Source organism: Ferruginibacter sp., assembly GCF_028288465.1.
In the GTDB taxonomy this organism is placed as follows: Bacteria; Bacteroidota; Bacteroidia; order Chitinophagales; family Chitinophagaceae; genus Ferruginibacter.
In genome coordinates this window covers 1-57671 of record NZ_JAQBNR010000001.1, presented here as the reverse complement: position 1 = coordinate 57671, position 57671 = coordinate 1, and the positions used below count along the sequence as shown (strand labels likewise).

General features: G+C 40.1%; 53 protein-coding genes (1 of these 53 running past the window's edge). 25 read left to right on the top strand and 28 right to left on the bottom strand.

What is annotated here, in order from left to right; all coding sequences use genetic code 11:
• Nucleotides 1-1568: the 3' portion of a thiamine pyrophosphate-dependent enzyme gene (locus JWR61_RS00265; protein WP_301925896.1), read on the top strand. It extends 829 nt beyond the left edge of the window; only the last 1568 of its 2397 coding nucleotides appear in the window; its start codon lies off the left edge, out of view; it ends in the stop codon at nucleotides 1566-1568.
• A gap of 36 nt (nucleotides 1569-1604) precedes the next feature.
• Nucleotides 1605-2399: a PhzF family phenazine biosynthesis protein gene (locus JWR61_RS00260; RefSeq protein ID WP_301925895.1), complete on the top strand. Its 795-nt coding sequence runs from the start codon at nucleotides 1605-1607 to the stop codon at nucleotides 2397-2399.
• A 98-nt stretch (nucleotides 2400-2497) separates the two neighbouring features.
• Here JWR61_RS00260 and JWR61_RS00255 read toward each other — a convergent pair whose 3' ends face one another.
• Nucleotides 2498-3208, bottom strand: a complete 711-nt coding sequence (locus tag JWR61_RS00255; protein ID WP_290339947.1) for a YebC/PmpR family DNA-binding transcriptional regulator — start codon at nucleotides 3206-3208, stop codon at nucleotides 2498-2500.
• Between the two features lie 224 nt (nucleotides 3209-3432).
• On the opposite strand from JWR61_RS00255, the gene JWR61_RS00250 reads away from it, so the two are divergent.
• Entirely contained in the window at nucleotides 3433-5187 is a 1755-nt protein-coding gene (locus tag JWR61_RS00250; RefSeq protein ID WP_301925894.1) for an ABC transporter ATP-binding protein, read from the top strand.
• A gap of 22 nt (nucleotides 5188-5209) precedes the next feature.
• Here JWR61_RS00250 and JWR61_RS00245 read toward each other — a convergent pair whose 3' ends face one another.
• Nucleotides 5210-8938, bottom strand: a complete 3729-nt coding sequence (locus JWR61_RS00245) for a TraB/GumN family protein (protein ID WP_301925893.1) — start codon at nucleotides 8936-8938, stop codon at nucleotides 5210-5212.
• A gap of 241 nt (nucleotides 8939-9179) precedes the next feature.
• On the opposite strand from JWR61_RS00245, the gene queA reads away from it, so the two are divergent.
• The gene (gene queA / locus JWR61_RS00240; protein ID WP_290339944.1) at nucleotides 9180-10229 is read left to right on the top strand and encodes a tRNA preQ1(34) S-adenosylmethionine ribosyltransferase-isomerase QueA; all 1050 of its coding nucleotides are present in this window, start codon (nucleotides 9180-9182) and stop codon (nucleotides 10227-10229) included.
• Between the two features lie 296 nt (nucleotides 10230-10525).
• Complete coding sequence (locus JWR61_RS00235) at nucleotides 10526-10990, top strand: DUF962 domain-containing protein (RefSeq protein ID WP_301925892.1); 465 nt, start codon at nucleotides 10526-10528, stop codon at nucleotides 10988-10990.
• A gap of 1 nt (nucleotide 10991) precedes the next feature.
• Here JWR61_RS00235 and JWR61_RS00230 read toward each other — a convergent pair whose 3' ends face one another.
• The 3 genes from JWR61_RS00230 to JWR61_RS00220 form a co-directional block, all read right to left on the bottom strand.
• Nucleotides 10992-12314, bottom strand: a complete 1323-nt coding sequence (locus tag JWR61_RS00230; RefSeq protein ID WP_301925891.1) for an aspartate kinase — start codon at nucleotides 12312-12314, stop codon at nucleotides 10992-10994.
• A gap of 70 nt (nucleotides 12315-12384) precedes the next feature.
• Nucleotides 12385-13461 carry an Ldh family oxidoreductase gene (locus tag JWR61_RS00225; RefSeq protein ID WP_301925890.1) on the bottom strand — a complete coding sequence of 359 codons (1077 nt, stop codon included), beginning with the start codon at nucleotides 13459-13461 and terminating at the stop codon, nucleotides 12385-12387.
• 128 nt (nucleotides 13462-13589) lie between these two features.
• Nucleotides 13590-14360, bottom strand: coding sequence for an AMP nucleosidase (locus tag JWR61_RS00220; protein WP_301925889.1), 771 nt, complete (start codon nucleotides 14358-14360; stop codon nucleotides 13590-13592).
• Nucleotides 14361-14429: 69 nt separating this feature from the next.
• Here JWR61_RS00220 and JWR61_RS00215 point away from each other — a divergent pair, with 69 nt between their 5' ends.
• Complete coding sequence (locus JWR61_RS00215) at nucleotides 14430-14867, top strand: type I restriction enzyme HsdR N-terminal domain-containing protein (RefSeq protein ID WP_301925888.1); 438 nt, start codon at nucleotides 14430-14432, stop codon at nucleotides 14865-14867.
• Between the two features lie 81 nt (nucleotides 14868-14948).
• On the opposite strand, the gene frr is transcribed toward JWR61_RS00215, so the two are convergent.
• The gene (frr, locus tag JWR61_RS00210; protein WP_301925887.1) at nucleotides 14949-15512 is read right to left on the bottom strand and encodes a ribosome recycling factor; all 564 of its coding nucleotides are present in this window, start codon (nucleotides 15510-15512) and stop codon (nucleotides 14949-14951) included.
• An 81-nt stretch (nucleotides 15513-15593) separates the two neighbouring features.
• Nucleotides 15594-16718, bottom strand: coding sequence for a glycosyltransferase family 4 protein (locus JWR61_RS00205; protein WP_301925886.1), 1125 nt, complete (start codon nucleotides 16716-16718; stop codon nucleotides 15594-15596).
• Nucleotides 16719-16985: 267 nt separating this feature from the next.
• Between JWR61_RS00205 and JWR61_RS00200 the strand changes: the two genes are divergently transcribed.
• Nucleotides 16986-17822 (top strand): transketolase, encoded by an 837-nt coding sequence (locus JWR61_RS00200; protein ID WP_301925885.1) that lies wholly within the window; start codon nucleotides 16986-16988, stop codon nucleotides 17820-17822.
• Nucleotides 17823-17921: 99 nt separating this feature from the next.
• Here JWR61_RS00200 and JWR61_RS00195 read toward each other — a convergent pair whose 3' ends face one another.
• The 3 genes from JWR61_RS00195 to dxs all read right to left on the bottom strand — a co-directional run bounded on the left by JWR61_RS00195 (nucleotide 17922) and on the right by dxs (nucleotide 21870).
• Complete coding sequence (locus JWR61_RS00195; RefSeq protein WP_301925884.1) at nucleotides 17922-19145, bottom strand: FtsX-like permease family protein; 1224 nt, start codon at nucleotides 19143-19145, stop codon at nucleotides 17922-17924.
• Nucleotides 19146-19198: 53 nt separating this feature from the next.
• Entirely contained in the window at nucleotides 19199-19591 is a 393-nt protein-coding gene (rbfA, locus tag JWR61_RS00190; protein ID WP_290339934.1) for a 30S ribosome-binding factor RbfA, read from the bottom strand.
• 344 nt (nucleotides 19592-19935) lie between these two features.
• Nucleotides 19936-21870, bottom strand: coding sequence for a 1-deoxy-D-xylulose-5-phosphate synthase (gene dxs, locus JWR61_RS00185; RefSeq protein WP_301925883.1), 1935 nt, complete (start codon nucleotides 21868-21870; stop codon nucleotides 19936-19938).
• A 318-nt stretch (nucleotides 21871-22188) separates the two neighbouring features.
• Between dxs and JWR61_RS00180 the strand changes: the two genes are divergently transcribed.
• From JWR61_RS00180 to JWR61_RS00165, 4 genes are read left to right on the top strand one after another with little or no spacing between them, the layout of a single operon-like run.
• Nucleotides 22189-22965, top strand: a complete 777-nt coding sequence (locus tag JWR61_RS00180; protein ID WP_301925882.1) for a prolipoprotein diacylglyceryl transferase — start codon at nucleotides 22189-22191, stop codon at nucleotides 22963-22965.
• The gene (locus JWR61_RS00175; protein ID WP_301925881.1) at nucleotides 22937-24343 is read left to right on the top strand and encodes a radical SAM protein; all 1407 of its coding nucleotides are present in this window, start codon (nucleotides 22937-22939) and stop codon (nucleotides 24341-24343) included. The genes JWR61_RS00180 and JWR61_RS00175 overlap by 29 nt, the downstream gene beginning before the upstream one ends.
• 9 nt (nucleotides 24344-24352) lie before the next feature.
• A complete protein-coding gene (locus JWR61_RS00170) occupies nucleotides 24353-24550 on the top strand; it encodes a hypothetical protein (protein ID WP_301925880.1) in 198 nt (65 codons plus the stop codon).
• A 10-nt stretch (nucleotides 24551-24560) separates the two neighbouring features.
• Nucleotides 24561-24833 carry a hypothetical protein gene (locus JWR61_RS00165; protein ID WP_301925879.1) on the top strand — a complete coding sequence of 91 codons (273 nt, stop codon included), beginning with the start codon at nucleotides 24561-24563 and terminating at the stop codon, nucleotides 24831-24833.
• On the opposite strand, the gene JWR61_RS00160 is transcribed toward JWR61_RS00165, so the two are convergent.
• The 4 genes from JWR61_RS00160 to JWR61_RS00145 all read right to left on the bottom strand — a co-directional run bounded on the left by JWR61_RS00160 (nucleotide 24830) and on the right by JWR61_RS00145 (nucleotide 30013).
• Entirely contained in the window at nucleotides 24830-25531 is a 702-nt protein-coding gene (locus JWR61_RS00160) for a peptidoglycan DD-metalloendopeptidase family protein (protein WP_301925878.1), read from the bottom strand. The genes JWR61_RS00165 and JWR61_RS00160 overlap by 4 nt on opposite strands.
• 50 nt (nucleotides 25532-25581) lie before the next feature.
• Nucleotides 25582-26070, bottom strand: a complete 489-nt coding sequence (locus JWR61_RS00155; protein WP_301925877.1) for a hypothetical protein — start codon at nucleotides 26068-26070, stop codon at nucleotides 25582-25584.
• A 158-nt stretch (nucleotides 26071-26228) separates the two neighbouring features.
• A complete protein-coding gene (locus tag JWR61_RS00150) occupies nucleotides 26229-26906 on the bottom strand; it encodes a hypothetical protein (RefSeq protein ID WP_301925876.1) in 678 nt (225 codons plus the stop codon).
• A 185-nt stretch (nucleotides 26907-27091) separates the two neighbouring features.
• The gene (locus tag JWR61_RS00145) at nucleotides 27092-30013 is read right to left on the bottom strand and encodes a leucine--tRNA ligase (RefSeq protein WP_301925875.1); all 2922 of its coding nucleotides are present in this window, start codon (nucleotides 30011-30013) and stop codon (nucleotides 27092-27094) included.
• Between the two features lie 448 nt (nucleotides 30014-30461).
• Here JWR61_RS00145 and JWR61_RS00140 point away from each other — a divergent pair, with 448 nt between their 5' ends.
• The 5 genes from JWR61_RS00140 to JWR61_RS00120 all read left to right on the top strand — a co-directional run bounded on the left by JWR61_RS00140 (nucleotide 30462) and on the right by JWR61_RS00120 (nucleotide 34861).
• Nucleotides 30462-31340, top strand: a complete 879-nt coding sequence (locus JWR61_RS00140; protein WP_301925874.1) for an ABC transporter permease — start codon at nucleotides 30462-30464, stop codon at nucleotides 31338-31340.
• A gap of 60 nt (nucleotides 31341-31400) precedes the next feature.
• Nucleotides 31401-31655 carry a DUF3098 domain-containing protein gene (locus JWR61_RS00135; RefSeq protein ID WP_290339923.1) on the top strand — a complete coding sequence of 85 codons (255 nt, stop codon included), beginning with the start codon at nucleotides 31401-31403 and terminating at the stop codon, nucleotides 31653-31655.
• A 73-nt stretch (nucleotides 31656-31728) separates the two neighbouring features.
• Nucleotides 31729-32520, top strand: a complete 792-nt coding sequence (locus tag JWR61_RS00130; protein ID WP_301925873.1) for an undecaprenyl-diphosphate phosphatase — start codon at nucleotides 31729-31731, stop codon at nucleotides 32518-32520.
• 105 nt (nucleotides 32521-32625) lie between these two features.
• Nucleotides 32626-33906: an MFS transporter gene (locus JWR61_RS00125; RefSeq protein ID WP_301925872.1), complete on the top strand. Its 1281-nt coding sequence runs from the start codon at nucleotides 32626-32628 to the stop codon at nucleotides 33904-33906.
• A 58-nt stretch (nucleotides 33907-33964) separates the two neighbouring features.
• The gene (locus JWR61_RS00120; RefSeq protein WP_301925871.1) at nucleotides 33965-34861 is read left to right on the top strand and encodes an MBL fold metallo-hydrolase; all 897 of its coding nucleotides are present in this window, start codon (nucleotides 33965-33967) and stop codon (nucleotides 34859-34861) included.
• A 164-nt stretch (nucleotides 34862-35025) separates the two neighbouring features.
• Here the strand turns inward: JWR61_RS00120 and JWR61_RS00115 are convergent, their stop codons facing one another.
• Nucleotides 35026-35832, bottom strand: a complete 807-nt coding sequence (locus JWR61_RS00115) for a DUF3108 domain-containing protein (protein ID WP_301925870.1) — start codon at nucleotides 35830-35832, stop codon at nucleotides 35026-35028.
• Nucleotides 35829-36809, bottom strand: coding sequence for a lysylphosphatidylglycerol synthase domain-containing protein (locus JWR61_RS00110; RefSeq protein ID WP_301925869.1), 981 nt, complete (start codon nucleotides 36807-36809; stop codon nucleotides 35829-35831). The genes JWR61_RS00115 and JWR61_RS00110 overlap by 4 nt, the downstream gene beginning before the upstream one ends.
• A 160-nt stretch (nucleotides 36810-36969) precedes the next feature.
• Here JWR61_RS00110 and ruvC point away from each other — a divergent pair, with 160 nt between their 5' ends.
• The gene (gene ruvC, locus JWR61_RS00105; protein WP_301925868.1) at nucleotides 36970-37533 is read left to right on the top strand and encodes a crossover junction endodeoxyribonuclease RuvC; all 564 of its coding nucleotides are present in this window, start codon (nucleotides 36970-36972) and stop codon (nucleotides 37531-37533) included.
• Between the two features lie 3 nt (nucleotides 37534-37536).
• Here ruvC and JWR61_RS00100 read toward each other — a convergent pair whose 3' ends face one another.
• The 4 genes from JWR61_RS00100 to JWR61_RS00085 form a co-directional block, all read right to left on the bottom strand.
• Nucleotides 37537-37926 (bottom strand): HIT family protein, encoded by a 390-nt coding sequence (locus JWR61_RS00100; RefSeq protein ID WP_290339916.1) that lies wholly within the window; start codon nucleotides 37924-37926, stop codon nucleotides 37537-37539.
• Between the two features lie 80 nt (nucleotides 37927-38006).
• Nucleotides 38007-38480: a transcription elongation factor GreA gene (gene greA / locus JWR61_RS00095; protein ID WP_290339915.1), complete on the bottom strand. Its 474-nt coding sequence runs from the start codon at nucleotides 38478-38480 to the stop codon at nucleotides 38007-38009.
• An 86-nt stretch (nucleotides 38481-38566) separates the two neighbouring features.
• Complete coding sequence (locus tag JWR61_RS00090; protein WP_301925867.1) at nucleotides 38567-39502, bottom strand: NAD(P)-dependent oxidoreductase; 936 nt, start codon at nucleotides 39500-39502, stop codon at nucleotides 38567-38569.
• A 208-nt stretch (nucleotides 39503-39710) separates the two neighbouring features.
• Nucleotides 39711-40091 carry a RidA family protein gene (locus tag JWR61_RS00085; protein ID WP_290339913.1) on the bottom strand — a complete coding sequence of 127 codons (381 nt, stop codon included), beginning with the start codon at nucleotides 40089-40091 and terminating at the stop codon, nucleotides 39711-39713.
• 66 nt (nucleotides 40092-40157) lie between these two features.
• On the opposite strand from JWR61_RS00085, the gene JWR61_RS00080 reads away from it, so the two are divergent.
• The 4 genes from JWR61_RS00080 to JWR61_RS00065 all read left to right on the top strand — a co-directional run bounded on the left by JWR61_RS00080 (nucleotide 40158) and on the right by JWR61_RS00065 (nucleotide 43045).
• On the top strand, nucleotides 40158-40304 hold the full coding sequence (locus tag JWR61_RS00080) for a hypothetical protein (protein WP_301925866.1): 147 nt from the start codon (nucleotides 40158-40160) through the stop codon (nucleotides 40302-40304).
• A gap of 12 nt (nucleotides 40305-40316) precedes the next feature.
• On the top strand, nucleotides 40317-40997 hold the full coding sequence (gene tsaB / locus JWR61_RS00075; protein ID WP_301925865.1) for a tRNA (adenosine(37)-N6)-threonylcarbamoyltransferase complex dimerization subunit type 1 TsaB: 681 nt from the start codon (nucleotides 40317-40319) through the stop codon (nucleotides 40995-40997).
• Between the two features lie 103 nt (nucleotides 40998-41100).
• Nucleotides 41101-41460: a helix-turn-helix transcriptional regulator gene (locus JWR61_RS00070; protein ID WP_290339911.1), complete on the top strand. Its 360-nt coding sequence runs from the start codon at nucleotides 41101-41103 to the stop codon at nucleotides 41458-41460.
• 181 nt (nucleotides 41461-41641) lie between these two features.
• Nucleotides 41642-43045, top strand: a complete 1404-nt coding sequence (locus JWR61_RS00065) for a rhodanese-like domain-containing protein (protein ID WP_301925864.1) — start codon at nucleotides 41642-41644, stop codon at nucleotides 43043-43045.
• A 47-nt stretch (nucleotides 43046-43092) separates the two neighbouring features.
• On the opposite strand, the gene nadB is transcribed toward JWR61_RS00065, so the two are convergent.
• The gene (nadB, locus tag JWR61_RS00060) at nucleotides 43093-44691 is read right to left on the bottom strand and encodes an L-aspartate oxidase (RefSeq protein ID WP_301925863.1); all 1599 of its coding nucleotides are present in this window, start codon (nucleotides 44689-44691) and stop codon (nucleotides 43093-43095) included.
• A gap of 499 nt (nucleotides 44692-45190) precedes the next feature.
• On the opposite strand from nadB, the gene JWR61_RS00055 reads away from it, so the two are divergent.
• Genes JWR61_RS00055 through JWR61_RS00040 form a run of 4 tightly spaced genes read left to right on the top strand, consistent with a single transcriptional unit; the run spans nucleotide 45191 to nucleotide 49432 of the window.
• Complete coding sequence (locus tag JWR61_RS00055) at nucleotides 45191-46489, top strand: hypothetical protein (protein WP_301925862.1); 1299 nt, start codon at nucleotides 45191-45193, stop codon at nucleotides 46487-46489.
• Between the two features lie 58 nt (nucleotides 46490-46547).
• Complete coding sequence (locus tag JWR61_RS00050; protein WP_301925861.1) at nucleotides 46548-48818, top strand: hypothetical protein; 2271 nt, start codon at nucleotides 46548-46550, stop codon at nucleotides 48816-48818.
• Between the two features lie 24 nt (nucleotides 48819-48842).
• Nucleotides 48843-49160: a hypothetical protein gene (locus JWR61_RS00045; RefSeq protein ID WP_301925860.1), complete on the top strand. Its 318-nt coding sequence runs from the start codon at nucleotides 48843-48845 to the stop codon at nucleotides 49158-49160.
• 11 nt (nucleotides 49161-49171) lie between these two features.
• Nucleotides 49172-49432 carry a hypothetical protein gene (locus JWR61_RS00040; RefSeq protein WP_301925859.1) on the top strand — a complete coding sequence of 87 codons (261 nt, stop codon included), beginning with the start codon at nucleotides 49172-49174 and terminating at the stop codon, nucleotides 49430-49432.
• 169 nt (nucleotides 49433-49601) lie between these two features.
• Here the strand turns inward: JWR61_RS00040 and ispG are convergent, their stop codons facing one another.
• From ispG to JWR61_RS00005, 7 genes are all read right to left on the bottom strand, one after another.
• The gene (ispG, locus tag JWR61_RS00035; RefSeq protein ID WP_301925858.1) at nucleotides 49602-51584 is read right to left on the bottom strand and encodes a (E)-4-hydroxy-3-methylbut-2-enyl-diphosphate synthase; all 1983 of its coding nucleotides are present in this window, start codon (nucleotides 51582-51584) and stop codon (nucleotides 49602-49604) included.
• 94 nt (nucleotides 51585-51678) lie between these two features.
• On the bottom strand, nucleotides 51679-53355 hold the full coding sequence (locus JWR61_RS00030) for a VWA domain-containing protein (RefSeq protein ID WP_301925857.1): 1677 nt from the start codon (nucleotides 53353-53355) through the stop codon (nucleotides 51679-51681).
• Nucleotides 53356-53468: 113 nt separating this feature from the next.
• The gene (gene blaOXA, locus JWR61_RS00025; protein ID WP_301925856.1) at nucleotides 53469-54293 is read right to left on the bottom strand and encodes a class D beta-lactamase; all 825 of its coding nucleotides are present in this window, start codon (nucleotides 54291-54293) and stop codon (nucleotides 53469-53471) included.
• Nucleotides 54294-54340: 47 nt separating this feature from the next.
• Nucleotides 54341-54925, bottom strand: coding sequence for a DUF3109 family protein (locus tag JWR61_RS00020; RefSeq protein ID WP_301925855.1), 585 nt, complete (start codon nucleotides 54923-54925; stop codon nucleotides 54341-54343).
• A gap of 201 nt (nucleotides 54926-55126) precedes the next feature.
• Entirely contained in the window at nucleotides 55127-55804 is a 678-nt protein-coding gene (locus JWR61_RS00015) for a hypothetical protein (protein WP_301925854.1), read from the bottom strand.
• A 45-nt stretch (nucleotides 55805-55849) separates the two neighbouring features.
• A complete protein-coding gene (gldE, locus tag JWR61_RS00010; RefSeq protein WP_301925853.1) occupies nucleotides 55850-57187 on the bottom strand; it encodes a gliding motility-associated protein GldE in 1338 nt (445 codons plus the stop codon).
• A gap of 64 nt (nucleotides 57188-57251) precedes the next feature.
• Nucleotides 57252-57671, bottom strand: a 420-nt coding sequence (locus JWR61_RS00005) for a single-stranded DNA-binding protein (protein WP_301925852.1), incomplete at its 5' end; no start/stop codon positions are given.

Genomic DNA, 57671 nt, shown 5'->3' with positions numbered 1-57671 from the left:
AAATAAGAGACACTCACATCCCTGCCATTTTTCACGTAGAAGAAATAACACAACCGCAGGGACATTCAACATCCGGTAGCCACGAGCGGTATAAAAAACCAGAAAGACTTGCCTGGGAGAGAGAATGGGATTGCATTAAGCAAATGCGGGAGTGGATTATGGCAAATGCACTCGCCGAAGAAAATGAATTGGTTGAAATTGAGATAAATGCAAAATTATTTATTAAGGAAAGTAAACAAAAGGCATGGGAAAAATACATCGCTCCCATAAAACAACAGGTAGCAGAATGCCTTCCTTTATTAAGTGATCTTTCGCAACAATTAACTGCCGAAAAAAGTGCAGAAGTCAGCAATATTATGCTGGAATTGAACAACAACAGGGAACCCTTGCGGAGAGAAGTTTTAAAGGCGATGGCTACTGCGCTTGATATTGCGGGCAATAGTACGGGGACTGAGGAATTGAATAATCATTACCAGCAGCTAAGAAGGGCTAACGCAAAACTGTATAATTCTTTCTTGTATAACGAAGGACCTAAATCTGCATTGAATGTTACCGTAATTAATCCATACTATTCAGAAGATGCCAAAATTGTAAATGGGTATGAAGTGCTTAACCATTATTTTGATGCGCTGTTTGCCAGTAACGATAAAGTAACTGCCTTTGGCGAAGACTTGGGCTTTATTGGCGATGTAAACCAGGGGTTCAGCGGACTGCAGGCTAAATATGGAGATCAGCGCATATTCGATACCGGCATAAGAGAACTTTCGATAATGGGCCAGGGCATTGGGTTGGCTTTAAGAGGCTTGCGTCCCATAGCCGAAATTCAATACATTGATTACATGTTGTACGGATTACAAACATTAAGCGATGATTTGGCAACTACACATTTTCGTACAGCCGGCCAGCAAAGTTGTCCCATGATTATACGGACACGAGGCCACCGGCTGGAAGGTATTTGGCACAGCGGTTCCCCAATGGGAATGATCATAAATTCATTACGCGGCATCTACGTTTGTGTACCAAGAAATATGGTGCAGGCTGCAGGCATGTACAATACGCTGATGCAAAGCAATGACCCCGCTCTGATGATTGAATGTCTGAACGGGTATCGCCTTAAAGAAAAATTACCCGATAATTTACTCGCTTTTACGGTGCCGCTGGGTGTTCCGGAAACTGTACATGAAGGAAACGACGTTACCATCGTAACTTATGGTTCTACCCTGCGTGTTGTGCTTGATGCAGTAAATTCACTTAATAAATTAGGTATCAGTTGCGAAGTGATGGATGTGCAAACTTTATTGCCATTCGATATCCACCACGCCATTGCAAAATCGTTGCAAAAAACCAACCGCATTTTGTTTGTTGATGAAGATGTACCCGGCGGCGCCGCCGCATTCATGTTTAATAAAGTAATGGAAGAACAAGGTGGCTATAAATTCCTGGATGTAGCCCCGAGAACAATTACTGCGCAGGATCACCGGCCATCTTATGCAAGTGATGGCGATTACTTCAGCAAACCCAATGTTGAAGATGTAGTAAGGGTGGTGAAAGAAATGATGGCAGAATAATTTTTGCTGCTAATTTAAATTGTATCATTTATTGTTATGAACTTAGACTTATACCAGGTTGATGCTTTTGCAAACCGGCTTTTTTCCGGCAATCCTGCAGCCGTCATTCCGCTGCAGCAATGGCTGGATGATACAATAATGCAAAACATTGCACTTGAAAATAATTTATCTGAAACTGTTTTTTTTGTCCCCTCAATTTCGCCTGCTGCTGATTATGATATCCGGTGGTTTACGCCGGAAGTAGAAATCAATCTTTGCGGTCACGCCACACTGGCTAGTGCTTATGTCTTGTTCACCATACTCGGTTTTAATAAAAAGGTGGTACGTTTTAATTCTAAAAGTGGCATTCTTACCATAACCAAAAAAGACGACCTGATAGAAATGGATTTTCCAAGCTGGAAGCCGGAAAGACTGGAATTATATGATGATTCTTTAACTGAAATATTGGGTGATCCAATCATTGCCGGTGTATACAAATACCGTGATATTTTGATAGAGCTGGAAACAGAAGACGATGTACAAAGCTGCACACCTGACTTCACTCTAATGAAAAAGCATTTTGATAAAATGATCATTACCGCTCCGGGAAAAAAGGCCGATTTTGTTTCAAGATTTTTTGCACCCGGCGCTGGCATTAACGAAGATCCTGTTACCGGTTCTGCGCATGCCCAATTAATTCCTTTCTGGAGCGAAAAACTGGGAAAAAATAAATTGCATGCATTGCAATTATCCAAACGTGGCGGCGAATTATGGTGCGAACAATTGAATGCTGAAAGGGTAACTATTAGCGGCCAATGCGTGTTTTATATGAAAGGGGAAATAACAATTTAATGCTGACTGATTATGATGGTTAATGTTTGATTTCCTTCAATTCGATGACGACCTTTCATTCTAAAATACTACATCACTAAAGAAATCAGACGTAAAAACTATTTCATGTTGTGATACACTTTCTGTACATCTTCATCCTGCTCTAACTTATCAACTAACTTAAACACGTCCTGGGCAGCTTCTTCGCTCAGCTCTGTAGTATTCATTGGTATCCTGGTCAATTCAGCTGTAATCACTTCAATCTTCTTTTCTTCCAGTGCTTTTGCCATGTGGCCAAATTCAGTAAAAGTGGTGCGGATAACAATATTTCCTTCGCTGTCTTCGCCTATTTCTTCCAAACCGTAGTCAATCAGTTCCAGCTCCAGGTCCTCGATATTTAAACCGGTATTTTTTATTTTAAATTCTCCCAGGCGATTAAAGGTAAAAGCAACACTTCCGCTGGTGCCTAAGCTACCACCACTTTTAGTGAAATGCATTCTTACATTGGCAACAGTTCTCGTAGGGTTATCGGTTGCGGTTTCTACCAATATAGCAATACCATGCGGCGCATAGCCTTCATACAAAATTTCATCATAGTGCACCATTTCCTTACCCATGGCCCTTTTAATAGCCGCCTCTACCCTATCCTTTGGCATTCCTACACTCCGGGCATTCTGGTAACATCTTCTCAATGCCGCATTGCCATTGGGATCAGGCCCACCTGCTTTTACCGCAATAACAATTTCTTTTCCAATGCGGGTAAAGTTCTTCGCCATTTTGTCCCAGCGGGCAAACATGGAACTTTTTCGTACTTCAAATATTCTTCCCATGGTCTTACTTTTACTTTTATCAGGTTACCGGTTATTGAACCGGATTGCAAATTTAGGGAAAATCATTTTTCCTCATATCATTATCACACCTGGGCAGTCATTCCGCTCTATGACTTCATAATGAACCGGCTGTAAAACCCGGTGTCAAAAATCATCTGTCAGGTAAAAAAACGCTTCCCACAATCCACAGCAGCAATTAAATGTTATTTGCTAATTTTAACCGGATGACTCAGCCACTTTTACAGGTACAAAATTTATCAATTGATTTTACATCAGGAGCAGCTCTAAACAACGCTGTAAAAAACATTTCATTTACTGTTAATGCCGGCGAGATCCTGGCGATTGTGGGTGAATCCGGTTCAGGGAAATCTGTTACCGCATTGTCATTGCTGCAATTACTTCCACAACAGGCTTTGGTAAAAGGCAAATTGATATTTGCACCAGCAATTCAACCGGCTGTTGATTTATTGCAAACAAGTGGCAGGCAAATGAATTCGATCCGTGGAAAAGACATCGCCATGATTTTCCAGGAACCAATGACATCATTGAATCCAGTCATTACATGTGGCCATCAGGTAATGGAATCAATTCAATTGCACCAGCAAATTTCAGCAAAGGCTGCCAGGCAAAAAGCCATAGAGCTATTTCAACAGGTTGATCTTCCCAATGCTGCAGAATTAATTGACCGTTATCCACACCAGCTAAGTGGCGGACAAAAACAACGGGTGATGATTGCCATGGCCATGAGTTGTGCCCCTTCTCTTTTAATCGCTGATGAGCCAACTACAGCACTGGATGTAACCGTTCAAAAAACAATTCTTGAGTTAATAAAAAAATTACAGCAAAAAACGGGCATGGGCGTTATTTTTATTACACATGACCTTAGCCTTGTTGCAGACATAGCTGACAGCATTTTAGTAATGTATAAAGGACAGATTGTTGAGCAGGGTAAAACAAAAGAAGTATTGCAACACCCGCAACAAGCTTACACAAAGGCTTTATTAGCATGCAGGCCAGCGCTGCATGCACGCGGAGTGAAACTACCAGTTGTTAGTGACTTTTTTGATGGCAATGAAAATAATCAGGCACACGTAAAAAAGACGCTTGTCACTTCGAACATTGATGAGAATAAAACTTTGTCAAATAGAGATAATCAAACTGCTGATAATGCAGTATTGTCTCCGGTTTTAAAAGTTGAAAAACTGAGCGTGCATTATAATGGCAAACGGTCATTTTTGTTTGGCAAACCCAACCAGCCTTTTAAGGCCGTAGATGAGGTAAGTTTTATTGTCAGTAAAGGCGAAACGTTGGGACTGGTGGGCGAGAGTGGCTGTGGAAAAACAACGTTGGGCAGAGCGATTTTGCAATTAATTCCAGTTACATCGGGGAATATTATTTTGAATGGATCAAACCTGGCAGCCTTGTCTTCAAAAGAATTACAGCCGTTAAGAAAGGAATTACAAATGGTTTTCCAGGATCCTTACGGCTCGTTGAATCCAAGATTAACGATTGGTAATGCCATGACTGAACCAATGAATGTGCATGGCATTTTAAATAGTAAGGGTCAGCGTAAAGAACGGGCGGTGGATTTACTTGAAAAAGTAAATTTAACAGCGGAACACTTCAACCGCTATCCACATCAGTTTAGCGGCGGGCAAAGGCAACGTATTTGTATTGCCCGTGCGCTTGTTTTAAATCCTTCATTTTTGATTTTTGATGAGAGCGTAAGTGCGTTAGATGTGAGTGTTCAGGCACAGGTATTAAATTTATTAAACGATCTTAAAAAAGAATATGGCTTTACCTCCATTTTTATATCGCACGATCTGTCGGTCGTTCGTTACATCAGTGATCGCATATTGGTAATGAATAACGGCAAAATTGTGGAAGAAGGCCCTGCTGATGAAGTATATACCAATCCCCAAAATGACTACACCAAAAAATTGATAGCTGCTATACCGGGAAAATCAATTATGTTTTAATTCCTTCATACTGCATAGCTGCCTAATCTTCTTCAGCCATTCTTCTTTTAAACCGATAACCGTTTGTATCCGTCTCAAAAAAATTACGGGCACTCTTATGAAAATTAAATAATATCTTTTTTAGCTGCTCCTGAAACTGTTCCTGCACCGGAATATCTTCTTTAATTTTTTTATCCGTCATAAGACATAATTTATCATCACTGCTGACATCTTTTAAATTTTCAGGCTGCAGGCCACTGATACCAATTTTCCAGTCACCCTGTTTTTTTACCCGGTACTTGAAAAAATAAACGGTCCCCCGCTTTCTATCATATGCTGTGGTTTGTTTCGATACGTAAACAATACTGTCAATCGCAGCATAATTTTTATCGGCCACCAGGTAGCTGCGTGCCATTGCCAATTGCGTTTTGTACAGCGATGGAAATTTATCAAGCCTGTTTATCTTTTCCATTTTTTCAAACAATAAACCTCTTGTTTTATCTTTTGCCGCCAGTGCAAACAGTACGCTATCTGCAAGTGGTTTTTTGTTGCGCAATAGTAGCAGGGCAGTATTCATTACAATATCATCTTCCTTCGACCGGAGTAGTTTATCAAAAAATTTAGGTACCGTAGCATTACTGTCATAAAAGGGAATCAATAAGGTGGCGTAATTATTTAAAGCCTCATTGTTGTTAGTAGCAGTGTATCCTTTTACAGGTATCACTTCGTTTTCATCGTCGCCATCGTCTTTCATTTTGTTTTCAGCCAGTTTTTTCTCTTCTTTTCCCTGCTGTTTTTTCAAGGCTATTTTTGCATCAAAATAAATCTTGTTGAAGAAGCTGCTGTATTGTGCCGCTTTAATAAAACCGCTGTCAACAAGTCTTACAAGAAGTGAAGTCACAGGTTCTTTATAATCTTCTAAAGATGTCAGCTGCAAAATTTCCGGGTACAATGAAGCTGCCAACTGCAACGAATCTTCCAATCTTTCAAACAAATTGGTATACCCAAAATCTCTGTCAAAAACAGCAGGATCCTGTAAAATCAACTCTTTAAAAAGCGCAATTGCCTTGGTGGTTTTATGCCTTGCTAACGCTTCTATCACTTCATTTTGAAAAATACTTGTATCGGCAGTTCGTTCATATATCCTTTTAAGATGATCAACCACAACCTGGTTGGCTGAATCTTTGATATAGCCGAGTTCAGCAATCAGTTTACTTTTAACAATCAAATAGTCATAGTCTTTAGGCGATAGTTTCTGAAGCGCATTCATTATTTTCGGCACCCCTTTTTCTCCATAATATACATTGCTCAGGTCCTGCACAGCCTTTGCATGGATGGAACTGTCTTTACTAAAAAGATCGGTAAAAAAGTTGTCGAGGCAGTCTCTAAATATGCTTCTCCCTACTTTTTTTCCGGGTTCAAATTTGTCAAAAAAAGTATGGATGAAACTGCTTTGAACATTCATCGTATCTCCCATCGTAACCAGGTTAAAAAGGTAATTACCCTGTAATAAACTGAGGCGGTTGATGGTCCTGGAAGAACCGGAATCCCGTAATACAAATGATAAGCCCCTGGTTCCATTGGCAAGTAAAAAAGAATCTTTGCTATACAGTAAAAGATCACTTTTCTCTGTATACTTTTTCATTTCATCTGTCCAGAATTTTGCTGTATCTCTTACATAAAAATATTTAGGATAGGGCTGAATGGAAACCCCGATCATTTCTCCTGTGGAATCACTTCTAAAAACCGCATTGCGGGTTTTAGGCCAGTAACTGTTATAGTTGGCGTATCTTCTGCTGCCTGCAACTTCTTTGCTCACCTGTTCCAGTTTGGCCCGGTAGTCTTCATCAAAATCAGGCGCAACGGGCGTTGTTGCAATAAAGTGCATAAAAGTATCTGTATAAACTTTAGGAGAAGTGTAATTATAAGGTGCAAAATGAAAAGAATTAAAATAGTCACTGAAATCTCTTTTTTCGTTTTTACTCCTGGCAGCAATCACAAAATATTGTGGTCCTTTTATGATATACCGTGCCGTAACAAAACTGCCATCTTTCATTTTCTCTTTCACATCAAGCATTGGGTAACCATTAAAATTGCCAATACGCCGTTGCAGCTGTTTTGAAAAAAAATCTGGTGAACGAAAAGATTCTTCTATCAACTTTAAATCAAAAGTATCCTGATCGAGGAACTTAAAATTGTATACCATTTTTTTAAGAATAAGGTAGGCATCTCCTGTTGTTTTATCCATTGCTTCATACTCCCATCTGTCAATACCATCACTGTTGCTGCCATCCATACTCTCTTTGGGTTGGTGAATTATTTTAACAGAAAATCCACCTTGAGCCGGGGTGTAAACCATGTGTTTGTCTTCCATTTTTTTTAACCTGATGGAGGAAAAGAAATGATTGGCTTCTTCACCCTCTACATAACTTTCCTTACCGCTCATTTTAAAAACTAATATTTCGAATGGCGTTATAAAAATATTGTACCGCTGCAGATCTCCTGTTCTTGTTTTGTTCGTTATATCAAATCCGTGATATCCATTTTTTTCTACGGACAATTTTTTAACAATTTTTCCGGGTATGTTTTCATACAGCATGCTATCCACTTTCTTAATCACCTGTTCCTCACTTTGACCAATAAAAGCCGCATGGGTGTTGATTCTTGTCACCAGGTAATAACTGCCGTTACTCATGTCTGAATATTGTCTTCTATCCAACCCCTGAAATTCATCTGTCATTTTAAATAAAGGCCCGGGCATATCAACACTGTAAAACCCATCATCCGCATGCCTTTCAGCAAATGCCACCGCCACTTTTAATTTATCTGTTTCTTCTTTTTTTGCTGCGTCCCTGTCGGTCATTTTTATCGGCCGCAAATGGTACCCCATTTTACGCAGCAATTCTATCACGCCTCTTGGTCCGGGCAAATGTGCTGCACCAACGCCAACAAAAAGGCTGCTTTTTTTTACAATGGTATCAATTGAGTTAGCTTGTACTTCGTTGCGTTTGTATAAAAAATTTTCCCTGAAGGCGATGGATCTTTCTGTCATAATGTCCAGCGAATCCATCAAATCAAGATCACCCCGGCGGTAAGCTTCCTGTATTTTCTTGGTAATATCTCCCATTGATTCCCCATCCGTATCAATTTGTTTTTTGTTTTTCTCCGTCGCCATATCCGCATACGCCTGCAGCACTATTTTTTCCGTTTCATAAAAATCTTCCACGCCGGCAGAACGCTTGCCCATTTTTTTCCCGGTCTGAAAAATATACATATCCAAAAATGTATTCTCTTCAAAATCTTCCCTGGCCTTGTAACTGCGGTACAGCAAATTATTTACAACAGTTGGTTCGGTGCTCAGTGCTATTTTTAATTCGTCATCATAAGGTTTAATACGAAAAGAATTCTCAGTTAGCAAATCATCACCCGGCGCTTTTACAAAATTGGAATAGTTCTGCTTTAACCTGTCGAGGTTAACCATCTGGCCCTGCCAGACATCTGGGTTCAGCTCAAGCGCCACAGCATCTACATTTCTCATGGCGTAGTAAAAAGAATCGCTCAGATGAAATACCATTTTATTGCTCACATGCATGGTACCAAAAAGATAGGAAGGCTTTTTTAATCCATTTCCGGAGATTTCCCAAAACAGGCTGGGGTATTTATTTGGAGCATTTTTTTGACTCACACCCTGCAGGCAATACAGTAATGCCACTATTACCAACATCACCTTTCTGCTCCTGTAAAACCTCGGCTTTGTATTAAATTTTCCCATTGTTATAAAGTTGAGCAGAATAGCACATTTTACAAAATATAAAGGCATATTTAACGAATTAAAATATGCAGATGTTGTACCATTGCGGTTTCCATAAAACTTGAATCAAATTCCTTAAAAAGCCGTAGCTTTGCACTCTTAAAATCATGCCGTAACATGATAAGTGCCTTTCAATGGCTACATATCTCTGTAAATCACTACAGTATCAGGGCTGGTTATCATTCAAAATTTATTGATCAATATGAAATTAAGTCAGTTCCGATTCGACCTTCCATTAAACCTTATTGCCCAAAACCCAACCAAGAGAAGAGAAGACAGCCGGATGATGGTTATCCATCGTAAGACCGGTGAAATAGAAAACAGAAACTTCCGTGATATTATCGAGTACTTTGATGACAAGGATGTAATGGTGGTAAATAACACAAAGGTATTTCCTGCCCGTATGTATGGCCGCAAAGAAAAAACAGGGGCAAAGATTGAAGTGTTTTTATTGAGAGAATTAAATAAGCCCAACCGTTTGTGGGATGTAATTGTTGACCCGGCCCGTAAAATTCGTGTTGGCAATAAATTATATTTTGGTGAAAATGATGAACTGGTTGCAGAAGTAATTGATAACACCACCAGCCGCGGACGTACCATTCGTTTTTTATGGGATGGCACTGAAGAAGAATTCAGAACGATGCTGGACTTTATGGGTGAAACGCCTTTACCAAAATATATCAAGCGCAAGCCGGACGAAGAAGATAAGGAGCGTTACCAGACCGTATATGCAAAGCATGAAGGTGCTGTTGCAGCTCCAACTGCGGGATTACACTTCAGTAAGGAATTGATAAAAAGGCTGGAAATCAAAGGGCTTCGTTTTGCAGAAGTAACCCTTCATACAGGCCTTGGTACTTTTCGCCCGATTGAAGTGGAAGACCTTAGCAAACATAAAATGGATGCTGAATATTATGGCATTGATGAAACAGCCTGCGCTATTGTAAACAAGGCAAAAACAGATGGCAGAAGAATTTGCTCTGTTGGTACAACAACCATGCGGGCAATGGAATCTTCTTTTACTGCTCAAAAACTATTAAAACCTTCAGAAGGATGGACGAACATGTTTATTCATCCGCCATATAATTTTTCTATTGCTGATGCACTCGTTACCAACTTTCATTTGCCAAAAACAAGTTTGTTAATTATGACTTGTGCCTTTGCCGGCTATGATGTGGTAATGGAAGCTTATAAAAAAGCAATTAAAGACAAATACCGTTTCTTCAGTTATGGAGATGCCATGCTGATCGTTTAGGAATGAAGTGAAATATTTATAAAAAGAAGCTGCAAAATTTGCGGCTTTTTTTGGGCCGCTTTGAGAAGCAATTTGTTACCGGTTGGGATACTGGCCTAAAAAATAAAGGGGTGAGATAAAAATCTCTCCCCGTTTTAAATCCAATATCCTATGAAAAACCAATGCTAAGACATTCAGTTACTACCAAAAGTTGCATGCTTTTAAAATAAATAATTTCCTGGCACTCCTCCCTTAGCGGCGAGTCTCCGTTTCGAATATGGATAGGATGAATTAACTTGAGATATAAAAACGATGTCATGCCGACCTTACAACAATGGCTGTCTGAATATGGAGAGAGCCATCAAAACGTTACCAATAAAACGATTCACTGGATATGTGTACCCGCCATCTTTTTTTCAATTATTGGATTTCTATATAGTATCAAACTCCCTTTTGAAATAACAGGTCACCGGGTAAATGTGGCCTTGATTGCGTTTGTGCTGATTATTTTTTATTACTTCCTGCTAAGCAAAAGCCTGTGGATTGGCATGCTTTTATTCGGCACAATTTGCCTGCTGGTATGTCACTTAATTGAACTGCATTTTTTTGTGCCGCTCTGGGCTTTTTCGCTGTTAATATTTATCGCAGCCTGGATTGGCCAGTTTTACGGGCACAAAATAGAGGGAAAGAAACCTTCCTTTTTTAAAGACATTCAATTTTTGCTGATAGGTCCTGCCTGGCTGATGAGTTTTATTTATAGAAGATTGGGTATATCCCTATAAATCACTCCAACCCAAATAAACCTGAATTTAATAACTGCAGCGTTTGTACTTTATAATTTTTAGGAATCAGGATGGAGATATTGTGACTGCTTCCTCCATAACTTACCATGCGGATAGGAATTCCACTTAAAGATTTAAAGATTTGTTCCATTACATCTTTGGTCTCTGTAATTTCATTGCCAACTATAGAAACAATAGTTTGATCAGCGTCAATTTCTACGGTACCGAATGGCTCCAACTCCTGGATGATTGCAGGCAAGCTGCTATCACTGTCAATGGTGAGGGATACACCTACTTCTGAAGTAGTGATCATATCAATTGAAGTGCGGTGCTTTTCAAACACCTCAAATATTTTTCTTAAAAAACCGTAGGCCAGTAACATACGGCTACTTTTGATTTTTATAGCAGTGATACCATCCTTAGCCGCAATTGCTTTAACCCCTACACTACCCGCCAATTCTGTTATCAACGTACCTTTTGCATCCGGCTGCATGGTGTTTAATAATTTAACCGGCACTTTATAAAATTGCGCAGGCCAGATGCTTGCAGGGTGTAAGATTTTAGCACCAAAATAAGCTAACTCCGCAGCCTCATCAAAACTCATCTGCTCTATCGCAAATGTTTTCTTTACTATTCTCGGATCGTTGTTGTGCATGCCGTCAATATCTGTCCATATTTCACATACAGAAGCATTTACCGCAGCTGCAATCAACGATGCACTGTAGTCGCTTCCTCCTCTTTTTAAGTTATCTACTTCTCCTTTTGCATTGCGGCAAATAAACCCTTGTGTAATGAAAATCTTTTTGTCTTTCAAGCGCTCCAATACTACATTCAGCTTTGCTTTTATGCTGGCTACCTGTGGCTCATCATCGGCGTCAATCGTCATAAAGTCCAGCGCAGGAATCAATGCATGATCAATTGCCTGCTCTGTTAAATAGACTGAAAATAATTTGGTACTGAGCAGTTCTCCCTGCGCAAGGATATCCTTGTTAAGTGCTTCGCTGAAGGAGATTTTTAAAATGATGTTTAAAAATTCAAAATGTTCGGTGACAATATTTTTTGCACTTGCAAGGGCTGCGTCGGTTTTAACCAGCTGGCCAATGAAATTATGGTAGTGTGCCTGTAAAGTTTCAATTTGTTTCTTGGCAAGATTTCTATCGCCGCCTGCAAGCGAATTGCTTATTTCTACCAGTGAATTGGTGGTGCCGCTCAAAGCTGATAAAACTACGATTTTAGTCTCTTCATCTTTAGTTATCAGTTTTGCTACTTCATGCATCCGCTCTGGTTTTCCTACACTGGTACCACCAAACTTCATTATTTTCATTACCGTAAATTTTAAATTGGATTGCAAATATAATCAGCGGGAGATTATGAGGATAATTTTTCCTGAAATGTTATATCTCCAGGCTGAACTTCTGGGCCAGTTCTTCCAGTTCAGTTATTACCGATGCCTGCAATTGAATCCCATTCTTCCTACGTTCCGCTTCCATCGTCGTTTCCGGCTCGCCCGGTATTACTACTTTTTGTTCGCCTGCAACCGTCTTAGCTGCGCTGAAACGCTGTATCCACTGATCCATGTGCTTTTTAAAATCTGCCGCCGGGCGAAAGGCATCAATGCGCATGGCACCAAAAAAATGCCCGATTCCCTCACCCGGCATATTTTCGGGCATGGGCACATAGGCCGGAAAAGGCGGTACCCAGGGCCCATAATTAGCACCGCTGAGGATGGCAGAAAAAATATCTACGATGCTGCCAAGCATATACCCCTTGTGACTACCGTGTTCTTTATCGCCACCCAATGGTAACAAGGCTCCCCCATTTCTAACTTCAGCGGCATCTGTACTTGGTTCACCGGTTTTGGTTTGTACCCAGCCTGCGGGTGTCGGTGCGTTTTTTCGCTGGAGTATTTCAAGTTTTCCGTTAGCCGCAGTCGTAGTTGCAAAATCTGCAACGAAAGGCGCCTCACTGCCTGCCGGTATGGCTACTGCAATGGGATTGGTACCCAATAATCTTTCTACTGAAAACGTAGGTGCTACCAGTGGCGAAGCATTGGTCATGGCAATCCCAATCATATCATTTTCCAGTGCCATCATGGCGTGAATGCCGGCAATACCAAAATGATTACTGTTCTTCACACTTACCCAGCCTGTACCAGCCTGCTTTGCTTTGTCAATCGCTATTTGCATGGCTGCCGGTGCTACCACCAATCCTAATCCTTTATCACCGTCTACTGTGGCGGTAGAAGGTGTCTCATGAACAATTGCTATCGTTGGGTTTGCATTGATACGATTAACCTCCCAAAGCCTTATATAGCCAGTTAAACGGGCAATACCATGACTGTCCACCCCACGCAAGTCTGCCGACAACAACACTTTAGCCGCTGTTGATGCATTTGTATCGCTGCACCCGATTTTGATAAAAATATTTTTTGAAAAAGTATAGAGTTGCTGGTAAGAATAATTAGAAGCCATTGAAAATTGTTATGAACTGAGAATTGAAAAGTGCATTAAAATGAATGTAGCAGTTGCGTTTGAATAAAAGTACAAGAGGGCGATGCAACGATGCTGATCAATGAAAAAATGTTTGGACCAATTGCATTTTAAAATTGCAGGTGTCGCACAGTAAGTCCGTTATTCATCAATTGCTTTAAAGAATCGATACCAATTTTTAAATGGCGCTCCACGTATTCGGAAGTTACTTTTTTATCGCTGTCTTCTGTTTTAACTCCTTCGGGAACCATGGGACTATCACTCACCAGCAATAAGGCACCAGTTGAAATCTTGTTGTAAAATCCTACCGTAAAAATGGTGGCTGTCTCCATGTCGATGGCATAAGCCCTTACCTTTTGGAGGTATTCTTTAAACGCTTCATCATGCTCCCAAACCCTTCGGTTGGTGGTGTAAACTGTACCCGTCCAATAGTCACATGCATAATCCCTGATGGTTGTTGAAATGGCTTTTTGCAGCATAAACGCTGGCAACGCCGGCACTTCCGGTGGAAAATAATCGTTGCTGGTTCCCTCGCCTCTCAACGCTGCAATCGGTAAAATAAGATCGCCGATTTTATTGCGTTTTTTTAATCCTCCGCATTTGCCCAAAAACAGTACTGCTTTGGGTTTGATAGCGGTAAGCAAATCCATTACAGTAGCTGCACCTGGGCTACCCATTCCAAAATTAATAATCGTGATATTGCCTGCGGTAGCACATTGCATGGGCCTGTCTGTACCTATAATTTTTACCTTGTTCCATTTGGCAAACATGGCAACGTAATTAGAAAAATTGGTCAGCAATATATATTCACCAAAGTTTTCAAGCTTTTCACCTGTGTAACGGGGTAACCAGTTTTCTACTATATCGTCTTTTGTTTTCATTTATTTATTTTATCGGTTTATTCGTTTATTTGCCATTGATAAAAGTACAGAATATATTATTTACAACAGATGATAAAGATAACATACCCGGATTATCAGGCTAAAATTAAAAAGGAACCGGGTAGAGAAATGATATTTGATGAAGTACGAAAACTGTGGGTTTTGCTTACGCCTGAAGAATGGGTAAGGCAAAATTTTTTACAGCATTTAATACAAATCAAAAAATATCCTGCGGCATTAATTGCTATAGAAAAAGAAATTTACCTGGGGGATATAAAAAAGCGTTTTGATATTGTGGTGTATGATAAAAACACGCAGCCCTGGATGCTGGTTGAATGCAAGGAAATGAATGTGGAGTTAAACAACATGGTATTAAGCCAGGCACTCCGTTATAATATCAATTTACAGGTACCTTACCTGGTAATCACCAACGGTGTTTACGGATATGCATTTACGCTTTGCAACCAACAGCTGGAAGAGATCAATACATTACCAGACTTTTTGTAAAGGTCCGGCTAGCGAATAAAAAAAATGACGAAGGTTGGAACTATCCAAGCTTCGTCATTTTTAATTTTTAAAAACCGGTTTTTATACCACCATAATTTCTTTTTCTTTGGCTTCCAGGTGTTTTTCAATCAACGCGATATAGCGGTTGGTCTTTTCCTGTATGTCTGCTTCCGCATCTTTGGCCGCATCCTCACTTAAGCCGTCTTTTTGCAATTTCTTTATCTGTTCAATGGCATCCCTGCGAATGTTACGGATAGAAACCTTCCCGGTTTCACCTTCACCATTACATCTTTTTACCAGCTCTCTCCTTCTTTCTTCTGTCAGTGGCGGCAAAAATAAACGGATATAGTTACCATCATTCTGCGGGTTGATGCCTATATTGCTGGCAATAATGGCCCGCTCAATTGGTTGAAGCATCTTCTTTTCCCAGGGCTGAACGGAAATAGTACGGGCATCCAGCACAGAAATATTGGCAATTTGTGCAAGCGGCGTTGGAGAACCGTAATAGTCTGCAACAATACCATCCAGCATATTCGGGTTGGCTTTACCTGCCCTTATTTTTATCAATTCTGTTTCAAGGTGTGTAATCGCCTTTTTCATCAGGGATTCTGTATCCAGTTTAACAAGTTCTAATTCTTCTGACATATAATAGAAAATTAAGTGGATGCAAAACTAAAGAAAAGAACAATAAGCAAATAAATAAATGATGAGGTGGAAAAAAAGCAGTTAGTTTACTTCTACGGAATTGGGTATAACAGGTGTCATTTTGCGATATTTAACGACCGGCATTTTTGTATTGGTATCTTTCATTTCGGTTACCTTCTTTTTTGGCCTGCTATAATAAATCACCGCAGTGAAGGCACAGGAAACAATCATTAATATGCCTACTACTATGGTTGTGCCGAAGCTGCGCAGGAAGTAAGCGGTTAAGAGCAAACCTATGTTTGCCCCTACACAAAGAAGCGTTATTTTACGATGACTAAAACCAAATTGTAGTAAAAAATGGTGTACATGATTTCTATCGGGGCTAAATGGAGAACGCTTGTTGAAAATGCGTAACGCGAATACCCGAAGGGTATCAAACAAGGGAACAATTAATATAGCAAAGCCAATTGCAGGAGCGGCTTCTAATGGAACAGGTACTGACTGAGAACCGGCAATGTTGATAAATTTGATTACCAGGATAGAATTGATCAGGCCAATAAGTAAGGAGCCTGTATCGCCCATAAATATTTTAGCCGGAGAATGATTGTATAATAAAAAACCAACAAGACTTCCTGCAAGTGATAGCGCCATTACAGAGTATAACAACTGGCCTGCATAAAAAAAGTAGATACCAAAAACAAGGGATGTTAATAGCCCAAGGCTGCCTGCCAACCCATCAACACCATCGATTAAATTAAAAGAATTAATTATAACGATAACCGTAAATAGGGTTAATACAATACCGGCAACTTGAGGAATGACAGTGATCCCTAAAAAGCCATGCATATCCATTATGCGAACACCGCCAAATTTAATGATGATACCAGCAGCAATGAGTTGACCTATGAATTTTTTGGCAGGCGAAAGCACTAAAATATCATCTTTAATACCTAGAAAAAAAATTACAATGGCTGATGCAACAAAATACTGTAACTCATGACTGCCTTCAGGGGAACCGATGAGGGTGGCTAAAATAAATCCACCAAAAATTCCAAGGCCGCCCAGCGTGGGAATAACCATTTTGTGAACTTTCCGCTCATCAGGTTCGTCAAATAATTTTTTTCGCCTTGCCACTTCGATAATAATGGGGATAGCGAAAAATGTAATCAGGAATGCCAGGCCGAAACTGAGTATTATGTTATCCATGCATGCACGATTAATATGGTAATGATTACAACTAAATACCTAAAAAAGGCTAAAATTATCGGAATACAGCAAGCAACTTACAAGCATATGGTATGAATGGTAAATCTTATATTGACTGATTAAATAAAAAACAATTTTTAAACCGAACAATTTTACAGCAAATTAACGCATAAATTATGAACTTATTATTAATGGGGCTCATACATATTTTTTTTTACTTTGGAGATGATACTAATTGAAGTAGGTTTGCATACAAAAATTTAAAAAATGACCAATTTAAAAGAAACAGCCAGCCAGGTAAGACGAGATATTGTACGAATGGTTCATGCCGTTCAAAGTGGCCACCCGGGCGGATCGTTAGGATGTGCAGACTATTTAACAGCTTTGTATTTTGATATTATGAAACACAATCCCGCGTTTGATATGAACGGGGAAGGCGAAGACCTGTTTTTTTTAAGCAACGGCCATATTTCACCGGTTTTTTATAGTGTTTTGGCAAGAAGCGGCTATTTTCCTATACAGGAACTGGCCACGTTTAGAAAATTAAACAGCCGCTTACAAGGACACCCTACCACCCATGAACACTTACCCGGCGTACGCATTGCAAGCGGGTCTTTGGGCCAGGGAATGAGCGTGGCTTTGGGTGCGGCACTGGCAAAAAAGCTGAATAACGATTCCTCCACCGTTTTTTCTTTACACGGAGATGGCGAACTGGATGAAGGACAAAACTGGGAAGCGATTCTTTTTGCTGCTCACAAAAAAGTGGACAATTTAATTTCAACTATTGATTGGAACGGTCAGCAGATAGATGGCCCGACAGATAAAGTAATGAGCCTGGGCGATTTGGCAGGCAAGTTTACCGCTTTTGGCTGGGAAGTGGTTCACCTGGACAAAGGAAATGATATGGATGAAATCGTGGCGGGTTTGCAGAAGGCTAAATCGCTTTCAGGAAAAGGTAAACCTGTTGTTATTTTGATGAAAACCTCCATGGGTAAAGGAGTTGATTTTATGGAGGGAAGCCATGAATGGCACGGAATTGCACCCAATGACGAACAATTGCAAAAAGCGTTGGCGCAGCTACCTGAAACAATGGGAGATTATTAAGAATGATTTTATTGCCTGTTGTTTAATGAATACAGGTTTAGATAGTTTAAAAAAGCTTCCGTTGCAGGAAGCTTTTTTTATGCTGTTTATTTCAGATTGTTATCGTAATTCAATCAGTTGCCTCGCAGCTTTGCGGGCGGGCAACCAGGAAGCCAGGAAGGCGATGAGTGTTCCCGTTAAACCAACAAGTATAAAATCTGTTAACTGGAGTTGTACCGGAAAATAATCTATCAGAAAGGAGCCTCCCTGTAATTTGACTATTTTAAAATTTACCTGCAACAGGCAAACAATCAGTGCGAGCAAAATACCCGTTACTGTACCAATTCCTGCAAGCAACAAGCCTTCACTGAGAAAAATTTTCAATATCATACTTTTATCAGCTCCCATACTCTGCAAAACGCTGATATCTTTTTGTTTTTCCAGCACCAGCATAGTCAATGCGCTTACCATGTTAAAAGCAGCAATAAAAAGTATGAGTGTGAGTACAGCGTAAATAATCCATTTTTCCATCCGCATGGTATTGTACAGGTTAGCATTTTGCTGATATTTTGTTTGCACAGTGAAATTATTTCCCAGTAAGGAATTCAGTTGCGTTTGAATACTGGCAGCGCTTAACTGGCTGTTGATTTTTATTTCAGCACTGCTGTATTCATCTGTACCGAAACCCATTTGCTGTTTTACAAAATCGATATTGGTGATGGCGTATTTATTGTCAAAATCCTGCTGAATGGCAAATACACCGGTTGCTTTAACCGTGCCTTCGCTGATGGACTGCATTGGATCTGATGTAGTAACCTTTCCTTTTTTGGGTAAGATAAGTGTGAGGCTGGATGCTTTAAAAGCAGCATCAACATTGACGGCAGCGGCATTTTGTATTCCGGCACCAACAACTAAACCCGGCTCATCAATGGTACCTGTATTAAACTTTCCCTGGTAAGTCTTGGCTGCCACACCGGTTACATTTTCGTAATTACTGTCAACTCCTTTCAGAAATACAATTGTTTGCAGATCTTCATTTTGCAACAATGCTTTGTCTTCGGCAATTAAAGAAACGGCAGCTATTCCCGGCTGCTGTTTTATTAATTTAACCTGGTTGTTGGTTAGTGTAAATGTTTTTCCTTTGGTGGGAATAATTTTTATGTCTGCGTAAAATGAAGCGTACAAAGATTTTACCAACCCTTCAAAACCGTTGAAAACACTTAGTACAAGTATTTGACAGGCGATGGCGAAGGTTATTACGCCAACCGTTACCCAGGAAATGATATTGATGGCGTTGGCACTTTTTTTAGCTTTGAAATACCGCCACGCAAAAGTTAAATACATATCCTGTCTCCACCGCGGCGGATTATTTAGCAGTTAAAAATTGATAGTGATTTTTATTCGCCTTCATTCGTTTGTTTTGGTTCAGCGCCTTCGTCTTTTTTTATTTTTTCAAATAACTCTTCCATCTTAAAAACATAGTCCAGCGTATCGTCAATAAAAAATTTAAGCTCGGGAATGCTTCGCAACTGGTGGCGAACGCGGGTGCCCAGTTCCTTGCGAATTTCTTTATTTTTCTCTTCGAATTTTAATAAACATGCTTGTGTATCTTTTACCTGGAACATGCTGAGATAAACTCTGGCTTCAAATAGATCCGGTGTGATTTTTACAGATGAAATGGAAATCATACCGCCATCCATCATAGTCATACCCATACGACGAAAAATATCATTGAGTTCTTCATTAATCAGCCCGGCCACTTGTTTTTGTCGTTTTGTTTCTGTTGTCATTGTGTAATTCTTATAAGATGCAAAGTTAATCAGTTTTACCGGACTTTACCGGAGAGCAAATTGCAGTGGAAGATGTAGCGGTTTGATGAAAATCTCCTGAAACAATACTTTAATTGGAGTCAGGTAAACCTTGAATGAATTAATTTAAATTCAATACTAATAAATTCAGTTGCCATATTGTTTTGCAACAATTATTGTAGCTGTAATGTATTTAGAAGTTTTTGCTCTATGAACTGCATGAAAAATCTTCAATAATAAAAAAATGTACAGGAGTGCTACGCCAATGAAGCTAAATAGGAGCACAACTGCATGGCTAATATTATCAAATGCGATAAGATTAAGCTTTACTGGAAAGTTGTAGCAACAGTTACCTTATCCTTTACCATCTCTCTCAATGTCGCAGCAATCGCATTGGCATCAAGGCCGATTTCATCGTACAGTTGCTTCACAGAACCATGCTCTACCAGGCGGTCAGGAATACCCATGATTTTTACATTGGCTTTGTATCCGTTGGCATTCATAAATTCCAGTACAGCCGAACCAAAACCGCCCACAACGGTTCCATCTTCAACGGTAATTATTTTGTTGAATTTGCTGAATACTTCATGAAGCAGTTCTTCATCAATGGGCTTTACAAAACGCATGTCATAATGCGCCGGGTTAATGCCTTCTGCTTTTACATCACGTATTGCAGCGGCAGCAAAATTACCGGGATGACCAAAAGAAAGAATCGCTACATCCTGTCCATCTCTTAATTTTCTTCCCTTGCCAATCTGAATTTCTTCAAATGGCGTTTTCCATTCAGGCATAGTGCCTTCGCCGCGTGGGTAACGAATAACAAAAGGATTGGTAGTAGTAGTTAATTGCGATGTGTACATCAGGTTGCGCAATTCCTTTTCATTCATCGGAGCACTGATAATCATGTTGGGTATGCAACGCATATAGGCTATATCATAACAACCGTGATGCGTGGCGCCGTCTTCGCCTACAAGGCCTGCCCTGTCTAAGCAAAACACTACCGGTAGTTTTTGTATGGCTACATCATGCACTACCATATCATATGCCCTTTGCATGAAGGAAGAATAAATATTGCAGAATACCCGCATGCCCTGTGTTGCCAGGCCAGCGCTCAGGGTTACAGCATGTTGTTCGCAAATGCCGACGTCAAAAGCACGGTCGGGCATTTTTTCCATCATGTATTTTAAGGAAGATCCGCTCGGCATTGCCGGGGTAATTCCCATAATCTTATCATTCATTTCAGCCAGCTCAATAATGGTATAGCCAAATACATCCTGGTATTTGGGCGGCTGAGGAATGTCAAATTTTTTCTTTTGTATTTCGCCGGTTACTTTATCAAACAGGCCTGGGGCATGCCATTTGGTTTGGTCTTTTTCTGCCAGCTCATACCCTTTGCCTTTCACCGTTTTTATGTGCAATAATTTAGGGCCGGGAATATTTTTAAGATCAGATAAAGTGTCAACAAGCTTGGTAATATTGTGTCCATCAATGGGACCAAAATAACGCAGGTTCAACGCTTCAAATAAATTGGCGCTGCTGCTCACCATGCCTTTTAAACCATCGGTTAATTTTTGCGCCATGGAGCGGGAAAAAGTTGTTCCAACGGGTAATTTTCCCAGCAGGTTCCAAACATCATCCTTTACTTTATTGTAGGTATGAGAGGTGGTAATATCAGTAAGGTATTCTTTTAACGCACCCACATTGGGGTCAATGCTCATGCAGTTGTCGTTCAAAATAATGAGCAGGTTGCTATTGGCGATGCCGGCGTGATTCATAGCTTCAAAAGCAAGACCTGCCGTCATAGCACCGTCGCCGATTACGGCAATATGCTGACGATCTTTTTCGCCCTTATAATAACTGGCCATTGCCATCCCCAAAGCCGCACTGATGGATGTTGACGAATGTCCTACTCCAAATGTATCATATTCACTTTCGTTCCTGTTGGGGAAACCGCTTAAGCCATGGTACTTTCTGTTGGTAGGAAACTGATCCCGCCTGCCGGTTAAAATTTTGTGTCCGTAAGCCTGGTGACCTACATCCCATACCAGTTGGTCATACGGTGTATTGAAGATATAATGCAGTGCAACGCTCAGTTCCACCACACCTAAACTGGCAGCAAAATGGCCACCGTGCACACTTACAACGTCAATGATGTATTGCCTAAGTTCATCACAAACCAGGTGCAATTGTTCTTTGCTTAGTTTTTTAAGGTCATCAGGGCTATTGATTTCACTTAACAGTTTGCCGGCTTTGATATCCATTGTTTACTTTTTGCGGTGCAAAGTTACTATTTCAGGCGCTTTACACGGTGATTCTAACAAATGTACAACGTTAAAAGTTGTGCATTATTTAAGGAAACCAGTTTTATTTAATCAGGGAGATTTTTCCTTACGCCATCCAGTCTTTTTAATAATACTCATTTTAGAACTGCCCTCTTAAATAACTCATTACTAAATAGTGTACCATAATCAAAGATTGATCTGACCATCAGCAATATGTAGCTTAAATATTTTGTTCAAATAATAGTATCATTGCTTTTGAAATATTACAGCCTGTAGGCTAATGCCAAACTAATTCACATGCAATTTCCGGTAGTAATTCATTTTGGGAAAAGCAGTCTGCCACTGCATGCTGTGCTGGAAACGGCAGGATTTTTTATTGGTTTCAGGTATTTTTTATTCCTCAAAAAAAAACAAGGTGATACTATTGATTCAAATACCAGAACCTGGATATTAATCGGGGCTATTTTTGGGGCATTGATAGGAAGCCGCCTGATTGGTGCGCTTGAAAAACCACACGAACTACTTACGACAAAAAATACCTGGCAATATATCTACACCAACAAAACCGTATTAGGTGGCTTTCTAGGCGGCTTGTTTGGCGTAGAACTGGTAAAGAAATTAATTGGCGAAAAACGAAGCAGCGGGGATCTGTTTACTTACCCGATGATACTGGCGCTCATTATTGGTCGGATTGGTTGCTTTAGTATGGGCGTTTATGAGGAAACTTATGGTACACCTACTACATTTTTTACGGGAATGAATTTGGGCGATGGAATACTGCGCCACCCGGTAAGTTTATATGAAATTGTATTTTTAATTGTACTTTGGATTGGCCTGCAACAAGTTGAAAAAAGATATGTGTTGACCGAAGGCGCCAGGTTTAAAATTTTCATGATTGCATATATCGCTTACCGGTTTTTACAGGAGTTTATCAAGCCATCGGATATCATTGTTGCCGGTTTGTCTACCATACAATTAACAGCCATTGCCGGATTATCATACTATTACCGTTACCTGATTCACCCAAAAAAATTATTACAAGCAAATGCCAGTACGCCCCTACACTTACTATGATTTTACCCTCAGCATTTGCAGCACCTGTTTACGCCGTGTAGATGCCAAAATTATATTTGAAAATGACAATGTGTACATGCATAAAAACTGCCGGGAGCATGGCTTTGAGAAGGTACTAATTGCAACTGATATTGCTTACTACAAAAACATCCGCAATTACAATAAGCCTTCAGAAACACCTTTGCATTTTAATACCAAAACACATTATGGATGCCCGTATGATTGCGGTCTTTGTACCGATCATGAGCAGCACAGTTGCCTCACCGTTATTGAAATAACTGACCGTTGCAACCTGCAATGCCCCACCTGCTATGCCATGAGCAGTCCGCATTACGGCCGGCACAGAACCATTGAAGAAGTTGAAAAAATGCTGGACATTATAGTAGCCAACGAAGGCACACCGGATGTGGTGCAAATCAGTGGTGGCGAGCCAACCGTACATCCTGATTTCTTTGCCATTATGGATATTGCGAAGCAAAAGCACATTAAACATTTAATGCTAAACACGAACGGTATACGCATTGCAAAAGACTTCGAGTTTACAAAACAACTGGCCACCTATGCGCCGGATTTTGAAATTTATTTGCAATTCGATTCTTTTAAATCATCTGCGCTGGAACAATTACGCGGTAAAGATTTGACGGAAGTCCGGATGAAGGCACTGGAACACCTGAATGCATTGAACCTTTCTACCACGTTGGTGGTAACCTTGCAAAAAGACGTAAATGATGATGAGATTGGAAAAATAATTGACTTCGCATTAAAGCAAAAATGTGTTCGGGGTGTTACGTTTCAACCTACGCAAGTCGCAGGACGAACAGAAAATTTTGACCCGGCAACCGACCGCATTACGCTAACAGATGTTCGCCAGAAAATACTGGATCAAACGGCTGTATTTAAGCCGAACGACCTGATACCAGTGCCTTGTAACCCCGATGCGCTGGTAATGGGCTATGCGTTAAAATTAGCCGGACAAACATTTCCGTTAACAAGATATATTGACCCTGCGCAACTATTGGACAACAGCCGCAATACCATTATTTATGAACAGGATGATGCATTGAAAGAAAAGATGATTGATATTTTCAGCACCGGAATTTCTGTTGACAGGGTAGAAGAAAATATGAAGCAACTACTCTGCTGTTTGCCGCAAATTGAAGCGCCCGGTTTGGGTTATGATAATTTATTCCGTATCATTATCATGCGGTTTATTGATGCGTATGATTTTGATGTAAGGGCAATCAAGAAAAGCTGCGTACACATTGTACATAAAGATGGTCGCATCATTCCTTTTGAAACAATGAATTTATTTTACCGGGATGATAAGGAAAATTATTTAAAGCAACTTCAACAGGAAAGAACAGCCTTACCTCAGTAATAAAACAAGATGGAAATATTATTTGTATTGATTTTTCTACCTTTCATTTTAATGATTGCCGGCATTGTTCAATTAATCAGAAAGGATCTCCAAAAGAAAAGTGCCGGAAAAAAATTATTACTGGCTGGCATTGGCTTACTGGGTGTTGAATTATTAATTGGCTACTCAATGTGCAGTAACCTGCATTTGGGCGAAGGAATACATTAATTTAAACGATATGAAACCTGTCTTAAAAAATACGTTGATAGGATGCTCTGCCGCCTACGCAGTGTTATCCTTGTTAATTTTGCTGACCACCAAAGATGCTGCTACCGGTATAGGTTTAACAGGATTAATACTAGGTATTCTCTTCTTTTTTTTCGGATTGATTTTGTGTATTCCGGCTGGCAGCAGGGATATAGGAAAAGGACTATTGCTCAGCGCAGGATTGGTATTTTTAATCGGCGTAAGTGTTTGTTCGATCTTCCCGGGTAACATGAATTTTCATTAGACATACCGCATCATATTCAAAATCAAATCCGCATCCGGACAATTGTGTAAATACTTTTCTTTTTCAGCGATCGTGCAAACTCCCGGATAATCACCCTTGCTTACCCGCATATCATGAATGATTTGAAAGTGCAGGTGCGGAGGCCATTCGCCATTTTCAGATGGTCCTCCAAAATGCGCCAGCAATTCTCCCCGACTGATGTATTTTCCTTCCTGCATATTGGAAAGATCCGCCAGGCTTAAATGTCCATATAAAGTATGAAATACAAGTGTTTCCAGCTGGTGCTGTAAAATAATGGTGGCACCGTAATCTCCAAAATTGTCATTGTAAGCAAAGCTGTGTACCGTACCACCAACCGGCACGAAAACTTTTGTACCTGCCGGTCCCCAGATATCTATACCCAGATGAATAGAACGTGTGGCGATTTCAACAGATCCTGTTGTAAAGTGATTGCTGCGCTGGTATAATACCCTGTCTTCGCCATAGCCGCCAATACCATACGTTGCACCGGCAGCAGCTAATTTGTTATCGATGTATTGAGTGAATTTTTGTGTATCAGCTATAAGGTCTTCCGAAAGTTCCTTATTGGCTACCGTAAAATCAAGCGCTATTAACTTATCTCTGGCTGGATTAAAATTAACAACGTTGCAGAAGTGAGGCTGGTTTTTTTGCAACACATTTTCGAGTGGGCTGTTCATTAAATGAAGGTAAGCATATCTTTTAAGGTGCGCTAAAATGCCTGTGCCCGTTAATAAACCAATACAATATCTTGTTGCTGAATGGGCATCGTAATATTTTCCAACCTTACATCCACTTGCTCCAGCAATTGATCTTCCAGTAAATTGGCAAAGGTTTCAAAATAAACAATGGCGTCCTCTTTCTTATTACGTTTTAACCAGCGAAAGCCGCCGGGCAATTGTCGCAAAACTGCTTTGTCTGATAAATATTCTATGTGATGAATGTCGGTTGGGGTTAGACCGATTTCATTTAAACGGGTAAATATCAAACCCAGCGGCGCATTTGTTACCGGGCAAAATTCAATGGCCAGTTCGGTCCACTCGCCGGAGCCTGTGTGCGCATATCGTAATACTTCTTCTTTACTGAAACTGGTAACCGACTGTACCAGATTACCACAGTTGCAGGCGCCATGGTGGCCCCAGCTATGGTAAGCGCCATTGCGCAAATTGGTGGCGGTTAAACGGAGAGCATTGATGAGTTCAATAGTTGGTTTTGCCATGCGATAAATTTACCCTATAAAACACTGCAAATGAAATTTTGTTCAACGTCTTCATTGCTTTTGCTTTGGGTGAGCCACCCTTGAGGGGTGACCCACCCAATACAGGCTCCACCCTGGTGGGTCACCCCTCAAGGGTGGCTCACCTGGGAGGAGGAAGGCTATTCCAGTTTAGAATCAGGAAATCCATGCTCATAATAATACCTTGCCTGCGCTTCATGCAATGATATAAATTGGCTTAATCCACCAAAAAATTCCAACACCTTTTCTGCGTCGCAATAAGTATTGCATAACCGCACAAAATAAAAATAGGAGCAATGCAAATAATCAGAATAATTGCTAAATACTTTATGCTTCAAAGAATTCAGGTGGACATAAATGATGGCAGTCTTTAACCAGTTGCCTGTATCAATTTCCAATCTTTTAAATGGCTTTTGAAAAAGACCGCCATGATGCCGGTATTTATTTTTGGTATAGTTCGCAAATGAAACCATAAAACTATTTACCTGGCGCTCCAGCATTTCATCAACCAACGCCACCTTATCAGTTGCTGCCAATAATTTTTTCATGGCAACAGTTTGTTTTGCAAAATCGATGTTGTTAATAGCGTTTACAATTGCATCGATGGGTTTTATTTTGACAATAAAATGGGCATGATTATTCAATAAACAATAGGCCCAGGTATCCACTGCAAAACTGGTAAACTGCTGAAAGCGTTCTAAAAAAATATCGTAATCACTGTTTTGGCGAAAGAGTAAAATACCATCAATACTTTTAAATACCAGGTGGTAATGATTGTCAGGAAAAAATCGTGATTTGAGTAATTCTGAAACCGGCATGGAATCTATATTCCGGTGGGTTATACAGAGGCAACGGCATCCCCAAGGTGGGTCACCCCAAAAAGGGTGGCTCACCTTGGGGACTGCTGATGTAATTTTTACTAGTGCAATTAATTTTCTGCAACGTCTTTTATTCCCGCAGTTACGGGTGAGCCACCCTTACTGGGGTGACCCACCCGTAACTGCTACACCACCACGTTAATCATCTTATTCTTCACATAAATAATCTTCTTAGGATCTTTTCCTTCCAGCCATTTTTGTACAACATCATTTTGCAATACAATTTCTTCCACCTGTTTCTGATCAAGATCTAAAGCCAGGGACAGATTGGCTCTTACTTTTCCATTGATAGAAATAGGATATTCTTTGGTGCTTTCTACCAGCAAAGCAGGATTAAAAGTTGGATACGTGGCATCTAAAATACTGCCTTCGTTACCCAACTGATGCCACAATTCTTCTGCAATATGTGGCGCATAAGGCACCATCAATATCAATATTTTTTCCAGCACTTCTTTTTTATGACACTTTACATCAAACAGGTCATTGATACAAATCATGAAGGCACTTACGGCTGTATTAAAAGAAAACTTCTCGGTGTCTTCTTCAATTTTTTTGATGGTGCGGTGCAGGATTTTTAATTCAGCATCGGTGGGCTTTTCGTCTGTCCAAACCTTGCCTTTAATATCATCATTAAACAAACGCCATAGCTTTCTTAAAAAACGGTGAACACCTTCAATGCCTTTGGTATCCCACGGTTTGCTGGCTTCAACCGGGCCGAGGAACATTTCATACATGCGGAAAGTGTCGGCGCCGTATTTATCACACAACTCATCAGGGTTAACTGTGTTGTATTTTGACTTGGACATTTTTTCGACTTCGTGCTTACATTGAATGAAGTCTTCGCCGTCTTCTGTTTTGCCATCCCAAAAGATGCAGTTTATGCTTTTCTCTATTTCGTCCACAGAAAAATTATCTAGCTGGAATGTCTTAGCAAGACCTTTTCGAGTTAATCTATTTTTTGAATCAACAAAAAGATGGGCATACCTCACTCTTGTTTTCTGAAACTCTGAAATATCATCAGCCCTATATTTTTTCCCATTTAATTCAAAAATCGTAGAGCCTTCTTTTTCAAATATATCTATGGACATTAAAAAGTGATAGAACTCTTTATTGGTATTTTCTAAATCAGAAACTGTAATTTCTAAATCGTGAGCATAAAACCCAATGACAAAATAAGAATTCCCCGTTATCATCCCCTGATTAACCAACTTCCTAAATGGCTCATCAAAACCAATCAAACCCAGGTCAAACAATACTTTCGTCCACATACGGCTGTACAATAAATGCCCTACTGCGTGTTCTGTTCCGCCTATATATAAGTCTACCTGGTTCCAGTAATCGCTAGCTTTACGGTCACAAAAAGTGGTGCCATTGTGCGGATCCATGTAACGCAAAAAATACCACGATGATCCTGCATAACCCGGCATAGTAGAAGTCTCCCTTCTGCCTGCAGGTGTGTTTACCCAATCTGTAATATTTGCCAGCGGTCCTTCGCCTTCCGGGCCAGGACCGTATTTATCTACATGCGGTAATTCCAGCGGCAGCTCTTCTGCATCCAACGGTACGGCTATGCCATCCGTCCAGATAATCGGGAACGGTTCGCCCCAGTATCTTTGCCGGCTAAAACCTGCATCCCGCATTCTGTAATTGACTTTTCGTGTGCCGATGCCCAGCGCTTCAATTTTATCTACGGCAACACCAATCGCATCTTTCATCAGCAGGCCATTTAAAAAGCCGCTGTTTTGCAAAATGGCTTCCTTGGTGGCATTGGCTTCTTCACCGGTATAATAGTCGCCGATAATATTGGTAATGGGGATATTAAAGTGTTTTGCAAAAGCAAAATCGCGTTGATCACCGCAGGGCACAGCCATAATAGCACCCGTACCATAGCCTGCCAACACATACTCCGAAATCCAGATAGGAATTTCCTTTCCATCAAAAGGATTGATGGCGTAAGCTCCCGTGAAACAACCGGTAATGGTTTTGGCTTCTGCAAGCCTTTCCCTTTCGCTGCGGCTCTTTACATACTGCAAATATTTGTCGATGTCCTCTTTCTGCTCCGCACTTGTAATAGCCGCTACCAGCTCATGTTCCGGCGCCACTACCATAAAGTCCACACCAAAAATAGTATCCGGACGGGTGGTGTATACCCGTAGCTTTTTATCATTGTCTTTTATAACAAAATCCATTTCAGCACCCTGCGATTTGCCAATCCAGTTGCGCTGCATTTCTTTCATGCTTTCGCTGAACTCTACTGTTTCCAGCCCCTCCAGCAAACGATCTGCATAGGCAGTAATGCGCAGATACCACTGGCGCATTTTCTTTTTTTCTACCGGGTGGCCACCGCGTTCACTCACGCCATTTACCACTTCATCATTGGCCAGCACAGTGCCCAAAGCTTCGCACCAGTTTACTTCGCCGTACTTGCTGAAGGCGAGCCGGCGATTCATTAAAATTTCTTCCTGCTGCTGTTTGCTGTATCCTTTCCATTCTTCTGCAGTAAAATGTTTGCCGGGTACTGGCTCCCCAGTTTTAGGCAAAGCACCTTTTGTTTCGTACTTTTTAATCAGCTGCGAAATGGGCAAGGCCTTTTTTTCCGTGTTACAGAAATAACTATTGAAGAGTTGTAAAAAAATCCATTGCGTCCATTTATAATAATTGGGGTCGCTCGTTTGCACTTCCCTTTCCCAATCGTAACAAAAACCAATTTTATCTAACTGACTTTTAAACGTCGCAATATTCTTTTTTGTAGTCTCTGCCGGATGCTGACCAGTCTCCAAAGCATATTGTTCTGCAGGCAAACCAAAACTGTCAAAGCCCATCGGGTGAAGCACATTAAACCCTTTCAATCTTTTATACCGGCTGTAAATATCGCTGGCAATATATCCCAGCGGATGCCCTACATGCAAACCTGCACCACTCGGGTACGGAAACATATCCAGTACATAATACTTTGGCTTGGCCGATTCGTTGGATACCTGGTACACTTTATCAGCCTTCCACTGATCCTGCCATTTTTTTTCAATCTCGTTAAATCTGTATTCCATTACTGCTTATTTATTATTCCTTGCTTAAAAGGGTATATTCTATTAATTTTTGTACAAGCAAATACACAGCTTTGTGGAACATCGTTGTGTCACTCACTTATACTGAAAATCGTCTGGCAACTCTTCCTAAATTGCTACTTTACACTTTTATCGGTTAATTCTCAAACTTTCGGTTTGATGTGTCTGTACCTTCTGAAGACAATAACAATCCGAAAAAAATCAGACATCTAAAAATCAGACATCAGCCATTGCTTTCCTGTTTTGTGAAAGAAAAGTTATTTAAACGTTCTTCACCAACAAGATATCCAACAATAAAAATATATTTGGCAGGCAATCGTTTTGCAGTGGGCAAAAGTACAGTAAAGCAGCTAAAAACCTTTATTTTTGCGCTCCCGTTCATAACGGGGAGATAAAATTAAAAACTCCTTTCTACCAAACCATAAAAATTATGTCTCAATTCGGAAAAGCAAGCGGCAAACGGGGTCAGCCAACGTATGCGTATGCCATCATCGGCGTTGCCTTGGTGTTATTTTTATTTGGCATTGTCGGCTGGTTTTTTCTGAATCTGCGTAAATCTGGTGACTATTTTAAAGAAAATATCCAGGTGCATGCTTTTCTGTATCCGGATGCAGGTAAAAAGAAAATTGACAGCCTGAAAGACTATATCACCGCCATTCCATACGCACGAGATGTAAAACATGTTACCAAAGAAATGGCAGCCATGGAATGGAACAAAGACAATGACAGTACCTGGAAAAAGCTGCTGGACTATAACCCACTGCCCGAAAGCATTGATTTTTACATCAAGGCCGATCACGTGGAAAAAGATAGTCTGAACATGTTGTCAGAAAATTTGGAAACCACTTTTCCCGGTGTAATTAAAGAATTCCAGTTTCCTACAGAAACGGTGAGTAAAATAAGCGGTTATGTAAAAACCGGTGCCATTGTATTTCTAATCGGCGCCTGCATTCTTACTATCCTTGTAATATTTTCTATTGACAATACTATCCGGCTGGCGATGTACAGCAACCGCTTTATAATAAAAACCATGCAGATGGTAGGGGCAACCAGGGGCTTTATTGCCAGGCCAATTACCTCAAGAGCGGTGCTCAATGGTTTGATTGCCGCGGGCCTGGCCATTGCTGCCATTTGGGGCACCATACTGCTCACGGAAAGTTTTATACCCAACTTCAAATTGCTGCATGATAACAAAAGCCTGATCATTTTATTTTTAGTCATCATCGTACTCGGCATTGCCATGACGCTGGTAAGCACTTACCTGGCCGTTTTGAAATACCTTAAAATGAAACTGGACGATCTTTATTAACGGTGCCGCAACGTTCAATTAAATATTATTGCCTTTATTTGCATTTCTAAAATAACAAACATGATCACGAATAAAAAACAGGCCACCCCAAATCCCTTATTTGGTAAAGAAAATTTTACCTGGATGCTGGTTGGTTTGGTTATAATGGCCATCGGATTTTTTTTAATGGCAGGTGGTAAAAGCCCTGACCCTACAAAATTCAATGATAATGAGATTTACAGTTTCACCCGTATAACCCTGGCTCCTTTTTTAATCATTGTGGGTTTTGTGGTGGAAATATTTGCGATTATGAAGAAGCCCAAAATAAGCGAATAATTTATACGTTAATAAAAGCAGTTGCGAAGTATGAGCTTCGCATTTTTTATATCCTGGTTACAAAACAACCTGCATGAACACCATACAATCCATTATTATAGCCATTGTTGAAGGGCTTACCGAATTTCTTCCTATCTCTTCTACCGGTCACATGATCATTGCTGAAAAAGCATTGGGTGTAACAGAAACCGATTTTATAAAAGTATTTACCGTTGCAATTCAATTGGGAGCCATTCTGGCCGTTGTGGTGTTGTATGCCAAAAAATTCTTCAACTTTAACCGTTGGCAGTTTTATCTAAAACTGGCTGTGGCGGTTGTTCCCGCTTTAATTTTTGGATTTTTATTCAGTAAAAAAATTGATGCTCTTTTGGAGAGTTCTTTAACAGTCGCCATTACCATGCTTGCAGGTGGGATTGTTTTATTGTTTATTGATAAGGCCTTTACAAAGCCTGCCATTCAATCAGAAGAAAAAGTATCATATGGTAAAGCCGTAATTATTGGCATTTGGCAATGTATCGCAATGGTGCCAGGTGTCAGCCGCAGTGCGGCTTCTATCATTGGCGGTATGCAACAAAAATTAACACGCAGTGCCGCTGCTGAATTTTCTTTCTTCCTGGCCGTGCCCACCATGCTGGCAGCTACAGTCTATAAATTATTAAAATATTATAAAGAAAGCGGTGGCTTTTCAGCTGAAGAAATCAAGCAGCTGGCCATTGGCAATATCGTAGCCTTTATAGTTGCAATGCTTGCCATCAAATTTTTCATTACCTTTTTGAAAAAATACGGCTTTCGTGTTTGGGGTATTTACCGCATTGTTTTGGGCGCTACGCTGCTGTTACTTATCTGGAAAGGGGTAGTGCAATAAACAAAACTTATCTACTGCATTTTCTTATCCGGACTCTTATCATGTCGCCAATAATTATCCTGCCTTTGAATTAAAATACCTAATTTAAATGCTTAACCTTAATTAATGCAAACCGCTTCCAAAAAAGTAATTACCGGCTGGGCCATGTACGATTGGGCTAACTCGGTGTATAACCTGGTAATTACTACTACTTTTTTTCCCGCTTACTATGCAGCTATCACCGGCCTTAAGAATTTCCCGGATGGCATTTATTTTTTAGGTCGTCATTTTGTAAATACCGAACTGAAAGATTATGTACTGGCATTTGGATTTTTAATTGTGGCCATCATGTCGCCCATACTTTCTTCCATGGCGGATTACAAAGGCAACAAGAAAAACTTTATGCGCTTCTTTTGTTACATGGGCGCAGCCAGTTGTTCGCTGATGTTTTTCTTCGATAGAGACCATGTAACCCTCGGGCTAATGTGTTTTATGTTCGCCGGCATTGGGTTCTATGGCAGCCAGGTTTTTTACAATTCTTACTTACCTGAAATTGCCGCAGAAGCTGACCAGGACAGGGTTAGCGCCAAGGGCTATACATTTGGATACATAGGCAGCGTACTGATGCAAATGGTAGGTTTTGCCTTGGTTATATTAATGCCCGACAATCCGCTGCCGTTAAAAATTACTTTTTTACTGGTAGGTGTTTGGTGGGTTAGCTTTGCGCAAATTACTTTTAACCGGTTACCCATCAGCAGCATTACTGAACGTAAAGCAAAGCACCATGTACTGGTAAATGGTTTTAAAGAATTAAAAATTGTATGGAACCAGCTAAAACACATGCCGGTCTTAAAACGGTATTTAACCGCTTTTTTCTTTTACAGCATGGGCGTACAAACTGTAATGCTGGTGGCGATTGATTTTGGCATTAAAGAATTAAAACTGGCCGATCAGAAACTCATTATTACGGCTGTGATCATTCAACTGGTAGCCATTGTTGGCGCCATCGGTATGTCTAAATTATCGGCCCGGTTTGGTAATGTAAACGTGCTCATATTTACTGTTTTGCTGTGGATAGGTGTTTGTATTGCAGGTTATTTCATTACTACAGAAATGCATTTTTATATCATCGCTTCATTGGTTGGTTTGGTGATGGGAGGTATACAATCACTCAGCCGCTCCACCTACAGCAAGTTTATGCCCGAAACAAAAGACACGGCTTCTTTCTTCAGCTTTTATGATGTTACAGAAAAACTGGCCATTGTGATCGGCTTGTTTACATTTGGTTTTATTGAAGGCATCAGCAGCATCCGCCAATCCATTTTATCACTGGTGGTATTTTTTGTGCTGGGTTTTGTGTGGTTGTTGCTTACGTCTGCAAAACTGAAAAAAAGCAAAATAGCATAAGCAGGATTTATTAAATTAATTTTGAGGACAAGAAATCAAAAATAAATCCATCTGCATCATGAAACTATATTCCATCAATGCCGGTTATTTTAAATTAGATGGCGGCGCCATGTTTGGTGTTGTTCCAAAAAGTATGTGGAACAAATTAAACCCGGCTGATGAAAACAATATGTGCAGCTGGGCTTTGCGCTGCTTATTGATTGAAGATGAAGGCAAACTAATTTTGGTAGATACCGGCATGGGTAATAAACAGGATGCCAAATTTTTTGGACATTATTATTTGCACGGCGATGATACGCTTGATACATCGCTGGCAAAATATGGCTTTACAAAAGATGATATTACAGATGTTTTTTTAACCCACCTTCATTTTGATCACTGCGGCGGTTGCATTGAAAAAGCGGGTGACGAATTAGTGCCTGCTTTTAAAAATGCTATTTACTGGAGCAACAAAAACCACTGGCAGTGGGCTACACAGCCCAACGACCGGGAGAAGGCCAGTTTTTTAAAAGAAAATATTTTACCCATTCAGCAAAGTGGCAAATTGCAGTTTGTTGAGGTAAATAAACAATCTTCCATCGTACAGCATGACTCGGCAGTTACTGCTGCTACCATTATTGAGCAATCTCCTTTTACAAAAAATGTTTCCTTTATTGTTGCCAACGGCCACACTGATGCAATGATGTTACCTGTTGTAAATTATAATGGAAAGACAATTGTGTATACGGCGGATCTGCTTCCTTCTGCAGCACATATTCCCCTGCCTTATGTAATGGGTTACGACATGTTTCCATTAACAACCCTGCACGAAAAGAAAATATTTTTAACCGAAGCAGTTCAAAACAATTACATCCTGTTTTTAGAACATGATCCGGCGAATGAATGCTGCACATTGCAACAAACCGAAAAAGGAATTCGTGTAAAAGAAGCCTTTAAGCTTAGCGAAATTGTTTAAAATACTGCTTGCAAATAAACCGGGAATTTGTGCGTGAGGGATTGAAGCGGAAATACTTTTTTGAGGTACGAAAAAAAGATTGCAGCGTAAAGCCCGGCCCCTTTCCGCCTCGGCGCGGCGGACGGGGACACGCCACGATCTTTCTTTTTAAGTTGTGTCGATAGTTAAAGCCCTCTTACACTTATGAGGGAAGTAAGCGGATAACGCAAATTTTTATACCCATACATGTCCACTTTGATAGAGCCTACACTCACCGGGCTTTCTACCCTAAGCAGCAAATGATTGGGATCGTCACTAACCCATGCATTCATTTTTTCGCCGCCTTCAAAGATAGTTCCCTTTACCAGTAGCGGTTTAAACCTGATGGCCTTGAATTTTCCGTATTGGGTTTTTACAGTTTCCTTGCCCATATAACGCAGGTATAAATGGTATACTTCGTCATCCAAAAACATATCGAAAGGAATTTTATCTCCTGGTTTATATTTATTAAAATCGATGTTGCGGGCGTAGTAAATAGCACTAATTACATCCTGTATGCAACGGCTGGTTTTAAACACACCATTGTTGCTGATGGCTGTGCCGGTGCCCTGGTTAAAAGTTACATTGTTATAAATTTTATGCCCTCCTTCATCTACATTGCGGATGAATTTCATCGGTAGCATCGTGGCTGTATCTATATAGGTTTCGTACCGATCGCGTACTTTGAAGAAGTTGTCAAAGAACGGATAGTTTTTTCCTTCGCCTAAACAATGATAGGCTGTTTTTCCATTGAACCTTTCCAGGGTAGTTGTAAAAGTAGCCTCGCCTGCGCCCACGTACATACCGAGTGTATTGTAAAACACCTTCATGGTGACCACTTCGCCGGCAATAAAAGCAGTATTCTTTATTCCGCAAAAATCGCCCTTACCCTCATTTTGTGCAATAGCGCCAAACCCCAACGTTAAAAACAAGGCTATTAAAATTCCTTTCATCTTTCTTTTACAATTTTGATACTTAAAATTAATAAACTGCCTATAATAGCCGGTATTACCAGGTTAATGATCCAAATACCAAGGGCGGCAGCGCTAACACCTGTTTGATTACCGGTATAAAACTGAAAAATGGCCCAGCTTGCGCTTAACCTCACCGGTAATTCAATAAAAGCAAATGTCGGTGCAACGGCCATCACCAGGTAAAAAATAGTGAGCAGCCAAAAAGCAAGCCCTGCGGCAATCTCCACATCCATCACCCTTAACAGCAGCAGGTATTGCAAAACAAATACCACATACCGCACAAACGATAAAGATAGTATCTGAAGCAACTGCATATTGTTAAATTCATCTAAAATAGCAATGTGCCGAACTATCCTATCCAATGCCGGTATTTTTTCCATTGTGCGTACCAGCCACCCTAAACGAACATAAAATAACAACAGCAACACTGTTAACGCAATACTAAGTGATGTTATTACTGTTTGCCAAAAAGGCGGCAAAATAGTTGTGACACCACTGGCCGTTTGCGAAAAATATTTCAGCAGCATTAAGCCGGCACAACCCATAATCATAGTAACCAGCAATTGGCTGATGCTGCCAACGATTGTAAGCGAAATGGCTTTAATGCGATTACCATCATCTACATATAAAATACGGCCCCCATATTCACCGATCCTGTTGGGAGTTAGCATGGTGATACTACATCCAGAAAGCACTGATTTAAACGCCCGGTAAAAAGAAAACGGTTGAACATGTTGTACCAGCTTTTGCCACTTACGGGCTTCGATACCCCAGTTCACCAGCATTAAAAAAACCACCAGCCAAAGCCGGGCATCTATCCAGCTGCTTTTTATTTGCTGCCACTGCGTACCCACATTGGGGCGGTTAATTATTTGCCGGTATAATGTCCACGACAAAATGATAAATAGCAAAGGCCCTAAAAAATAATTGATTAATATTTTTACTTTTTTATTCAAGAGGGATTTGTTTATTTTCACTGGCATGTTGGCTGCGCAGGGAAATGAAGCATTTAATTTACTTTTGTTACGGACCTTGACGAGTTAACTGTAGTTATTTAATTACAAGTATAGTTGAAATATTCAGTTAATCCATCAATCAAAAAATACAAAGCACCAGTTGCAAAAAAAATCAACCATCATTTTAGGAATTGATCCGGGTACCGTTGTGATGGGATACGGACTGATAAAGATAACCGGTAGCTCAATTTCATTAATAGACCTTGACATTTTAAGACCGGGCAAAGTAGACGACCCATATAAAAAGTTACAGCTCATTTACAACACGGTAAGTGGATTAATTATAAAATACAAACCAGATGTATTTGCCATTGAGGCACCGTTTTTTGGCAAGAACGTACAGAGTATGCTAAAGCTCGGAAGAGCACAGGGCGTAGCCATTGCAGCCGCCATGCGACATGGCCTGGACGTTACTGAATATGCTCCAAAAAAGGTAAAGCAATCCATCACTGGTAACGGTAATGCAAGTAAGGAACAGGTGTTAAAAATGCTGCAGCGATTGCTGAATTTTAAAGAAGATCCCAAATATTTTGATGCATCCGATGCACTGGCGGTAGCTGTTTGCCATTATTTCCAGGAAAATACCGTGCTGCCCGGAAGTGGCAATAAAGTAAATGGGTGGGATGATTTTCTTAAAAAAAATCCGGCACGGTTAAAAAAATAATCGTTACAGATTAGCAATAATTTTTTGCTGAATGGCTTTAAATTCTTCCGGCGATAATTTCAATTTTCCACCGGTAAAGCTGATGTCTTTTTCTGAATTGATCGGCATCAGGTGCACATGCGCATGCGGCACTTCCAAGCCGATAACACTGATCCCGCAACGGTTACAATCAAATGACTTTTCGATTGCATGGGCGATGGGTTTTGCAAATACCATAATCGAATTTAAGTAGTCATCAGGTAAATCAAAAAACTTGTCTGTTTCAATTTTTGTAGTAATTAGTACATGCCCCTTTACCAGTGGGTAGATATCTAGAAAAGCAAAAAACTTGTCGTCTTCTGCAATTTTATAAGAAGGAATCTGGCCTGCAATTATTTTTGAAAAGATGGTCATACCTGGTAAATTTTGGCTAAATGTACAAACAAAAAACCCACTCAAAAATTGAATGGGTTAAAAAACTTTAAGCTTGTTAATCAGATCGTAATATCTTCTACCTTAAATTTTAACAGGCCCACAGGTACGGTTACTTCAGCTACGTCGCCAATTGCTTTGCCCAGCAATCCTTTTCCGATGGGAGAAGTTACTGAAATCTTGCCCAGCTTTAAATCAGCCTCTTTCTCCGACACAATCTGGTAGGTAACTTTCTTTTTGGTACCCAGGTTGGTTACAGTGACCTTCGTTAGAATAGATACTTTGCTGGTATCGATATTGTTTTCGTCTAAAATACGGGCAGTCGCAATTACTCCTTCCAGGTATTTTATTTTGGCTTCCAGCATGCCCTGGGCTTCTTTTGCGGCATCGTACTCCGCATTTTCTTTCAGGTCACCTTTTTCACGTGCTTCGGCAATGGCTTTACTGGCAGCAGGGCGCTCTACACTTTTCATATGGTGCAGCTCAATTTTCATTTGCTCGAAGGTTTCTTGTTTTACATAGTTCATTCCGCTCATAACACTTCTTTTTAGATAATAGAAAAAAATACAACGCCCCGGGTTGTACCAAGGCGTTGTATTTGAATGCAAATATAAACAAATAATTAAATACCCAACTTTTGCAGAATTACAGCAGCCATTTTGTAAAAAGCCTCATTACTGTAGCCGGCTATATGAGGTGTAATAATAACATTGTTTTGTGAAGTTAAAAAGTCTAATTGTGCTTGTTGCAGGTGCGTTAAGGTAGCCAGATTTTCGTTTTCAAGTACATCCAGTGCCGCACCCGCAATTTGATTTTGCTTTAATGCCTCAATCAGGGCAGCAGTATCAGTCACCGGTCCCCGGCAGGCGTTGATAAAGAAAGGTTTTTCTTTAAGGGCGTTAAAAAAACCGGCGCCCGCCATGTACCTTGTCTCTTCCGTAAGCGGCACATGAAAACTTATTACATCTGCGTAACGGCAAATTTGCTCCATATTTGCTTCCTTTATAAACCCGGCGCCAAAGTCAAATTTATATTTATCATAGGCCAGTATAGTAACTTCAAACGCAGCCAATAACTTTGCAAGTGCTGCGCCGGTATTGCCAAACCCAATTATACCCACCGTTTTACCGCTCAACTCCTGGCCGCGATTGGCATCCCTGATCCATTTTTTTTGCTTTACTTCATCTGCGCTTAAAGAAATCCGGTTCATCAGATTTAGCAAAAGCCCTAAAACATGCTCGGCAACAGCGTTACGATTACCTTCAGGGCTGCTAACGCACTTAATGCCCTTGCTTTGCGCATACTCCACATCAATCAATTCCATGCCACTACCAAGCCGGCCAATCCATTTCAATTTCGTAGCTTTTTCAAGCAATGGCTCATCAATTTGTAAACGGGTAGTTACAATTAAGCCGGCTGCCTCCCTAATTTGGATCGCTAACTCTTCGTATGTAATTTCTGGTAAATACAGTACATCATAACCCTTTTGTGCCAGGGTATTCTCTAAAAAAGGATGTGTTTTAGCGGTTATTATAACAACCTGTTTTGTATTATTCATAGTTGTATTTTCAGCATCGGTATAAATAAAAAAGATCCGAGGTGGACAAAATTAGAAACCTTTTAATCGTTACTAGAGGATGTCGATGTGAACACTAACCTTTTCAACGGCCTGCAGTTGCGCTCCATTGTTCAAAAGATCAATTTAGTAAATTCCTTTCCTCCGGGTTGGTTATGGATTACAAATTAATGGTGAAAGAAGCTTGATATCAGATGGCTGCGATTACACTGATTTCAACGTTGGCATTTTTAGGAAGTCCCTTTACTGCCACCGTTTCCCTGGCCGGAAAATCTCCGTCAAAATATTTCGCATAAATTTCATTTACCCGGCTAAACAAGTCCATATCACTTAAAAAAATGGTCGTTTTTACGATATTGCTAAAATCCATCTCAGCTTCGGCCAATATACTTTTTATATTTTGGAGTACCTGGTGAGTCTCTTCAATAATATCTGTGTTGGCAAGGTCGTTTGTGCCGGGCTTAATGGCTACCTGGCCGGATACAAATAATAAATTACCGGCTTTTACCGCCTGGTTATATGGCCCGATTGGTGCCGGTGCATTGTTAGTCTGAATAATCTGTTTGCTCATGATTTTACTTAAGATTTACAAATATATCTTTTATCAACCACCTATTTTTGTAAAAATTTTCGTTAGATGGCCATTGGAACAATATCATTTATTCGAAAAAACAATGACTTAATAGATGAAGTATTAGGTTGTCAAAAATTAAATCAGCCTTTGAAAGATCAGCCTTCTGCTATTAAAATTAAAAGGGACTGGAAACTGTTGTTAGATAAATAATAAATGATTTAAATGAGCCTACTGTTAAATATCGATACGGCTAGTAACATAGCGGTTGTAAGCATTGCAAAGGATGGGTATATTTTGCAGGAAGCAACCAACAAGGAACAAAAAGACCATGCCTCCTTTTTACATATTGCAATCAAATCCATTTGCCAAACAGCAGGAGTCAATTTAAATCAACTAAATGCTATTGCGGTTGTTGCCGGCCCGGGAAGTTATACCGGCTTGAGGGTAGGCATGGCAAGTGCCAAAGGTCTCTGTTATACCTTACATATTCCACTAATAGCAATTGGAGCATTGGAGTTGATAGCCTGGCAGGCAATCAATGAAACTAAAAATTTACAACTTCCGTTACCAGTTTTATTTTGCCCCATGATAGATGCCAGGCGTATGGAAGTATTTACTGCAATATTTGACGCCAATCTTCAATCACTGCTAAAACCCACAGCGCTCGTCCTTGAAAATGATTTTTTTGCAAATTTTTTGTTAACGAATAAAATAGTTTTTTCTGGAAATGGTTCCACGAAATGGAGAGAGATATGTAGCAATGCCAATGCTTATTTTATAGAAAACGAAACAAATGCACTGTATATGAGCCAACTATCCTATAACAAATTTATTAATAATAAATTTGAAGATATCGCCTACGTTCAGCCGCTGTACGTAAAGGAATTTTTCAATCCGTCTTAACGAAAAATATTAGTAAAAATCTAAATTATTCCAATAAGCATTTTCATAAATATTAAATGGTTTGTATCTTTGTTCTTTCAAGCACAATTAAAATTTAATTTCTATGACAAATCTCACAGCCTCAGCTCCGCCGGAGCAGCATCCAGCTTTACCACAAACTCCTACCACAGGTAGTATCAAAATTGATTACTACAGTGTAAAAAAAGCAGCCCTTATTTTAAGAGCGCTCAACCACAAATTACGCCAGCAATTGCTGAAACTAATCGAAGAAGAAAAGAAGATCACGGTAACCGAAATTTATGTTCGGTTAAGATTGGAGCAATCAGTAGCATCTCAGCACCTGGCCATCTTACGTAAGGCAGGTGTAGTTAGTACCCAGCGTGATGGTAAGTTCATTTTTTACATTATCAATCATAAAAGGATTGACGAAATAAGCAATTTTGTAAATGAACTTGTCGCATAATTATACAATTATTTGCAATTTAAAAGCGGGTGCCCAACAGCATCCGTTTTTTGTTTTTTATATTTGCAACCTTATTTTATTTTAATGGGTATCGAGATATACTGAATTAGATGCAATAACCGGTTTACGCCAAATAGTTGCGCTCGTCTTTTCAGTGTACTGATTTAAAAAATTCTTTTTTATGTTTATTAAACAGATATATACAAATTGTATAAGTGAGGCTGCCTATTACATTGAAAGCGATGGCGAGGCGGTAGTAATAGATCCGTTGCGGGACACAGAAGAATATATTGCCCTGGCTGCTGAAAGGGATGCTGTTATCAAATATATTTTTGAAACACATTTTCATGCAGATTTTGTAAGTGGTCACTTAGATCTGGCTAAAAAAACCGGGGCAACTATTATTTACGGACCGCAGACATCCACTAGTTTTCCAGTACACATTGCAAAAGATGGTGAGGTATTTAAAGCAGGAAAAATTTCTTTTAAAGTACTGCATACACCCGGCCATACTATTGAAAGCAGCTGCTATTTATTGCAAGACGAATCAGGAAAAGACCATGCGCTTTTTACCGGCGATACTTTATTTGTAGGTGACGTTGGACGCCCGGATTTAAGCAGCGGCGACATGAGCAAAGAAGAACTCGCAGGCATTTTATATGACACCATCCAGAATAAAATATTGCCCCTGGCCGATGATGTTTTAGTGTACCCGGCACATGGCGCAGGAAGCAGTTGCGGTAAAAATTTAGGTCCCGATACGCACAGTACAATCGGAGATGAACGCAAAAACAATTATGCTTTACAGCAACAGACAAAAGAAGATTTTATTGCTGCGATTACAGACGGGCTGGAAGATGCGCCAAGGTATTTTTCCATCAACGCCAAAATTAATAAGGAAGGGTATGAGAGCCTGGATGCAATAAAATCAAATGGGCTTATTGCATTAACGATAACAGCATTTAAAAATAAATTAAAAGAAGATGTAGTTATAGCAGACACAAGGCATGCCGATATATTTACGGAAGGATTTATTCCTGGCAGTATTTTTATTGGGCTTGAGGGCCGCTTCGCGGAGTGGGCTGGCAGTTTGCTGCCCTTTGATAAACCACTACTACTTGTTACTGAAAAAGGCAAAGAAGAAGAAACAGTTGTGAGGCTGGCAAGGGTTGGATTTTCAAAAATTGATGGTTACCTGAAAGGCGGCTTTGATGCCTGGCAGAAAGCGGGTGAAAAAGTGGATATGATTATAAGTGTTGAAGCAGACGAGCTGGCAATGGATATTCCGTTTGATCCCAATTTGCAGGTGGTGGATGTGAGAAAAGAAATTGAATTTGCAGACGGTCATGTAAAAAATGCCATTAACATGCCGCTCGCCGATATGACAGACGTGGCTTTGATAGCGGGTTTTGAAGAAAATCAGAACTTATACCTGCATTGCGCCGGTGGCTATAGAAGTGTAATAGCTTGCTCCATATTAAAAAAACAGGGATTACATAACTTAAGAAATATCATCGGGGGCTGGGCAAAAATTAAAGAAGAAAACCGCATTAAAATTGAGAAGGATGCCAGTGTTTTGAATTAAAAGAAGGCCGGCAAATTGTTCTGTAAGAAAGTTGTTCTGCAGCCTTCTTACAGAACAATATTCTGCACCTTATCACTTTTTGCTGGATAATCCGTGTTAAAATGCAGCCCCCTGCTTTCGTGCCTGAATTCTGCGCTTTTTACAATTAAATAAGCTACCGTGATCATGTTACGTAGTTCACATAATTGCGGTGACACAACCGTTCTTTTGAACAGTCCTTCGGTCTCTTCATGCAGCAAATCAAGGCGGCGGTTGGCCCTTTGTAAACGTTCATTATTACGCACAATACCTACATAATCACTCATCAGTAATTTCATTTCCTTTAAACTCTGCGTAATTAGAATCATCTCCTTAGGGGCGCTGGTGCCATCCGCCTTCCAGTCAGGAATATTTTGCTGAAACGAAATCTGGTCAATTTTTTTTACAGCATCCAGATAACTGCGATGGGCAAATACCATGGCCTCCAGCAGACTATTACTTGCAAGGCGGTTAGCGCCATGTAAACCAGTGCAGGCGCATTCGCCGGCTGCATATAAATGTGTAATTGATGTTCTGCCGCTCTCGTCTGTTTGAACACCACCGCAACTGTAATGCGCAGCCGGCGAAACCGGTATCATGTCCTTCGTAATGTCAATACCAATGCTCATGCATTTATCATAAATATTGGGGAAGTGTTCTGTAAATTTCTCCTTGCTGAAATGACGGCAATCCAGGTACACGTGTTCGGTACCATTTATCTTCATCTCATTATCAATTGCCCTGGCTACAATATCTCTTGGTGCCAAATCTTTACGTTCATCATACCGCTCCATAAAAGCCTCACCAGCCTGGTTGCGCAAAATACCGCCATCGCCACGCACGGCCTCCGTAATTAAAAAATTTTGCCCACGTACGCCAGGCTCATATAAGGCTGTAGGGTGAAACTGTATAAACTCCATATTTTCAATTCGCCCTTTGGCCCTGTATACCATTGCTACGCCGTCACCTGTAGCAATGGCGGGGTTGGTAGTGGTGCGGTAAACCTGACCGTTGCCTCCTGTGGCCAGTAAGGTAATTTTTGCTTCTATCTTTTCGATTTTATGGGTATTTAAATTCAACACATACACACCATAACATTCAATAGTTGGAGTAGCTTTTGTAACCAGGTAGCCGAGATGATGCTGTGTTAAAATATCCAGCACAAAACAATGGCTGATGAGTTGAATGTTGGGCTTGCTTTTTATAGCTTCCAATAAAGCTCTTTCCATTTCCTTTCCCGTTACATCTTTATGATGCAGTATTCTGAATTCACTGTGTCCGCCTTCTCTTCCCAATGCATAATCGCCCTCTTTGTCTTTGTCAAAATTAGCACCCCATTCAATCAGTTCTTTTATTCGCTCCACGCCTTCCTTTACCACAATTTCTACTACAGCCCTGTTGCACAAACCATCACCCGCTATCAATGTATCCTCAATATGTTTTTCAAAACTATCATTGTCAAAATCCATCACACCTGCAATACCACCTTGTGCATACTTGGTATTAGTTTCATCACTTTGGGTTTTAGTGAGTATCGTAATGGTTTTATCAGGACAAGCTTCTGCTACTTTTAGGGCATAGGTTAACCCTGCTATGCCGCTGCCAATTACTAAAAAATCTGTCTGCATAATGTTGTTTGTAATTAACTGAACATTAAAATTAACAGATTAATGATTAATAATTTATTTTGAGTGGTGTTGCTTTTCCATACACTTTAATTTGTTTCATTAAATTACAAAAGTCAACAGTTGCAATCAAGATCTCGTGGATTGCATTTTTTATTTTATCACAGCTTAATTGAAAGTTCAGGCAGCATTTCAGCTACAACATACATGGTTTCAATTTCAGCACTTATCACTTTAGGGTATTTATTTAGTGGAGACCATTTTTTAAAATCATCACTTTGTGGTATTGCAACAGGCAAATTTTAATTGTAGGTTTACATCCTATTTAGCAATCAAGAAAGCTACTAACCCCCGATTCCTACCGACAGATTACATCTGAGCATCTTAGAAGAACCCCCATAATTTTTACCGAGAGGATATAAAAAAACGAAGCGTTATTCGACAGGTATTCCTATGCGGGTGACTGAATAAACACACATTCTTAAAAAATAAAAATACAATCATGGCAAACGAAAACGATGCTACTGCAATTCCCTGCTGTCCTGACTTAATGAAAGATGATCATTGCGATGTCATCAATTTCAGCAGGGTACTTACCTACCCTACCGGTAACAATGAGAATCGGCGGAGGGTAAATGTTGAAGTGATACTTCACTTCAAACTCACAAGGTGTACGCTGGGACTTACTTTGGGCGACCCGGCCTACAGTACCACACTTTTACCCGGCGAAAAAGTGCGCCTGTCAACTACCGACAGAAGGAGCCGCTTTACGTACGACAGTGAAACTAAACTGAGCTACCGGAGTGAACAAATTTCAGAAGAACAATATTTTATGACGGCCACCCAAAAATACCTGGCCGATGCTTCTGCTGCACAATCAGGCAACGCAGAAAGTTCATCGGAAGGCAAATGGGATTTTCATGGCGATGCCGGCGGAAGCATCAATCCATTTACTTTAAGTGCCAGCGCAAGTACCAGTGCGGGCGGAAGCCATAACAGCTCTTCTGTATCTGATTATCTGAATCAGCAAAAATCTCATGTGCAAAGCTCTGCCTCCCAGGCAGTAAGTGCTACGAGGAAAGCGCACTCCATTTCTATCGGGGAAGTAAGCAGCCGCACCCATATCCAGGGTGAATCAGAAGATCATTTTGAAGCTGCTTCACGGGAATTCAGCAACCACAATAAATGCCACGCGGTAACCTATATGTTTTACCGCATCAACAAAAAACAAAAAATAAATTTTGAACTGGTGGCTATTGAAAGAAGGGTGGCTGACAGCAATGCTCCTATCGGCGGTATTTTACAACCGGCTGCTGCAAAACTTCCCATTGCACTGGTACCGCAGGACATACCGGCCACTAACCTTTTAAGAAGAACAACAGTAGCAGCCAGTGCAACGGCTTTTGCAAATATTGATACGGCATTCCTGTTGAATGTTAATCAAACCCTTAACAGGTCTGCATTTGCTACTGAGCAGAATTTTGGAATACCATTAGACGAAGCAACGAGAATGGCTGCATTGAAAGAAGTGGATCAGCAATTAATTGCAAAAAATCTGCTTGGAAAAGATGGTAAAGTTTCGCAGGAAACAAAACTCTCTATCAACTTCGACATGGAATTTTCACTGCCCACACCCGGCATTGTTGTTAAAGGTTGCCTTGATGATTGCGATACATGTGAGCCTCTTGTAAAAGAAAGGATGCAACTGGAAAATGACCTGTTGCGCAAGCAAATAGAACTGCTGGAAAAATCTCAGGAGTACAGGTGCTGCCCGGTGGCTTCGACAGACACCGATAATTAATTCCCTGAAGAAGATCATACGTTAAATACTACATTAATAATCATTTAAAAAATTAATCATGGCAAAATTAAAACAGCTATCAATTAAGGTGAGTTTTGAACAAACTCCCGAAAAAGAAATAGCACTAACAGGTTTTTTATTTTACTGTAACGGGTTGCTTTTACAGCAGCAGGCAGTAAGAGATAACACGCTTCAATTTAATTTTGAAAAATCAACCAAGGGTAATTTTCCTGCTGAAATAGACTCAAATGAATTGAGGTTATTTATTGCGCCTGCCGCGGACAAAAAACTCCAAAGCGTGAGTAGCATTGAAGAATTACAAAAGTACAAACCTTATGAACCCGTGCTTACCACAGATGCAAATGGTGGAATAAGTATCCTCCCTATCCCCCAAATCATAGTGCAATTCTGGCCTTTCTGCAATTGCAGGGTAGCCGGCAAAGTATCAAAATGGTTTCAAATCGGCAATAACTGGAAGGAACGGTCCATTTGCAGGGCAAAGGTACACATTTGTGAAATTGATGCTATCCGGTATTGGATTTACCATATACCCGATACAATTATTGCAAAAATTCCTGAGGTAATTTTAAGTCCAAAGGAAGTAATTAAATTTCCTGTTCCAACGCCTGACCCCGCTCCTTTTTTCAGAAATAAAGCTGCTGCTTCTACACAACAACCAGCTGATATATTTAAGACAGTTTCGATAGACCAGCAATTAATGGAAGCTGCCGCTACCTTACCTGAATTAAGTCTTGATATCCGGCAGAATCTTGCATCTGGTAACCTGAACCTGATCCGGGAAACTATTCTAAACAACTATACCCTCTTTCATCCATGGTTTTGCTTATGGCCATGGTGGTGGCCATATTTCTATCGCTGCAATGAATTGGCCGTTGTTTATACAGATGCCAATGGCCGTTTTGATACCAATGTTACTTATTGGTGCTTTGGTGATAAACCAGATATTTATATCTGGGTGGAATATATGATTAATGGTGTATGGACTACTGTATACAATCCACCGATACCTTGCTATACTTTATGGAATTATGTCTGTGGCAGCAATATTAATATCCTTGTTACTGATCCACGTGTGCCGGGTGATTGTTGTTGCAATTGTCCAATACCTGGCGAACTGGTATGGATAAGAACTGTAGGAGGAAACGGAACAAGTGTTTCGCATATCAATCAATCAGCACTGATATCGCAACCACCGCCCGGACAAAACGTAGCCTACAACCGCATTGGATTAACTGATGCTGCGGCTAATGGTGATGGATTTTTTGCCACTGCAGTGGGAGACTTTAAACGCCCCTTTGGAGGTAGCCCCACGTTTTATATGGGCTTCGGCAGTGACCTTCCGAATGCGGGCATTTATTATTACCGCTGGAGATATCAACAGGTTAGCAGAGCAGATTTATCTTCTGTTACCGGTTCGATAGAATATTTGAACAATCTTGAAATGAAAGGATATGATTTTGAATATATTGATTCAAATAGTGATGTACAAATTGGGTACAACAGTGTAAAACTTGGACCACAACTTCCTGTTGGCGGCACCAATAACCTGTATATCATTCCACCTACACAACCTAATTTACCACCATTCAATGCGCCTGAAGCGAGCCCGCAATGGTATGAGCGTACACATAATACCAGGACTATTGCTTTCGATTCAACTGCATTGATGAATGGAACAATGCCGGGTGGCGATGGGTTATATGAGTTTACATTAGAATTGTTTGACCAGGCGGGGAATTTGCTGACCAATATTCCAAGGTCAACCTTTAAAGTGCCGGATTATAATGATGCAGGACTGAGTGTAAATGCACCGGATGAATTATTAGACGGCCCTACTGCCACCACCGCAAATGCTTTCAAGGTGCTTGTGCGAATTGATAATTCAAAATGTCAGTCAGATATTTATACAGTAAATGTAAATGGCTTACCTGCATCTACTGACTGTTGTGGATTTGTTAGCTATAAACCTGGAGGAGTAGAAGCAGATCTTGACTTATCATTTAAAGCCACACATCCCAACAACTTTGCAGTATTTAGTTTTGGCGTTACAAAAGGTACTTGTGGTGGTGTGCCAAATGCCGGTGCAAGCGGAATGGTGATCGATGACAGTCCGTCTGGCTATGCACTAAACAGTGGCGTTTACGATAAACATTTTACGCCAATACAATTATTAGATACTTGTTACATTGATGGCAAAGCTGCCTTTGCAGAAACATTGAGCGTAATTGCTATGGCAACAGATGGTAATAGCCGCGTTAGCGCTAATGATGCGCCTTACAGTATAGCAGCATTTGCATTAGAGCCTTAATAGTGACATTAATAAATTGCAACAATGAGCGCATTCCCGTTTATATTATTGGCTTTAGCCACCTGGCGCATCACGCATTTGTTTAGCAAGGAAGATGGCCCGTTTGATGTGATTTATTTAGTTAGAAAAAAAGCGGGGGCAGGCTTCTTCGGAAGCCTGCTCGATTGCTTTTACTGTGTGAGTGTTTGGGTAGCTTTTCCATTTGGTTTATGGCAGGGAAATAACTGGTGGCAAAAATTATTGTGTTGGTGTGCATTATCAGGTGCGGCCTGTTTGCTGGAACAAGCTACTACAATATCAAAAAACAATAAGGAGAAAACTCCTGATTATAAAGAAGACTAAAAACTACAATAATGTGCAACTGCAGTAATAGAAGAACGGAGTTGGCAGGAACGCCATCATCTAAATTAAGCAATCAAAATTTTGAACCACAAAAACGCAGCATGTGGCCCGAAGTATATTTTGAGTACGTTGGTAAAACCGCCATGACTGTAACTGGAAATATCAGTGGCAAACAATATCGCTTTAATAACCCTGGCGATAAGCAAATAGTGGACTACCGTGACGCATCGGGGATGATGAAAGTGCCTTTTTTAAAAAGGGTATTTAAGTAGTTGATAAATTTTACCCGGCAATGATCGTTACTGATGGCTATTTTTGAAGATTGAAGCAGATTAATAATTGACAGCTGAACGGAGCGTCGCTAATAAAGCCAAATCATGGTTATTGGCCGATATTATAATTGTATTATTTCATTGCAATCTAAAATCGTTTTAATTTTTCTTAACCTGCATCAATCCATACATTACTTTCCTTTAGTAAATTGATCAGTTCATCAACGGCTATGGCACTGTCAATATTTCTTTTCACCACTTCTTTTCCGCGGTACAGAGTTATCTTGCCGATACCGCTGCCAACGTAACCAAAGTCAGCATCTGCCATTTCGCCCGGGCCATTTACGATACATCCCATAATGGCGATTTTTAAGCCTTTTAAATGATTGGTAACTGCACGTATTTTACCGGTAGTTTCCTGCAGCTCAAATAAGGTTCTGCCGCAACTTGGGCAACTGATATATTCTGTTTTAGATATTCTCGTACGCACTGCCTGTAAAATAGAAAACGATGTATTGTTGATAAACTGGTGGTTGTTTTTTGTCTGCAGATAAGTTCTTCCGGATACCTGCTGATGGATCAGTTTGGAGGGATCATTCATCAGCCAGATACCATCGCCCATTCCGTCCAAAAATAAAGCACCGGCTTCTGTGCTAAAGTGAATAAGCTGTTCATCAATAGAACTGTCACTGCTTTCAACAGATACAATTACCGGGCAATTTATTTGCTGTTGCATCAGCTTAGCAATACATGTTCTAACTTTTTGCATTGCATTTTGAGCAGTAGAATAAATACATAAAACAGCTGTTACATCTTCTTTTATTTTGTCAAGAAAGGTGTCAGAAATATCATGCACATTTGTTGCAATAAAGTTAACAGTACCTGATTTTCTTCCTGCCTTTAAATATTCATCCGGCTGAAAAAGCGGAAAATATTTTATATTATCTGCCTCTGTTAACCAGGTTGCATAATCACAAATAATCTGCAGTGTTCCAGGTAAAGCAAAGTCAATTTTTTTATTGGCGGTGTAGATATAATCTGCGGCGGCATCACTGATGCCCCATTTATCTGTACTGGAATTGTAAGTGTAACCGATCGCCTGTAAATCAGCATGGGTAATGGTTTGAGCCAGCATAAAATCTGCAATAACAACAGGTACATTTTTGTTACCGATGTTGACCACCAGGTTTGTATATCTTCTCTTATATTCAAAGGGAGAATAAGGGAGCTTAATTTCATCTGCCTTTTTAATATCATTTTGCGCACTAATTGAAGCGTATCTTTTCACCAAATCTTTACAAACAGGTATTTCAAATTCCGGATCTTCGGTAAGACTTACCCTGATGGTGTCGCCGATACCGTCTTCCAGTAAAGTACCAATACCGATCGCAGATTTTATCCTTCCGTCTTCGCCATCTCCTGCTTCCGTTACACCCAGGTGCAGCGGATAACATTCACCAAATTCATCCATCATATGATTGATAAGTAAACGGTAAGCCTGCACCATCACCAACGGGTTGCTGCTCTTCATACTCAAAATAATGTTGTGATAATCCAGCGCTCTTGCTATGCGTAAAAACTCCATGGCACTTTCAACCATACCCATGGCAGTATCGCCATACCTGCTCATAATGCGGTCGCTTAAACTGCCATGGTTGGTACCAATACGCATGGCCGTTCCATGTTCCTTACAAATCAGCACCAATGGTGAAAATCGTTCCCTGATACGTTCTATCTCTTCTGCATATTCAGCATCGGTATATTCAATCTGCTCAAACTTTTTCTTATCAACATAATTGCCGGGATTAACCCTTACTTTCTCTACTATTCTTGCAGCAATTTCAGCCGCATTGGGTGTGAAATGAATATCTGCTACCAGCGGCACAAAATAGCCCCGGCGGTTCAGTTCATCTTTTATGTTTTGTAAATTCTCCGCCTCCTTTTTGGAAGGTGCTGTAATGCGAACCATTTCAGCACCGGCTTCAATACAACGAATGGTCTGTTCCACGGTGGCAATAGTATCCAACGTATCCGTAGTGGTCATTGTCTGTACACGAATGGGATGGTTGTTTCCTAAAAGCAGGTTACCAATTTTGACTTCTCTTGTTTTTAGCCGTTTATATTCAGTAAGCGATTCACAGTAAAATTGCATAAGATTAATTTATCGCAACAGGTAAAAAACGCATTGCTTTACAAAATAACAACAAAAAAGCAGGGGTTGTTTGCCCTGCTTCATTTCTTTTTAATTACCAGTCCTTTTCAGGTTTGTCCGGCGAGGCGGCATCTACTCGTCTTAATTTATTTTGAAGATTTTTTTCCTGCTGCAACAAGGCTTTTAGTTTTTCCTCTGCTTCTTTTTTTGTCATTTTCGAAGGTTGCGGTTTGGGTTGCTGCTGCTCTTTCTCCTGCTGTTGTTTGTCTTTCTGCTTATCATCCTTAGGCTTCTTTTTTTCCTTGTCCTGCTGCTCTTTTTGCTGCTGTTCTTTTTGTTGCTGTAACAATGCTTTTTGCAGGTTAAACCTGGCATCTTCATCGGCCGGGTTTAGCTTCAATGCATTTTTATAGGCATCTATGCATTCGGGCAATTTTTTGTTATTCTGCAACGATACGCCTTTGTTATACCAGGATGCAGATTGATCGCTTTTTGATTTGCTTGATTTTATTGCCGCATCATACGCCTGTAGTGCATCATCTGCGTTTCCCTTTTTGTACAAGGCATTACCAAGATTGTATTGTGCCTTTTCATTGGCGGGTTCTTTATCCGCCGCTTTTCTATAATTATCCGCAGCTACATCATATTCTTTTTTGTTATAAGCCTCGTTGCCGTTTTTAATAAGCGTATTACTATTTTGAGCAAATAATAAAGAAGGTAGTATAAATAATACTGTTAACACTGCTACTTCTTTTTTAATAATTACCTTTTTTACTTTGATGATTTTTTTGACTTCTGAAATAAAAAATTCTGCCAGCAATAATACCAGTGAAAGCCCCAATAACCATGGAAAAAAGTTCCTGAAATTTACCAGTGAATTTTCTGTAACAGCCCGCTGCCCCATGCTTTGCAATTGTTTATCCATTGCATCAACTATTTCATCGGTATTGGTAAAAAGCTGGTATAAGCCATTCCCGTTACCAGCAATGGACTTTAATTCCTGCTCATTCAGCTTTGTTATTACCGGGCGCCCCTCGGCATCCATTTTTGTTTCGCCGGTAGCTGGATCAATAATGGTAGTTCCTTCGGGTGATCCAATCCCAACTGTATTGATCATTACACCTTCATCAGCCATTGCCTTTGTTATTTTCTCGGCTGCTTTATCATGATCTTCTCCGTCGCTGATCAACACAACAGATTTATATTTCTTTTCTTTAGTGTTAAATGCATTGTAACACATTTTTAAAGCGTCACCAATTACTGTACCCTGTGTAGGCACAACGTCTGGTGTTGCTGAGGACAAATACATTTTAGCTGCGGAATGATCGGTTGTCAGCGGCATCTGCAAATAAGCTCTGCCGGCAAAAACAACAATTCCGATGCGATCATTGGGTAATTTATCAATCAGTTTGGCAATAAATTGTTTGGCACGTTCCAGCCTGTTTGGTTTTATATCATCGGCCAGCATACTCTTGCTTACATCCAATGCAATCATTACATCAATGCCGCTGCGGTTTACCATCGTACTGCCCTGCGGCATTCGCGGATTAGCCAGCGCTATAACGCCCGCCACAAAAGCAACAACAATCAAAAGGAATTTTAAAAGGAATTTCGATGGACTGTAATCTTTAATCAGCTGATTTACGAGGGCCGGATCGCCTATCTTTTTGATAGTATTTTTTTTACTGCGGAGCACATATGAAAATACCAGCACCATTAAGGGTACAAGTGCCAATGCCAATAAATACTCTATATGCTGAAAGCGGATCATCTGCTGTTAATTCAAAAACAAATAAAATGGATTACATGTTTATTATTGATTCAAAAATATCACCTTAAACGCTGCAATGCTGTGAAAACAATCACAAATTATCTGGCTGATTATTACTTCCTGCCTTCAAAAAATCCAAGGTGTTTTAAAATGCCTTTTGTAATATTCAACCGAACAGCCTTCATATCAATTGCAGCATCGGTAGATTTTACCATTGTTACAAAAAAATAAGGGTGTTTATTTTCTTCTATCCAGCCCACTATCCAGCCAATATTATTTTTCTTTTCGTCAAAACCCCAGCCTGTTTTATAGCTCAGGCTATAAGCTGTATTCTCTTCCTGCAACATAACATCCCGTACAATTTGCTGGGTTCTTTTTTGAAAAGGCAGTTGATCAAAATACAAACGTTTCATCAGTCCCAGTTGCTCATCGGGGGAAATCTTTAAATGATTGTCCAGCCAAAAGGTATCGATTTTATCGCCAATATTTTTATTACCGTAGCTTAAAGAATCTATCCACAGCTTCATGGTATCTTTTCCAATACGCCTTGCTACTTCCTGGTAATAAGGCACACAGCTTACTTTAAATGCTTCCAGCATATTCATATCCTTATTCCAGTCCTCATTGGCCCGTTGAATTCCATCCCACTTAATCACCATCTTTTCATCTGTAATAACGCCGGTTTCCAAACCAATTAATGAGTTAACAATTTTGAATGTTGATGCCGGCAAAACCCGGGCCGTATCCAGCGCAAGATTGTAAACCGTTACCTTCCCGTCGCCATTGCTAAGCATGGTGAAACAACCTTCCACCTTGTTATCATCAAAATACTTTTTAAGGCTGTCATCAACATTGGCCCTGTTTACCGAGCAGGAAAAAATTGTAACCAGTAATACAAAACAGGTAAGCTGCAACAGGGTATTTAATATTTTTTTCATGGTAGAAGTAGAATTGTTGCCATTTCAGCAACGCATTTGATTGTATGTCAGGATTTGCTTTTTAGATGTTCGGCGGTCACTTCAAGGGTTGCATAAAATTCGGTGCCATATTTTCTTGTTAATGCGTCTTTTAAAAAAACGTACACCGGCACCTTTAATTTTTCACCCAGCGTACAGGCGGCACTGCAAAGATCTTCTCTTGGTTCATAGTTTACATATTCAGTTTGCTTATCCCTGCTTTGTTGTATCCGTATCGGAAACAGGTGGCAACTGATTGGCTTTTTCCATTGTACCTTACCATCATTATACGCCTGCTCAATGCCACATTTAACAATGCCATTTTTGTCCACAATGCCATAAACACAAATCTTGCTTTCAATGGTAGGTGTTACCCAGCCAAACTCTTTATCATAAACGTATCTTCCCTGGCGTTGCAATTCCTTTTTGCTTTCTTCCGGCAAATAGGGTAACACCGCGTCGAAGACTTCGTTTATTTTTTCCAGTTCATCTTTATTTAGCGGAGCTCCGGCGTCACCATCCACACAACAACCTCCCTTACATTTGTTGAGATCGCAAACAAATTGTTCCTGCACAATTTCATCACTTACTAAAATATTGTCTATAGCTATCATATCAGGTGCAAAAGTAATGCAAAGGCGGTAGCAATAAAAAGCTGTTTTAAAAGGTGGGATAACAGGGTAAAAAACTTTGTCCGGGCCGTAAAGCCCTGCGATACTTCATATGCGTCGCACTCTTGTGCTGCAATTTTATAGCGTCTTTTATCAAAGCGAAGCTGGGAGGCCATTTAATACAAATAACCTTGCCTGATCCTGTTATTTATTCTTCCACTTAAAAGTATTGATCATATGTTCCATATCAACCTGCAAAAAGTCCTGCACGGGCTTCAAGGAATCTGCATTTGGCGTAACGTCAAAATATAGGGCGCCCCTTATAAAATTTTTTGTTGTATCGCTCAGGAAGAATTGTTTAGCCGTAGCTGCATTGCCTCCCACTTTAAAAAATACGCCGTGTATGCCGTTGGGCGTATGTATTAAACTATCGTTGATGGAATTGGATACCACGTTGTTTTTGTTTGTAAGCGTAAAGGCATCTGCTACCATTTTGTCAAATACATTTACAGCAAACGAATCTTTATACTGGCCGTTAGGCTGTTTTATTTTGTACATGGCTTTCCCTCCTATCTCTTTATAACTCAAAAATATTCTTGCATGAAATTGTGGAAAGTCGATATTTCTCCAGTAGGAGTTTTCAGGATTGTTGTCAAAATAAGTTGTGTCCTGCATAACGGTGGCATAAACAGGATATTCAAAACTGTAAGGAAAACCGGGCTGATTGAATTGTTGATACTGGCGCCTTGGAAGATCAATAATATAGTATCCTCTTTTTTTAGAAACATAAGGCGAATTGCAGGCCACAAAAAAAACGCAAGAGCAGATAATAATAAAACCATAATGAAATCGCCTGGCAATAAATCTCCTTCTATTTTGCATCTAAACTTATTTGTTGTTTTCCAATTTTGGGCTGGCTGCTAACCATTAAACATTGATGATTACTTTCACTTTATCAATGCGGTTTTTGTTAATTTCCAAAGGTATAAATGTAAACGCACCGCTGGATACCTCTTCATTTACCTGGGGAAATTCACCTGCAATTTCCAACACCAGGCCAGCCAGCGAATCACTGTCTCCTCTTGCATCTTCAAAAGTATCACCCGGCAGCTGCATGGCTTTGCAAACATCATTGATCATTGTTTTACCTTCAAATATATAGGTGCTGTCATCAATCTTTTTATTGATGCTTTCCTCATCGTCAAATTCATCTTTTATTTCCCCTATAATTTCTTCCATAATATCTTCCAGTGTAACAATGCCACTAGTGCCGCCAAATTCATCCACCACCACTGCAAAGTGTATACGGCGGTTACGAAACTCCTGCAGCAGATCTTCTATCAATTTTTGTTCATGTACAAATAAAGGTGCACGCATTAAACTATGCCAGTTGTAATTTTCCACTTTACTGGCATTCACATGCGGCAATAAATCTTTGGTATGTAAAATTCCTACAATTTCGTCCAGGTTACTCTTATATACCGGCAGACGGGAATAGTGCAGCTCTTCTACTTTTTTTATCACATCTTCAAAACTGCTGTTGTGATCAATGCCACTAACGTCAAGGCGCGTTCGCATTACCTGCTTAACAGTTGTGTCTCCAAATTTTCGTATACCCTTTAAAATTTGTTTTTCTTCACTGGTCGCTTCATGCTCAGGCAGTAAGTCAATGGCATAATCAAGCTGGCTGTTGTCCAGCAGGGAAGACCGGTTAACAGAAAGTTTTCTTTCAATTCCATCACTAAACCCAACCATTCTTTTGCTGAACCGAAAAAATAAAATATTAAAAATTTCTATCACCATAGAGGCAGTAGAAGCAAACCAAATTTTATGATGATTGGCCCATACTTTCGGCAATACTTCGGCGAATAATACAAGTAAAAACGTCACTGATAAAACCTTTATTAAAAACTTTATCCAAAAACTTAAGTCAACTACTTCCAGCCAGCCATCCATCACAATATTAGAAATTAAAATGATGCCGATATTTATAAAACTATTCGCAATCAGCATTGATGCAAGCAGTGTTTTAGGCTGCTCCAGCAAATTCACGATGCGCCTGAAGGAAGGCTGCTTTTTAGTTTTCAGCATATTAATATCCTTATAAGTCAGCGAGAAAAACGCTACTTCAGCACCGGCCAATAAAAAGGAAATGATAAACAACAATACGATAATAAAGATCAGCACTGCAGATGCAGCAGGAGTTATTGCCAGTAAAGGGAAATGTAAAAACCTGGTATAATCAATGACCGGATGATAATCCAAAATGATTCAATTTTAATGAAAAATATTTAACTGCAAGAATTAACTGGGTGTTGTAGCACAGTAATTAAAAAGGCAGCCTCTCCGGGCCATCGTCTATTGGGGGTATATCGCCTTCAAGCCCTTCCATTCCATCAATGTTCCCCATTGCAGCACTTCCATCATGGCGCTTATCCAGCATTATAAGATTATCGCCCACTATTTCAGTTGCAAATTTTTTATTGCCTTCTTTATCTTCCCAGCTCCGGGTTTTAAGGCGACCTTCTATATAAACCAAACTTCCTTTGTGTAAATATTTCTGCGCCAGTTCGGCTAATCCCCGCCACAGTACCACGGTATGCCATTCTGTTTGCGAAATAAGTTTTCCGCTTCTGTCTTTATAAGTTTCAGTTGTAGCCAGTGAAAACTTAGCTACGCCAATATTGCCTTCCAGAAATTGCATATCTGGGTCTTTCCCTAAATTGCCAATTAACACTACCCTGTTTAC

Excerpts from the sequence above, each read along its gene's own strand:
- rbfA (WP_290339934.1), bottom strand. The coding sequence starts at position 19,591 with ATGACAACAGAAACAAAACGACAAAAACAAGTGGCCGGGCTGATTAAT.
- JWR61_RS00150 (WP_301925876.1), bottom strand. The coding sequence starts at position 26,906 with ATGCCGGTTTCAGAATTACTCAAATCACGATTTTTTCCTGACAATCAT.
- JWR61_RS00070 (WP_290339911.1), top strand. The coding sequence starts at position 41,101 with ATGACAAATCTCACAGCCTCAGCTCCGCCGGAGCAGCATCCAGCTTTA.
- JWR61_RS00020 (WP_301925855.1), bottom strand. The coding sequence starts at position 54,925 with ATGATAGCTATAGACAATATTTTAGTAAGTGATGAAATTGTGCAGGAA.
- tsaB (WP_301925865.1), top strand. The coding sequence starts at position 40,317 with ATGAGCCTACTGTTAAATATCGATACGGCTAGTAACATAGCGGTTGTA.
- JWR61_RS00115 (WP_301925870.1), bottom strand. The coding sequence starts at position 35,832 with ATGAAAGGAATTTTAATAGCCTTGTTTTTAACGTTGGGGTTTGGCGCT.
- JWR61_RS00170 (WP_301925880.1), top strand. The coding sequence starts at position 24,353 with ATGGAAATATTATTTGTATTGATTTTTCTACCTTTCATTTTAATGATT.
- nadB (WP_301925863.1), bottom strand. The coding sequence starts at position 44,691 with ATGCAGACAGATTTTTTAGTAATTGGCAGCGGCATAGCAGGGTTAACC.
- JWR61_RS00100 (WP_290339916.1), bottom strand. The coding sequence starts at position 37,926 with ATGACCATCTTTTCAAAAATAATTGCAGGCCAGATTCCTTCTTATAAA.
- ispG (WP_301925858.1), bottom strand. The coding sequence starts at position 51,584 with ATGCAATTTTACTGTGAATCGCTTACTGAATATAAACGGCTAAAAACA.
- JWR61_RS00065 (WP_301925864.1), top strand. The coding sequence starts at position 41,642 with ATGTTTATTAAACAGATATATACAAATTGTATAAGTGAGGCTGCCTAT.
- JWR61_RS00055 (WP_301925862.1), top strand. The coding sequence starts at position 45,191 with ATGGCAAACGAAAACGATGCTACTGCAATTCCCTGCTGTCCTGACTTA.
- JWR61_RS00195 (WP_301925884.1), bottom strand. The coding sequence starts at position 19,145 with ATGTATTTAACTTTTGCGTGGCGGTATTTCAAAGCTAAAAAAAGTGCC.
- JWR61_RS00155 (WP_301925877.1), bottom strand. The coding sequence starts at position 26,070 with ATGGCAAAACCAACTATTGAACTCATCAATGCTCTCCGTTTAACCGCC.
- JWR61_RS00160 (WP_301925878.1), bottom strand. The coding sequence starts at position 25,531 with ATGAACAGCCCACTCGAAAATGTGTTGCAAAAAAACCAGCCTCACTTC.
- JWR61_RS00145 (WP_301925875.1), bottom strand. The coding sequence starts at position 30,013 with ATGGAATACAGATTTAACGAGATTGAAAAAAAATGGCAGGATCAGTGG.
- JWR61_RS00250 (WP_301925894.1), top strand. The coding sequence starts at position 3,433 with ATGACTCAGCCACTTTTACAGGTACAAAATTTATCAATTGATTTTACA.
- JWR61_RS00175 (WP_301925881.1), top strand. The coding sequence starts at position 22,937 with ATGCCAGTACGCCCCTACACTTACTATGATTTTACCCTCAGCATTTGC.
- JWR61_RS00050 (WP_301925861.1), top strand. The coding sequence starts at position 46,548 with ATGGCAAAATTAAAACAGCTATCAATTAAGGTGAGTTTTGAACAAACT.
- JWR61_RS00205 (WP_301925886.1), bottom strand. The coding sequence starts at position 16,718 with ATGGATAACATAATACTCAGTTTCGGCCTGGCATTCCTGATTACATTT.
- queA (WP_290339944.1), top strand. The coding sequence starts at position 9,180 with ATGAAATTAAGTCAGTTCCGATTCGACCTTCCATTAAACCTTATTGCC.
- JWR61_RS00235 (WP_301925892.1), top strand. The coding sequence starts at position 10,526 with ATGCCGACCTTACAACAATGGCTGTCTGAATATGGAGAGAGCCATCAA.
- JWR61_RS00165 (WP_301925879.1), top strand. The coding sequence starts at position 24,561 with ATGAAACCTGTCTTAAAAAATACGTTGATAGGATGCTCTGCCGCCTAC.
- JWR61_RS00030 (WP_301925857.1), bottom strand. The coding sequence starts at position 53,355 with ATGATCCGCTTTCAGCATATAGAGTATTTATTGGCATTGGCACTTGTA.
- JWR61_RS00130 (WP_301925873.1), top strand. The coding sequence starts at position 31,729 with ATGAACACCATACAATCCATTATTATAGCCATTGTTGAAGGGCTTACC.
- JWR61_RS00200 (WP_301925885.1), top strand. The coding sequence starts at position 16,986 with ATGACCAATTTAAAAGAAACAGCCAGCCAGGTAAGACGAGATATTGTA.
- JWR61_RS00085 (WP_290339913.1), bottom strand. The coding sequence starts at position 40,091 with ATGAGCAAACAGATTATTCAGACTAACAATGCACCGGCACCAATCGGG.
- JWR61_RS00180 (WP_301925882.1), top strand. The coding sequence starts at position 22,189 with ATGCAATTTCCGGTAGTAATTCATTTTGGGAAAAGCAGTCTGCCACTG.
- JWR61_RS00090 (WP_301925867.1), bottom strand. The coding sequence starts at position 39,502 with ATGAATAATACAAAACAGGTTGTTATAATAACCGCTAAAACACATCCT.
- blaOXA (WP_301925856.1), bottom strand. The coding sequence starts at position 54,293 with ATGAAAAAAATATTAAATACCCTGTTGCAGCTTACCTGTTTTGTATTA.
- JWR61_RS00045 (WP_301925860.1), top strand. The coding sequence starts at position 48,843 with ATGAGCGCATTCCCGTTTATATTATTGGCTTTAGCCACCTGGCGCATC.
- JWR61_RS00260 (WP_301925895.1), top strand. The coding sequence starts at position 1,605 with ATGAACTTAGACTTATACCAGGTTGATGCTTTTGCAAACCGGCTTTTT.
- JWR61_RS00125 (WP_301925872.1), top strand. The coding sequence starts at position 32,626 with ATGCAAACCGCTTCCAAAAAAGTAATTACCGGCTGGGCCATGTACGAT.
- greA (WP_290339915.1), bottom strand. The coding sequence starts at position 38,480 with ATGAGCGGAATGAACTATGTAAAACAAGAAACCTTCGAGCAAATGAAA.
- JWR61_RS00080 (WP_301925866.1), top strand. The coding sequence starts at position 40,158 with ATGGCCATTGGAACAATATCATTTATTCGAAAAAACAATGACTTAATA.
- JWR61_RS00040 (WP_301925859.1), top strand. The coding sequence starts at position 49,172 with ATGTGCAACTGCAGTAATAGAAGAACGGAGTTGGCAGGAACGCCATCA.
- JWR61_RS00225 (WP_301925890.1), bottom strand. The coding sequence starts at position 13,461 with ATGGCTTCTAATTATTCTTACCAGCAACTCTATACTTTTTCAAAAAAT.
- JWR61_RS00255 (WP_290339947.1), bottom strand. The coding sequence starts at position 3,208 with ATGGGAAGAATATTTGAAGTACGAAAAAGTTCCATGTTTGCCCGCTGG.
- frr (WP_301925887.1), bottom strand. The coding sequence starts at position 15,512 with ATGTCAGAAGAATTAGAACTTGTTAAACTGGATACAGAATCCCTGATG.
- JWR61_RS00220 (WP_301925889.1), bottom strand. The coding sequence starts at position 14,360 with ATGAAAACAAAAGACGATATAGTAGAAAACTGGTTACCCCGTTACACA.
- dxs (WP_301925883.1), bottom strand. The coding sequence starts at position 21,870 with ATGGATATCAAAGCCGGCAAACTGTTAAGTGAAATCAATAGCCCTGAT.
- JWR61_RS00215 (WP_301925888.1), top strand. The coding sequence starts at position 14,430 with ATGATAAAGATAACATACCCGGATTATCAGGCTAAAATTAAAAAGGAA.
- JWR61_RS00230 (WP_301925891.1), bottom strand. The coding sequence starts at position 12,314 with ATGAAAATAATGAAGTTTGGTGGTACCAGTGTAGGAAAACCAGAGCGG.
- JWR61_RS00015 (WP_301925854.1), bottom strand. The coding sequence starts at position 55,804 with ATGCAAAATAGAAGGAGATTTATTGCCAGGCGATTTCATTATGGTTTT.
- JWR61_RS00120 (WP_301925871.1), top strand. The coding sequence starts at position 33,965 with ATGAAACTATATTCCATCAATGCCGGTTATTTTAAATTAGATGGCGGC.
- JWR61_RS00245 (WP_301925893.1), bottom strand. The coding sequence starts at position 8,938 with ATGGGAAAATTTAATACAAAGCCGAGGTTTTACAGGAGCAGAAAGGTG.
- JWR61_RS00135 (WP_290339923.1), top strand. The coding sequence starts at position 31,401 with ATGATCACGAATAAAAAACAGGCCACCCCAAATCCCTTATTTGGTAAA.
- JWR61_RS00140 (WP_301925874.1), top strand. The coding sequence starts at position 30,462 with ATGTCTCAATTCGGAAAAGCAAGCGGCAAACGGGGTCAGCCAACGTAT.